Here is a 55,518-nt window from a genome sequence, read left to right on the forward strand (position 1 = left end):
GCCGCCGCCCCAGCCGCCGCCACGACCACCGGAGCCACCGCTTGAATTGGTGTTGATCGTCATGCCCAGCCATTCATAGCGACCGGGGCCGATCTTGCGTCCAAAAATCGGGGCAAGCACGGCGAAGCCGAAACCGCCGAAGAAGATCAGGCACCAGAAGGCGATGAAGATGACGGCGACCCAGTCCACATCGTCTGCGCTGGTTTGCGCATTGCGCTTGGCGCGGGCTTCAAGTTCGGCTGCATCGCCGGAGAGAACGGAGAGAATGCCATCGACGCCCTGCACGATGCCGCCGCTATAATCGCCGGTGCGGAAGGCGGGAATGATGGTGCCATTGATGATAACGCTCGAAAGCGCATCGGTCATCGTGCCTTCAAGCCCGTAGCCGACCTCAATGCGTACCTTGCGGTCGTTCGGCGCGACAACGAGCAGGATGCCGTTGTTCTCCTGCTTCTGGCCAAGAGCCCAGATGCGGAACAGGCGGTTTGAATAGGATTCGATGTCCTCGCCATTGAGGCTCGGCACCGTCACCACCACAACCTGATCGGACGACTTGGCTTCGAAATCTGCCAGTTTCTGGGTCAACTGCTGACGCTCTGCCGGATCGATGATGCCCGCATTGTCGACCACGCGACCGGTGAGCGCGGGTGTTTGCTTTGCGGTATCCTGCGCATAGGCAACCGAGGTCGGTTGCAGCGTCAGGACAGCGGAAAACAGCAAAACGATGCATGCAAACAGGTATCGCGACCAGTGAAGGCCGCGATGATCACGCGAAAATGCTGTGCCCGCCGCCACGGAAGCGACCGTCAGTTAAACTTGACTTGCGGTGCTGCCTGGCTGCCAGCATCAGCGCTGAAGGTCTGCATCGGCTGGGCGTCGCGATACCAGATCCAGGTCCAGATCATGGTAGGCATGGTCCGCAACGTGGTGTTGTAGACGCGGACGGCCTCAATATAGTCGCGGCGTGCCACGGCGATGCGGTTTTCCGTACCTTCGAGCTGCGATTGCAGCGCGAGGAAGTTCTGGTTGGCCTTGAGGTCCGGATAACGCTCGACCACCACCATCAGGCGCGACAGCGCGCTGGTGAGATTGGCCTGATTGTCCTGGAACTGCTTGAAGAGTTCAGGATTGTTGAGGGTTTCCGGCGTGATCTGCACTTGCGTCGCCTTGGCGCGCGCATCGATCACCGCTTGCAGCGTATCCTTTTCATGAGAGGCATAACCCTTCACGGTCTCGACCAGATTGGGCACCAGATCGGCGCGGCGCTGGTACTGGTTCTGCACCTCGCTCCAGGCGGCCTTGGCCTTTTCCTCATTGGTCGGGATCGTGTTGAAACCGCATGCAGAAAGCAGCGGAACAAGAACGGCGAGACCAAGAGCGATGAGAATACGGCGGAAAGAAAAAGAAGAGGCAACCGTCGCAGCCGACATGGGTTTCTCCTGAAAAAGGACGCTTTTCCAAACGCCCGAATAGGGATGTCGTAGCCCGAATATTCGCAATCACGCAAATGCGAGCCGTCAAATCAATAAGATAGCGTAATTTCGCGCCTCGTCCAGTCCGTTTGATGAGGGTGAGCCGTGTGTTTCTACTCTATGTTGACTTAGTCAACAATTTGGATATTGATAGAGTCAACATAGGGGAGGCGCCGCGCCATGGCATATGCAGCAATGACGGAACCGACAAATCAAGCTGACATCGGCGCATTGCGCGCCTTTAATCGCGTCTATACGCGTCGTCTCGGCCTGCTGAACGCACATCTCGACAAAAGCCCGTTCACCTTGACCGAGGCGCGTATTCTTTACGAAATCGCAAACCGCACCGCGCCGACTGCTGCGGACATCATGCGGGCGCTAGGGCTTGATCGCGGCCAGCTGAGCAGGACATTGAAGCGCTTCACCGAGCGCGGACTGATCGAGACGGAGCCGCATCCGGAAGGCGGTCGAAGCCGCCCCATTCTGCTGACTGAGGTGGGACGCAAGACGTTTAGCGCTCTGGAGCGCAATACCTGTGATGCCGTGGGCGAACTTCTCGATGGTTTAGAATCCGACCGCCGCCGCGATCTGCTGACGGCAACCGGCGCGATCATGCGCGTTTTCGACGAAGGTCAAACCGGGCCAGTGCTCTTGCGTGATCTCAAGGCTGGTGATCTCGGCTGGATCATCCATCGCCAGGCCGTTCTCTATACGAGCGAATATGGCTGGAACAACGATTACGAAGCGCTTGTCGCCCGCATTCTTGCCGATTTCAAGCAGGCTTTCGATCCTGCCCATGATGCAGCATGGGTGGCGGAAATCGACGGTCGCATCGTGGGATCGGTCTTTCTGGTCAAGGGCGACCAGCCCAAGCTTGGCAAGCTGCGGCTGCTCTATGTCGAACCGGATGCGCGGGGCGCTGGCGTGGGAGCAAAACTCGTCAACGCCTGCATCGAGCGTGCGCGGGCTGTTGGCGATGAGTGTCTCACGCTCTGGACGAATAGTGTTCTGACGGCTGCGCGGCGTCTTTATGAGCGCGCCGGATTCAAGCTTGTCGATGAAGCACCACATCATTCCTTCGGTGCCGATTTGATCGGTCAGACATGGGAATTGGATCTCACGGCGGCTCTTCCCGGACAAATGAGGGCCAGCGCATAAAAGAAAAGCGGCGGATTGCTCCGCCGCTTTCTCAAAACGCAAATTGCGCGAAAGATTATTCGCTAGCAGCAGCTTCTTCAGCCGGAGCAGCTGCAGCAGCAGCGGCTTCTGCAGCCTTGGCAGCAGCTTCTTCTTCAGCCTGCTTGGCCAGAGCCAGACGCTCCTGAGCCTTCTTGCCTGGCTCACCCTTGGTCGGGTTGCTGCGGGCCGGACGCTTGGCAATACCAGCCTGGTCGAGGAAGCGCAGAACGCGATCGGTCGGCTGTGCGCCCTGAGCGATCCAATGCTGGATGCGGTCGGCGTCGAGCTTTACGCGTTCAGCGTCCTTGGCCAGCATCGGGTTCCATGCGCCAACGGTTTCGATGAAACGGCCGTCACGCGGGCTGCGGACGTCGGCAACGACGACATGGTAATAAGGACGCTTCTTGGAGCCAGCGCGGGCGAGACGAATCTTGAGAGACATTTTTTCTTCCTTTAGACAAATAAGTTCTGCCCATCCGGGCAATGGATCGAGCCGTTACCGGCTATTCATTTTCCGCTGTGGTTGGCAGCGGCATGCTCATGGTGCCGAATGACTTCCTTCACAATGAAGTTCAGGAATTTTTCGGCGAAATCGGGGTCGAGATGGGCATCGACAGCCAGAGCGCGCAAACGCTCGACCTGACGCTTTTCGCGAGCCGGGTCAGCCGGGGCGAGGCCCCGTTCGGCCTTCAGCACACCCACTGCCTTTGTGCAGCGGAAGCGTTCAGCCAGCATATGGATCAATGCCGCATCGATATTGTCGATGGAGGCACGCAGGGACAGAAGTTCGGCGGGTACAGTGTTCTGTTCGTCGCTCATGATGCTCACTTCTTCTTCGGCAGACCTGGAAGGCCGCCACCGAGACCAGGAAGCTTGGGGCCGCCCAAACCAGGGAGACCGCCGCCCGAAAGCCCAGGTAAGCCGCCGCCTTTCGTCAGACCGGCGGCTTCCGCCTGCTTGGCAAGCGCTTCAAGCTGCTTCGGGTCCATCTTCGACAGATCCGGCATGCCGCCGAGGCCGCCCATGCCGCCACCAAGACCGCCAAGGCCCATCTTGCTGGCAAGACCGCCCATCATCTGCTTCATCATTCCGCCCTTGCCCTTGCCCATGACTTTCATCATGTCGGCCATCTGGCGATGCATCTTGAGAAGCTTGTTGATGTCGGCAGCGCTTGTGCCGGAGCCCTTGGCGATGCGCTGCTTGCGGCTGTGCTTCAGGAGGTCCGGATTGGCGCGCTCGGCCTTGGTCATGGAACCGATGATGGCGAGCTGGCGGTCGAACACCTTGTCGTCGAGACCGGCTGCGGCCACCTTGTCCTTCATGCCACCCATGCCGGGCATCATGCCCATGATGCCGCCCATGCCGCCGAGCTTCTTCATCTGGCCCAGCTGGTCGGCAAGATCATTGAGATCGAACTTGCCGGACTGCATCTTCTTGGCCATCGCCGCGGCTTTTTCCGCGTCGATGTTTTCAGCAGCCTTTTCGACGAGCGAAACAATGTCGCCCATGCCGAGAATACGGTCGGCGATACGCTTGGGATAGAATTCCTCAAGCGCATCCATCTTTTCGCCGGTGGCGATCAGCTTGATCGGCTTGCCGGTGATGGCGCGCATCGAAAGGGCTGCGCCGCCGCGACCGTCACCGTCCATCCGGGTCAGAACGATACCGGTAATGCCGACGCGTTCATCAAAATTGCGCGCCAGATTGACAGCGTCCTGACCGGTCAGGCTGTCGGCAACGAGCAGAATTTCATGCGGATTGGCGGCCTTGCGGATATCCGCCATTTCCACCATCAGCGGCTCGTCAATATGCGTGCGACCGGCGGTGTCGAGAATGACGACATCATGCGCGCCAAGCTTGGCGGCCTGCACGGCGCGTCTGGCGATCTCAACCGGCGACTGACCGGCGATGATCGGCAGCGTGTCAACACCGGTCTGGATGCCGAGCTGGCGAAGCTGCTCCTGCGCGGCCGGGCGGCGCGTATCGAGCGACGCCATCAGCACTTTCTTGCGCTGGCGCTCGGTCAGGCGCTTGGCGATCTTGCCGGTGGTGGTCGTCTTACCCGAGCCCTGCAAGCCGACCATCATGATGACGACTGGCGCTGGCGCATTCAGATCGATGGAGACGCCTTCGGTGCCGAGCATTTCGATAAGCTCGTCATGGACGATCTTGACGACCATCTGGCCCGGCTTGATGCTTTTCAGGATTTCGGCGCCGACAGCCTTCTCACGAACGCGGTCGGTAAAGGAGCGAACCACTTCCAGCGAAACGTCGGCTTCGATGAGCGCACGACGCACTTCGCGCAGCGCTGCCGTCACGTCGCTTTCCGAGAGAGCGCCGCGTCCGGTGAGGCCGTTCAGGATGGAGCCAAGACGCTCCTGAAGTGATTCAAACATCGCGTTTCCTTATATCCGGGAGTAGGCGGAAGGCTTATCCGGGATAGATCGTCCCGCGTGTCTGCCAGTTCAAGAAGCCCCAAAGCAATACAGCACCCGAGGGCGCATCGCGCTGTCGGATGTGGACCTCCGGGATCGTTTTATACCATAAAGGGTCCCGGTCGGTGGCTCGCGTTCTGAAGATCGCGGATAGATTGAGGGGTGAATTACGGGCCGAAGCGCGGAATGTCAAGCAAAACTCGGTCGTTTTGCCGTTCTTTCACCCGATTTAGCGCATATCCGCCGATGACATTCCAGTGTGGGAATGGCAAATTCCCGCATAAGGCGAATCAATTTCGCCAAACAGTTCACAGCAGATCACTTCACAAGGAGAAAAGAATGGCGTTGACTGCCAAGGGCCGGATTTGGGCGGCGACAGTTCTTGCAGCAGGCATGTTTGCCGGTGCAGGTGCGGCACAGGCCGCGCAATGCGGCAACAATGCTGCCGGTTACAATGCGTGGCTGCAGCAGACCCTGAAGGAAGCGCCATCGCGCGGCATTGGCAAGGCGGGCATCAGCGCGCTGGCCAACACCAAATATGCGCAGGCCACCATCAATGCCGACCGCAATCAGAAGAGCTTCAAACTCTCCTTCGAAGACTTCATGAAGAAGCGCGGCGCGGATACGATCATCAAGCGCGGCAAGGCCATGAAAGCGCAGAACGCGGCTCTCTTCGCCAATATCGAAAAGCGTTATGGCGTACCTGCCGGTCCGCTGATCGCGATCTGGGGTATGGAAACCGGGTTCGGCAGCTATTTGGGCAAGCAGAACACGATTTCGGCTGTCGCAACGTTGGCCTATGACTGCCGCCGTACGGAATATTTCACCGGTCAGCTTTATGCTGCTCTCAAGCTTGTCGATCAGGGCGATCTCAGCCCGCAGGCCGTTGGCGCGATGCATGGCGAAATCGGTCAGACCCAGTTCATGCCGGCAAACGTCCTGAAATATGGCGTCAGCGGCTCTGGCGGCGCTCATTTCGACCTGAAGAACAAGGCGGACGCTCTTCACTCGACCGCCAATTTCCTGGTCGGTCACGGCTGGAGCCGTGGTGCAGGCTACCAGCCAGGCGAGCCGAATTACGGCGCGATCCAGGGCTGGAATGCAGCGCAGGTTTACCAGCGCGCCATTGCGGTCATGGGCAAAGCTATCGACGGAAACTAAAAGGCATACGGAGCGCAACTGAAACGCTCTGCATGTTCTGGAATCAAAAAAAGCCCCGGTCAAACCGGGGCTTTTTATCGCTGTCTGGCGAGAATTACAAAATAGGCTCGCCAACTTCGGGGCGTTTGAAGTCGCCCGTCTGGTGATCCATCACCCAAAGCTCCCCGGTCGAAATATCGAACCATGCGCCATGCAGGCTGAGCCGGCCCTTCTTCTCCAGAATATCGACGCAGGGGAAGGTGCGCAGATTATTGATGGAGTAGCGGATTGAGATGCGCTCCAGTGCCGTCTGGCGTTCAGTCGGCGTCATCAGGCTGTTGCCGCTGACGGCCTCAGCCGCAGGCGCGATGAGGCTCATCCACTTGCCGATGAAATCGCCGGGCGACAGCGGTGCGCTTTCCGTATCGAGTGCTGCCTTGATGCCGCCACAGCGACCGTGACCCATGACCACGATGTGCTTCACCTTGAGGCTTTGCACCGCAAATTCCAGCGCAGCCGATGCCGCATGGAACTCGCCGTCAGGCTCGTAGGGGGGTATGAGATTGGCAACATTGCGCAGGACGAAGATTTCGCCGGGCGCAGAGTTGAAGATTGTTTCGGGAGCAGCACGGGAATCGCAGCAGGCAATAACCAGAGTTTCCGGTGATTGTCCTTTTTCCGCCAGTTCGCGATAGCGCGCGGTTTCCCGTGCGAAATGCTCCGTCATGAAGGTTTTGTAACCCGATAGGAGTGTGTCCGGAAGATCAGCCATGACGTTCCAATATCCTTATCGAAATCCGAGATCAATCAAAATGATCGTGCCACGGAAGGGCCGTTGACGGGTCAGGCGCGCAATCCCTTGGTTGGGTGCACAAGGCGGCGCGTCTGCACCATGGCCATCGGCGTGGCGAGACTGGAGGCGTCGGCTTCCAGCATCAGTTCGTCGGCACCGCGTTTCGCCGATCGCGCCATGATCTCGAAGACGGCGGCAGTGGTGCTCTGCAGGGTCTTTTCTTCCGACTGTCCGGAAAGGCGGCGTGCGAGAAACACAGCTGAGGTGAGATCGCCAAGACCGTTGGTGGGACCATCCACGCGGCGATGCTCGGCCATCAGCGCCATGGTCGGCGTCAGCAATATATTGCCAATGCTCCCTGCCATCAGGGGAAAGGCGGAGGTGACCAACATGGTGGCCGGGCCGGCGTCCAATGCGGCTTCCATCAGCGATTTGTTGTCTTCAAGCGGCACGCCCGTCAGCCAGGACAGTTCGAACCGGTTGGGTGTGGCGATATCGGCAAGCGGCATCAGCTTGTCGCGAATGCCGAGGGCGGTTGTCTCCGGCACATAGAGGCCTTTTTCGTCACCAATCACCGGATCGCAGAGATAGATGGCGTTCGGGTTGCGCGCCTTGACGCCCTTAACCAGCTCGGCGACGGCTGCCGCCTGTTCCGGGTGGCCGAGATAGCCAGTCAGGATTGCGCCGACTTCACCGAGCCACGGTGCGCGCTGAAGGTCCTGCATCAGACGCAAAAACTCTTCCGGCGGCGGCACGATGCGCCCGGTGGGACCATGGCCGGGGTGCCACGGCAGGACAACCGTCGGCACGGCCCAGACGGGAAATCCCAGTGTTTCCAATGCGAAGACCGCGGCCCGATTGCCAACCGAACCGCGTACGACATGGCTTGAAATGACAATAACGGTTGTCGCGTCCGAAGGCGCAGAAAGCGTCATGGTAGACCTAGCTTTGCATGAGATAAAAGACGAGCCAGACGATGATCGCCAGCGTGATGAGAAGGCCAAGCGTCCGTCCGATGCGGGTGGCCCATAATTCGATACGGTCGTTTTCCGGCCCGTCGACGGCTGCAAGATGTGTGGCGGTGCGGGCAAAACCGCGACGGACGAGACCTTCGGTCCCGGTCTGCTCGCGTTCCAGCCGGTCCAGAATGCGGCGCGCTTCTTCCTGGCGCTCGCGTCCCGGACCGCCGGCGTCCTCGCCTATGCCAGCCTGCTGGCGCTCACCCATGATCTGCCTGCCTCGCCGAATTGACTCACACACGAAACCCGGCATAGCATCATGCTTGCAACGTGGTTCTGCAAGCGGAATAGTTGCATTCTATGAGAGCTTTACGACGAGCTTACCGAAATTGCCGCCATCGAGCATCGAAATGAAGGCCTGCGGCGCGTTTTCGAGCCCTTCCACGATGTCTTCTCGATAGCGGATTTGGCCGTCAGCGATCCATTTCGCCATGTCGTGATAAAATGCCGGGCGCTGATCGGCGAAGTCGCGCTGGATGAAACCGCGAATGGTCAGGCTCTTGGAGAGGATATCGCGCATCGCGAGCGGCAGGCGGTCGGGACCGTCGAATGGGCCGCTCTGGTTATATTGTGCGATGAGCCCGCAAACCGGCACACGCGCAAACTGGTTAAGAAGCGGAAACACAGCCTCGAAGACCTTGCCGCCGACGTTTTCGAAGTAGACGTCGATGCCATCCGGGCAGGCACTTGCCAGTTCCTGGGCGAAGTTCGGGCTGCGATGGTCGACGGCAATGTCGAAACCGAATTCGTCAATCAACGCCTTGCATTTGTCCGCGCCGCCCGCAATACCAACGGCTCGCGCGCCTTTCAGCTTGGCGATCTGTCCAACGGCAGACCCCACGGGGCCAGTGGCTGCGGCGACGACGACGGTTTCGCCTTCCTTGGGCTGACCAATGGTCAAAAGGCCGGAATAGGCGGTGAAGCCCGGCATGCCGAGAACGCCAAGCGCTGTGGTCAGCGGCGCCTGCTTTGGATCAAGCTTGCGCAAGGTAGACGCATCGGCCACCGCATAGCTTTGCCAGCCGGAATGAGACAAGACGAAGTCGCCGGGCACGAAACCCGCACTGCGGCTTTCCACCACTTCGCCCACCGTTCCGCCTTCCATGACGGCACCGATCTCCACCGGCGCGGCATAGGATTTGGCGGCGCTCATGCGACCGCGCATATAGGGGTCGAGCGAAAGATAGCGCAGCTTGAGAAGCACTTCGCCTTCCCCAGCCCTCGGAACTCCCGCTTCTTCCAGCCGGAAGTTTTCCGCCGTGGGGCGACCGTCTGGACGCGATGCAAGCACGATGCGCTGGTTGATCTTTTCGCCCATGGGATGAACTCCGCTCGTGAAAATTGTTCGCAGATAGTAACGGTTTTGGTTCGATCCGGTTCCAAGCCTCAAGCTTGACTGGAACCGATCTAGACGTAGCTTCCCAGCGCCACACGGCTGAATTGCCAGTTAACTTCCGGCAGTTCGGAGGCTGGGAACGACAGCACGATCTGCTTGGATGTGACAGGCCCGCGGAAACCGGCGAAGAAGATCGTGTCTTCGAGCTGAGGCGCGACTTCGAAACAGGAGAAAACCCAGGTGTCGTCCCGGTCAGCAGACAGGACGATCAGGCCATTTTCATCATAGGAAATATCGACCGTGGGGTGCAGGTGGAACCGCACCGAAATATTGTCGCGTCCGTTGGATTTCAGCGGTCGCCCGTCGCCCCGATAGAAGCGGTCGGCCCCTTGAATGACACTGCCATTGTGCGAGAGCACCAGGCGGCGCTCGTGATAAATGCCGAACAGGCGCGCATAGCCGTCATGGCTCGCCACAAAACCCTGTCGGCCCATTTCCTCGATGCGGTCGCGCTGCACACGCGTGGGCCCCGCAATGATCGGCGTGCCGATCATGTTGGAAAGGCCAGCATTGAGGCTGAACCGGCACGACGAGGTGTCGTTGATGGTCGCTGTCGAATGGGCGGCGGTCGAACGTCCCAATGGACGAAATTCCGGTGGGCCGAAACGGTCTATGCCGGAATTGACGATATAACGCTGGCGACCGGAGGACATTTCAAAGGCGAGGCAGCCCGCATGGGCGTCCCGCGAAGCGGTAACAGGCGGGGGCAGGCCCGTATCGGCGATGATGGTCGTCGATCCCATGGAAAGACGTTCATAGCCGGAATAGGGCGCGTGCGTCAGCGGCGAACCGGCGGTTTCGTCATGACGCAGCACCGAGATAATGCGTTCCGGCATGGTCGGGCCGACACCATTGAAGAGCGCGAGGCTGCCATCCTGATGCCGGAAGAAGCGCAATGCAGGCAGCATGCGCTCAACCGCTTCGATGAGGGCTTTCGGCGGCGCTTCCGTGCCATTGGCATAGGTCTGGCGCAGCGGCAGAAGATCGGCCAGCAGTTCCAGTACCGTCACCGGATTGCGCGAAATATGCCCGCCATCGGGCAAAATCTGGCGCTTCAGCTCATATTCGAGATTGCGCCGGGCCGCACGCGCAGTTGGAGGCGAAACTGGCAATGCAAGCGCCGCGAAAGCCAGCGCGATGCGTGCGCGCAGCCGCTCTTCGCCGTCGTCCATCGCACCTGCCACGGTGCGCAGATAGCGGACCTGCATGGCAAGCGAGCGCATGAACTTGCGATAAGCGGGCATTTCTGCGCCGGAGAGGATCAGGTTGGAATGCTGCAACCAGGCGATGATGCGCTGCGCCGTCACTTCCGGCGCCCAGGCGAGACCGCCGATGCGCTTGCCGAACATGCGCATCCAGTCATCGACCAGCGCCCGCGCATTGGCCGTCGCCAGTTCGCTATTTGCGCTTTTCAGATGGCGAAGCCAACCGAAGCTTTGCAGCGCTGCTTCCCATTCGGGGGTCGGCGGCTCGACGGCAAAAGGCGAAAGCCCGCCGGTTTCGACGAGACGGCCTGCAAGTGCAAAGCGCCCGTGATAGAATTCCTGTGCCAGCTGCGGGTCGGCAACGCGCAGATCGGGCGGTGCAATCAGGATACGGTCGGGCGTAAAGCCGGTGAAGCGCCAGCTGTAAAGCGGCCCCATACGCAGGCGGCGGCTAAACTTGCGCCACGCCTGTGCAACGGCCAGTCCCCAAAGGTGAGGGGTTTCGCTCAGCGCGACTGCCACCCGGTCTTTCTCCGTATCGTTTGTCATTGTGTTCACGCATTATCCAACGCAAAACCGCTTCGCACTTTTGCTGGAAATGCTCTAGCCTTTTTAGGTCGGACTTAAATTCCGGCCTTTCTTTACAATTCTATAGAATGATGAATCGAGCGTTAACCATAACGGGTATCGCACCCCGTTATGATATTTTTTACGATTTGGTTTGGCTTATGCGCGCCGCTTGAAGCGTGCTGCGAAAAAACCGTCCATGCCCGCCATATGCGGATCGCCGTCGAAACGCTCCGGCGGCAGGTCAGCTGGCGTGGAGCGCAGATAGCCTTCGCTCGTGATCAGCCCTTCGAGGCCGGGACAATCATCAAGGGTGATCGGGTAGGGCTCAAGCAGCGGATTTTCCGCCGCCTTGCGAGCCATTTCCTCACCTTCAAGTGGATGCAACGAGCAATTGGAAAAGACGATCACGCCGCCCGGCTTTACCAGCGTTGCGGCATGGGCCAGCAGCTTGCCCTGAAGGTCGGCGAGCTTGGTGATATCTTGCGGTGTCTTGGTCCACGGGACGTCGGGATGACGACGCACCGTGCCGGTGGAAGAGCAGGGCGCATCAAGAAGAACAGCGTCGAAACGCTCTTCCGGCGCGAAATCCATCAGATTGGTCGCAACGGTCTTTGCCTCGTAACCAAGGCGTTCCAGATTGCCGCGCAGACGCTTCAGCCGGTTTTCGGACAGATCGAGCGCGGTGACATCCGCGCCCTGCTGAACCAGCTGGGCCGTCTTGCCGCCTGGTGCCGCGCAAAGATCAGCGACGCGTTTGCCTTTGATATCGCCCATCAGGCGCGCAGGCAGGCTTGCTGCCACATCCTGCACCCACCAGTCCCCCTCGGCAAAGCCGGGAAGATCGGTCAGTGCGCCTTCAACGGTCTGCACGCGAACGGAACCGTTCGGCAATGCAATGCCGCCAAGTTTCTCTGCCCAGACCTTCGGATCGCCCTTCACGGTGAAGTCGATCGGCGGCTCATAGGCATGCATGGCGAAGATGGCTGCGCCTTTTTCCGCGCCGTACGCGTCGACAATGCTCTTCGAGAACCATTCAGGCACATTGCCTTCCGGCAGCGACGTGTGTGCGAGCGCGCGCTCCTTGTTGCGCGACAGACGACGCAGTAGCGCATTGACCAGACCGGCATATTTCCGATTGCGCGGATCGGCATTGGCGGCTTCCACCGCCAGATCCACCGCCGAATGATCGGGGAGATTGAGATAGAAAATCTGTGCCACAGCGACGTGCAGCAAATGCTTCAGCGCGACGGCATTTTCCGGCAAGGGGCGATCCAGACGCTTGGAAATGGCCCGCTCGATAGCGCCGCGATTGCGCAGGCTTGCGCCCAGAATGGCGCGCACCAGCGCGCGGTCGCGTGGTTCCAGCGCCAGATATTGCGGGTGGCCATGGCTGTTGTCGGTGAGCCCGTCGAGCGAGGTGTTCTTTTCGATCACAGCGCCGAGCAGGCGCGCCGCACATTGGCGTGCGGCCAAGCCGGGGCGATCCACTGCGTTCTGTATTAACGGCTTGTTGTTTCCGCGCTTTGGCGCGGGTTTCTTATCGTTCACGCTGTTCTGCTTTTATGAGATGATTTTCAGGACCATGGGCCCCGATAGCCGGAACCGCCATTGTTGTTATCGCCTGCATTACCACTTCTTTGGCCCCAAGGACCACTGTTTTGTGAAGTGGCGGCAGCGCGGGGTGCCATTGCGCCTGAGTGGATACCCATTTCTCCGGCCAGCTGTTCAAGCGCTGCGATGCGATTATCGGTGTCTGGATGGGTCGAGAAAAGATTGTCGGCACCGCGTCCGCTCAGTGGATTGATGATGAACATATGGGCGGTTGCCGGGTTGTGTTCGGCCTCCTCGTTCGGGATAACCTTGGCGCTGCGCGCGATCTTGTTGAGCGCCGAAGAGAGCCACAGCGGATTGCCACAGATTTCCGCGCCGCGTTTGTCGGCAGCGTATTCGCGGGTACGGCTGACGGCCATCTGAACGATCATGGCGGCAAAGGGCGCGACGATCATCGCCAGAATGGTTCCAATGACGCCGATGACACCATTGCCGTTTTCACGATTGCCGCCGAGGAAAAAAGCGAAGTTGCCGAGCATCGAAATAGCACCGGCGAGCGTCGCCACGATGGTCATGGTGAGCGTATCGCGGTTTTGCACATGCGCCAGCTCATGCGCCATCACGCCTGCGACTTCTTCCGGCGTCAGGCGCTGGAGAAGACCCGTTGTAGCGGCGACGGCTGCATTTTCGGGGTTGCGGCCGGTGGCAAAAGCATTGGGCTGGTCTTCGTGGATGATGAACACCTTCGGCATGGGCAAACCGGCATTGGCGGCAAGCCCGCTCACCATGCGGTAATAATCCGGGGCTGTGCGCTCATCCACCTGCTGCGCATTGTACATGCGCAGCACCATCTTGTCGGAGTTCCAATAGCCGAACAGGTTCATGCCGACAGCAAACACCAGCGCGATCATCATGCCGCCGCCGCCGCCCAGCAAATAACCAATGCTCATGAACATGACTGTCATGAGAGCAATCAGCATGGCAGTTTTCGTCATATTCATGCGTCGTGGTCTCCAATTCAGCGAGAGTTTATCTCAAACAGGGTTTTGCGTCCCTACTATTCCTGCCTATATGATGGGTATCAAAAGCCTGCGCTTCAATAATAGGACTTCAGCGGATGACCGAAAAACGCAACGAAACCGACATTGACGAGAACGCTGCGCCGCGCAAGTTTGACGATCTGCCTCCAGCTGCCCAGCGGGCGCTTAAGGAAGCGGAAGAACGCCGCGCCGCCGAAAAGGAAGCCAAGGCACCCCGCGAAATCGGTGGGCGCGGCGGCAAAGACCCTGCGCGCTTCGGGGACTGGGAGATCAAGGGTAGAACCATCGATTTCTAAGCGTGGGATATTTCCGCTCCTGCGGCCTGCAAATCGCGTTCTTCTGCGCTTCCGGTGCTCATGTACCCTTAAGTACATTCCGCTCCGGTTCTCGAAGACCACGATTTTCTCCATGCAGGACCGAAAATCTCACCAAGCTTTGGCGGTAGCGTGACAAGCTAACAATCAACGAAAAGGCCGGGAAAATCCCGGCCTTTCTGTTTTACTTCTTGTTCTGGCGATTTTCGATCAGATCGTCCACGACGCCCGGATCGGCCAGCGTCGAGGTGTCGCCCAAGGCGCCGAAATCGTCCTCTGCGATCTTGCGCAGGATACGGCGCATGATCTTGCCCGAACGCGTCTTCGGCAGGCCGGGCGCGAACTGGATCTTGTCCGGCGTCGCGATGGGTCCGATTTCCTTGCGCACATGTTGGGTCAGCTCCTTGCGCAGCTCATCGGCGTCCTGCGTTTCAGCGCCGGTCATCAGGGTGACGTAGCAATAAATGCCCTGTCCCTTAATCGGGTGCGGATAGCCGACAACGGCGGCTTCTGAAACCGAATGATGCGAGACGAGCGCCGATTCGATTTCCGCCGTGCCGAGGCGGTGGCCGGAAATATTCAGCACGTCATCGACGCGGCCGGTGATCCAGTAATAGCCGTCCTCATCGCGGCGGCAGCCGTCACCAGTGAAATACTTGCCCTTATAGGTGGAGAAGTAAGCCTCGATGAAGCGCTTGTGATCGCCGTAAAGCGTGCGCATCTGGCCGGGCCAGCTGTCGGTGATGCAGAGATTGCCGTCGGTCGCGCCGTCGACAACATTGCCCTCATTATCCACGAGCTCAGGCTTGACGCCGAAGAATGGGCGCGTGGCGGAGCCGGGCTTGAGATCGGTCGCGCCGGGCAGTGGCGTGATCAGAATGCCGCCGGTTTCCGTCTGCCACCAGGTATCGACGATGGGCGATTTTTCATCGCCGACCACGTGATAATACCATTCCCAGGCTTCCGGATTGATCGGCTCGCCGACCGAGCCGAGCAGGCGCAGCGATGAGCGCGAAGAACGCGTGACGAATTCGTCGCCAGCACCCATCAGCGCGCGGATCGCCGTTGGTGCGGTATAGAAAATGTTGACATGGTGCTTGTCGATAACTTCCCAGAACCGGCCCTGATCGGGGAAATTCGGCACACCTTCAAACATCAGCGTCGTGGCGCCATTGGCCAGCGGGCCATAGACGATATAGGAATGGCCCGTGACCCAACCCACATCCGCCGTGCACCAATAGGTGTCGCCGTCGTGATAGTCGAAGACATATTGGTGGGTCATCGATGCATAGACGAGATAGCCGCCGGTGGTATGCAGCACGCCCTTCGGCTTGCCGGTGGAGCCGGACGTGTACAGGATGAACAGCGGATCTTCCGCATTCATCGGTTCCGGTTCGCAATGCGGTTCGACGCTGGCGACTTCCTGATGATACCAGAGATCGCGGCCACGGCCCCAACTGACCTTGCCGCCGGTGCGGCGCACGACCAGCACCTTGTTGACCATGACATATTGCTTGGCGGCAATATCGATGGCGGTGTCGGTGTTTTCCTTCAGCGGAACCGGCTTGCCACCACGCACGCCTTCGTCGGCGGTGATGACGAAAGTGGATTCACAATCGACGATACGACCGGCCAGCGCTTCCGGCGAGAAGCCTGCGAAAACCACGGAATGCACCGCGCCGATGCGCGCGCAGGCGAGCATGGCATAGGCGGCTTCCGGGATCATCGGCAGATAGATCGTAACGCGGTCGCCCTTCTTGACGCCGTGCTTCTTGAGCACATTCGCCATGCGGCAAACGTTTTCATAGAGCTCGCGATAGGTGATCTTCTTGTCGATATAGGGGTTGTCGCCTTCCCAGATGATGGCGACCTTGTCGCCACGGCTTTTCAGGTGGCGGTCGATGCAATTGTAGGAGACGTTGGTGACGCCGTCCTCATACCACTTGATGGATACGTCGCCGTTGAAATCGGTGTTCTTGACCTTGGTGAAAGGCTTGAACCAGTCGATGCGGCGACCATGCTTGGCCCAGAAGCCATCCGGATCGCTCACGCTTTCCTTGTACCATTCGAGGTAGGTCTCATTGTCAATGAGCGTGTTCTTCTTTGCCTCCGGCAGTACGGGGTAAAGCTTTTCCGACATCATTTCCTCCAAGTTTCACCAACGTCCTCTCGCCGGTGCGTGGTTTGTAACCACTGTTGGGTCTTATCTAGCTTCCTGAGCTCAGAAGGTAAATTAGACGATTGGCGCGTCTGTCGTCCACAATGACGCAGGCTAAATATTTGAATTGGCAGCACTCGTAGCTATTTGTTGCTAACATATTGTTTTTACACTTTAAAAACCATTTTGCGCGATTATCTCAAATCCAGGAGCCGAAAATTTGGCTCTTCACAAAAAGGGGAAATCGCCATGACGACGTCCGCTTTTCACGCGAAATCGGCCTTCGAACTGCAACTCGCCGGTTATGGTCTGACAACGGCAAAACTATTCTATCACATGCCGGATCACCCGCATCTGCTGCAGCTGTTTGTCTGGCAGGAATATGACGTCGCGCCGGAATTTCCGGTGCTGCATCATTTTATCGAGTTCTGGAAACGGGAGATCGACGGGCCGCTGCATTCGGTGACCTATACGCATTGCCGCCTGCTCGGCCCATCGGACTGGAAAAATGTGCAGGGCGAGATCGTTCTGCACTAGGCTGGAGAGGTATAGGAGCGTCCGCCAAAAATCGCCGAGCCGACACGAACCGAGGTTGCGCCGAAGCCGATGGCGGTTTCATAATCGCCCGACATGCCCATGGAGAGTTTTTCCACGCCAGCTTCGCGGGCAAGCTTTTCCAGCAAGGCGAAATGCGGTCCGGGATTTTCATCGGCAGGCGGGATGCACATCAGCCCTTCGATGTTAAGGCCGTATTCGTTGCGGCAGCGTGCGACAAAGGCGACAGCCTCCTTCGGCGCGATACCAGCCTTCTGCTTTTCCAAACCCGTATTGACCTGCACGTAGAGTCTCGGGCTCATGCCCTGCTTCTTGATTTCGTCGGCAAGGGCGGCTGCGATCTTTTCGCGGTCGACGGTTTCGATGACGTCGAACAGGGCGACGGCATCGGCGGCCTTGTTCGATTGCAGCGGGCCGATCAGATGCAGTTCGATACCGGAATAATCGACGCGCAGTTCAGGCCATTTGGCTTGCGCTTCCTGGACGCGGTTTTCGCCAAAGACGCGCTGTCCGGCATCGAGCGCCGGGCGGATCGCATCCGCGTCGAAGGTTTTCGACACGGCGACGAGCGTGACCGAACCTTTGTTGCGATGCGCTTCCTTTTCGGCATTGGCGATTGCGGCCTTGACCGTGTTCAGGTTCGTGACGATATCTGACATGAAACTCTCGCTTTCAGGCTTTTCATCCGCAAAAGGTTGACGCTTTCGCCAATACGTGGTGAAGGTCGCCATTAAATATCGACTCTCCTTATTGCATCACTTTCGTACGAGTAAATACGGACATGGCAGCCGAACGTTATAATCCGCGCGTGGCGGAAGCTCACTGGCAGAAAGTCTGGGAAGAAAACCGGACTTTCGAAACGGACAACAGCGATCCGCGCGAGAAGTATTATGTGCTTGAGATGTTCCCCTATCCATCGGGGCGCATCCATATGGGCCATGTGCGCAACTATGCGATGGGCGATGTCGTTGCCCGCTACAAGCGCGCCAAGGGGTTCAACGTCCTTCATCCGATGGGCTGGGACGCTTTCGGCATGCCTGCGGAAAATGCGGCGATGCAGAACAAGGTGCATCCGAAGGAATGGACCTACCAGAACATCGACACGATGAAGCGCCAGCTCAAGTCCATGGGCCTGTCGCTCGACTGGTCGCGCGAATTCGCGACCTGCGATGTGGAATATTACCATCGCCAGCAGATGCTGTTCATCGATCTGTTCGAAAAAGGTCTGGTGACGCGCAAGACATCCAAGGTCAACTGGGATCCGGTCGACAATACCGTGCTCGCCAATGAGCAGGTGGTGGACGGTCGCGGCTGGCGCTCGGGCGCGCTGGTCGAACAGCGCGAACTGACGCAGTGGTTCTTCAAGATCACCGATTTCAGCGAGGAATTGCTGGCCGGTCTCGATACGCTCGACCAGTGGCCGGAAAAAGTGCGCCTGATGCAGCGCAACTGGATCGGCAAGTCGGAAGGTTTGCAGGTGCGTTTCGCACTCGACGGCAAGACGGCGCCGGAAGGCTTCTCGGAAGTCGAAGTCTATACGACGCGTCCAGACACGCTGTTCGGTGCCGCTTTTGTCGCGATTTCCGCCGATCATCCGCTGGCCAAGAAGCTTGCAGAAAACAATGCGTCGCTCACCGGCTTTATCGAAGAATGCCACCAGCATGGCACCTCACTTGCAGCGCTTGAAACCGCTGAAAAGAAGGGCTTCGATACTGGCGTCAAGGTCAAGCACCCCTTCGACGAGAACTGGGAGCTGCCGGTCTATGTCGCCAATTTCGTGCTGATGGAATATGGCACGGGCGCTGTGTTCGGCTGTCCCGCGCATGACCAGCGCGATCTGGATTTCGCCAATAAATATGCGCTGAAGGTAACGCCGGTCGTTCTGCCGAAGGGCGAGGACGCTGCGACTTTTGCCATCACCGACACGGCCTATACCGATGACGGCGTGATGATCAATTCGCGTTTCCTTGACGGTCTGACGCCGGAAGCAGCCTTCAACGAGGTTGCAAACCGTCTGGAACAGTTCACGCTCGGCAATCAGCCGCAGGCGGCCCGCAAGGTGCAGTTCCGTCTGCGCGACTGGGGCATTTCGCGCCAGCGCTATTGGGGCTGCCCGATCCCGATGATCCATTGCGAAAGCTGTGGCGTCAATCCGGTGCCGCGCGCTGACTTGCCCGTCAAATTGCCGGATGATGTCGAGTTCGACCGTCCGGGCAATCCGCTGGACCGTCACGCCACATGGCGGCATGTTAAGTGCCCGAAATGCGGCGGCGAAGCCCGTCGCGAAACGGACACGATGGATACGTTCGTCGATTCGTCCTGGTATTATGCGCGCTTCACGGCCCCTTGGGAAAACGAGCCGACGGATCGTGCCATTGCTGATCGCTGGCTGCCGGTCGACCAGTATATCGGCGGTGTCGAACACGCGATCCTGCATCTGCTTTATTCGCGCTTCTTCACTCGCGCCATGAAGGCCACAGGCCATGTCGGTCTGGATGAGCCTTTCAAGGGCCTGTTCACCCAGGGAATGGTCGTGCACGAAACCTACAGGGTCGATGGCCAGTGGGTTGCGCCTGCCGATATCCGCATCGAGGACATTGACGGCAAACGCATAGCGACCATGCTGGATAGCGGCGCGCCGGTCGAAATCGGTTCCATCGAAAAGATGTCGAAATCGAAGAAAAATGTCGTCGATCCCGACGATATCATTTCTTCGTATGGCGCCGATACTGCGCGCTGGTTCATGCTGTCCGATTCGCCGCCCGAGCGTGACGTGATCTGGACGGAAGCGGGTGCCGAAGGCGCGCATCGTTTTGTGCAGCGCGTCTGGCGTCTGGTGTCGGAAGCGGCCGAGCAACTGAAGACTGTAGCGCCCCAGACCGGTTCGCAGGGCGAAGCGCTTGCCGTATCGAAAGCCGCGCATAAGGCGGTTAAGGCGGTTGGCGACGATATTGAAAAGCTCGCTTTCAATCGCGGCGTCGCACGGCTTTACGAGCTGGTGAATACGCTTGCCGGACCCTTGCAGCTTGTCGCTTCGGGCAAGGCCGATGACGAGCTGAAGGGTGCTGTTCGTGACGCCACGGAAAAGCTCATTCAGATGCTCGCGCCGATGATGCCGCATTTGGCCGAACAGTGCCTGACGGAATTGGGCGGCAAGATTGCCGGACAGGAAACGCTGGTCGCCCGCGCGCCATGGCCGGTATTCGATGCTGCATTGGTGGTGGAAAACGAGATCGTCATGCCGGTGCAGATCAACGGCAAGAAGCGCGGGGATTTGACAATCGCCCGCGACGCTGATCAAGCTAGCATCCAGCAGGCGGTGCTCGACCTTGACTTCGTCAAGGCTGCGCTCAACGGGGGCTCGCCGAAGAAAATTATCGTGGTGCCGCAAAGGATCGTCAATGTCGTTGCCTGATCGTTTCCTCTCCGCAATCAAGACTTTCCGCGTCGCTTTTGTGGCTGTGGGAGCTGCGGTTCTTCTGGCTGCTTGCACGGTGCAGCCGCTCTATTCGTCGGGCGGCGGCGCAGGCGGTTCGATCGGCGGCAGTGTGACGCCGGATATGCGCACCAAGCTTGCTTCCGTGTCTGTCGATCCGGCTGGCGATGTCTATGGCCAGCAGGTTCGCAATCGCCTGATCTTCCTGCTCGGTGGCGGTGCCGGCGAGCCAGCCAATCCGATGTATCATTTGAGCCTCGGCCTCAGCACGAGCACGATTTCCGCCGTGAGCGTGGATATCGGCGATCAGACCGACCGCACGGGCCGTCCATCGGCTGGTATCGTCAAGGCAACGTCGAATTTCGTGCTGCGTGACAAGGACGGAAAGCCGCTTGCCACGGGGACGCGCACGACGGGCGCTTCCTTTGATCGTCCGCGTCAGGAATTCGCAAACCTGCGGGCAGAACGCGATGCGCGCAAGCGTGCTGCGGAAGAGCTGGCCGAACAGGTTTTCCTCGCATTGGCGCAGAAGCTGTCGAAGCTCTGATCGTTTCTTTGATCTGAAATCACAACAGCGGTGCTTTCGGGCGCCGCTTTTTTGTTGTGTTTCGAACCGGCAAAGAAAAGGCGGGCCATGAGCCCGCCTTTCATCTGTCCTGCATGGCCGCTGATTAAGCGATCTTCTGACCGGTCTTCGCCCAATCGGCGAGGAAGGTTTCGAGGCCCTTGTCGGTCAGCGGATGTTTGACGAGCGCCTTGAGCGTTGCCGCAGGCGCGGTCACGACATCGGCGCCGATCAGCGCTGCTTCCTTGACGTGATTAACGGTGCGAACCGAAGCGGCAAGAATTTCGGTGCGGAAATCGTAATTGTCATAGATCGTGCGGATTTCAGCAATCAGTTCCATGCCGTTGATGCCCATATCGTCGAGACGACCGATGAACGGCGAAATGAAGGTCGCGCCAGCCTTGGCTGCAAGAAGCGCCTGATTGGCCGAGAAGCAGAGCGTCATGTTGACCTTGTGGCCATCGGAAGACAGAGCCTTACAGGCCTTAAGTCCGTCTAGGGTCACGGGCAGCTTGATGCAGATATTGTCTGCAATCTTGGAGATGACGGCGGCTTCCTTCATCATCTGCTCATATTCGGTCGCGGCGACTTCTGCAGAAACCGGGCCCTTGACGAAGGAGCAGATTTCCTTGGTGACCTCAATGATGTCACGACCCGACTTCAGAATGAGGGATGGGTTGGTGGTCACGCCATCGACCAGTCCAAGGTCGTTCAGTTCGCGGATTTCCTTGACGTCCGCAGTGTCCACGAAAAACTTCATAACAGCGTTCCTCCATAATGAGCGCGGGTGGTTTTTGGGAGCTAAATCCGTTTAAGTCCCGGAAGGTGGCTTTTCTTTAGCGCAAAGCCGCGCCAAGGTCACGCGATCATGTCGAAAGATTCGCACGATATTGCTAACCCCGTTCCAGGCCTCTTTCCGAGCCTCGCGCCGCGCGTGGTTCCGGTGCTGGTGCCTATGCCAGCAGAACGGCCTTATTCTTATATGGTCCCGGAGGGCATGAACGTCCAGCCCGGGTCGATCGTGCGCGTCCCGCTTGGACCGCGCGAAGTTGCGGGTATCGTCTGCGAAGGCGAGACCGATGCGGTCGATGCCAAAAAATTGCGGGCGATTTCTGAAGTTTTCGATTGTCCGCCCGTGGATAGCGAGATGCTCCGCTTCATGCGCTGGGCCGCGGACTACACGCTGTCGCCGCCCGGCATGGTGGCGCGCATGGTCCTGCGCGTGCCCGCAGCTTTTGATCCTGAGCCGTCGGTTCCGGGCTTGCGCTATTGCGGCGGCGAGCCGGAACGCATGACCGACGCCCGCGCCCGGGTGATGGAGCTTGCCCGCGACGGGCTTGCCTGGACGCGATCCGGTCTCGCCCATGCGGCGGGCGTTTCGACAACGGTTGTAGAGGGATTGAAGGCGCAGGGCATCTTCGAGGAAGTGATGCTGCCACCGCCCGCGGTAGTGGCCAAGCCGGATACGGATTATTCCCGCGCGACGCTTTCAGAGGACCAGCAGGCCGCAGCCGAAATGCTTTCTGATTCCGTCGCGGCGGACTGCTTTTCCGTGTCGCTTCTCGATGGCGTCACCGGCTCCGGCAAGACCGAAGTCTATTTCGAAGCCGTCGCCAAAGCGCTCGATCAGGGCAAGCAAGTGCTCATCCTTCTGCCGGAAATCGCCCTGACACAGCAGTTTCTCGACCGGTTCCATGACAGGTTCGGGGCGAAGCCTGCCGAATGGCATTCCGACCTCGCGCCGCGCACGCGAGAGCGCGTCTGGCGTCAGGTTACGGAAGGCACGGTGCGCGTGGTTGCAGGTGCCCGTTCGGCGCTGTTTCTGCCCTTCAAGGAACTGGGCCTGATCGTCGTCGACGAGGAACATGATCCGGCTTACAAACAGGAAGACCGGGTCTTCTACAATGCCCGCGATATGGCTGTCGTGCGCGGCCATATTGGCGGCTTTCCGGTGGTGCTTGCGTCCGCCACGCCATCCATCGAAAGTCAGGTCAATGCGGATCAGGGGCGTTACAAGCGAATCAAGCTTTACGGGCGCTATGCGGAAGCCGCACTTCCCGATCTGAAAACCATCGACATGCGGCGTTCGCCGCCGCCGCCGGGGCGCTTCCTTTCGCCTGCGCTTACCGAAGCCGTTGGCAAAACCGTCGCGCGCGGGGAGCAGGCGCTGCTGTTTCTCAACCGTCGCGGTTACGCGCCGCTGACTTTGTGTCGTGTCTGCGGTCACCGCTTTCAGTGTCCGCAATGTTCAAGCTGGCTGGTGGAGCATCGCTTTCGCGGCCAGTTGATGTGCCATCAATGCGGCTATCACGAGCCGACGCCCGATGCCTGCCCGGAATGCGGCACGCTGGATCATCTGGTCGCCTGTGGTCCCGGCGTGGAACGGATCGCGGAAGAAGTTGCCGCGACCTTCACCGACGCGCGAATCATAGTGCTTTCGTCTGACATGGTGGGGGGCGTGAAGCGGCTGCGTCTGGAACTCGACGCTATCGCGAAGGGTGAGGCGGATATCGTCATCGGCACGCAGCTTGTGGCCAAGGGGCACAATTTCCCCAATATGACGCTGGTGGGGGTGGTGGATGCCGATCTGGGGCTTGCCAATGGCGACCCGCGCGCCGCCGAACGCACCTTCCAGCTTCTCAATCAGGTGACGGGCCGTGCGGGGCGGACAGGCCGCAAGAGCCTCGGCCTGATCCAGACCTATCAGCCGGATCATCCGGTGATGCGCGCCATTGTCAGCGGCGATGCGGAAGCGTTCTATGCCCGCGAAATCGAGGAGCGGGAGCGTAACGCACTGCCGCCATTCGGGCGGCTGGCGGCGCTGATCATCTCTGCGGATAACCGCCCGGATGCGGAAAATCACGCACGCGCGCTTCGCCGTGCAGCTCCGTCTTCCTCGGAGATTTCCGTGCTCGGTCCAGCCGAAGCGCCGCTGGCGCTCGTGCGCGGAAGGCATCGTTTCCGAATCTTGATCCACGGGACAAAACGGGCGGATATTCAATCCTTTATCCGCGCTTTGCTCGCTGCTTCACCCAAGGAGCGAGGATCTATCCGCGTTCAAGTGGACATTGATCCCCAGAGTTTCTTGTGACTGGAACGGACATGGAATCTTGGAGAATTATCCGCTATAGGGCCTAAGAGCCTGTTCCAAAAGTCGTCCTGTGCGGCTGCAAATGGCAATTTCCTGCGTTCCGGTGCTCACGTACCTTTAAGTACGCTGCGCTCCGGTACTCGAAAATCGCCATTTTCGCGCGCACATGCCGCTTTTTGATTCAGACTCTAAAACGAAGAAGGTGATCGCGATGGAATTCTATCTTCCCACCACGACCGGCGAATGGCTCGCCTGGAGCTCGGCAGCCGTGACCGCCTTTGCGGGCCTCGTCATGCTGTTTGCGCCGGGCATCACCATGAAGCTGTTGCGGTTGCAGCCTATCAATGCGCGACCGGAAGCCTTCAGTTCGATCCGCGCGGTGCTGGGAGGTCCCTATCTCGCTTTGGGACTTGGCGCTCTGATCTTTGCACAGCCCTATCTGTGGATCGTGTTGGGTGTGGCATGGGGCTTTGCGCTGTTCGGTCGCTTCATCTCGATGATGTCCGATAGGGGCGGCACCGTCTATAACTGGTTGGCAGGAATTGTAGAATTCCTTCTGGCCGCCGGACCCTTGCTCTACGCTTTTGGCTTCATCGGTTAACCCTGCGACTTTTTTGATCTCAAAACGCGACAAAACTTACACAAAAGTGCGGGATTCGCGTGTTGCGAGTCCTGTTCGTCTATGCTAGACGGCAATCACATTTCGGTGTTGACGTGCTCGCGCGTCAGTGGTTTTCCGGAAACATTCAATAAAATCATCGGCTTGGCGTCCTGAGCAATAGTGGGCCCCAAAAGGATGGTTTCAACGTAGAGAGCAGGTTGTTCGTGGCTGAAACGTCTTCGCTCATTTCAGGTGTGGCACAGCGTTACGCCGGATCGCTTTTCGAGCTGGCGCTCGAGGCCAAGTCCGTTGCTGCTGTGGAGAAAGATCTTGTTCGTTTCGAGGCGCTTCTGAGCGGAAGCGAGGACCTCAAGCGTCTGATCTCCAGTCCGGTATTTTCTTCGGAAGACCAGCTCCATGCAATCGGCGCCATTGCCGACAAGGCGGGCATCAAGGGTCTGGTGGGAAATCTCCTGCGCGTCGTCGCAGCGAACCGCCGTCTTTTCGCCCTGCCGGGCATCATCGCCGCATTCCACAAGATTGCTGCTGAACATCGCGGAGAAGTTTCCGCCGATGTCACTTCCGCGCATGCGCTGACCGCTGCGCAGGAAAACGAATTGAAGGCAACGCTGAAGAGCGTGGCCGGCAAGGACGTGACGATTAACGTCACCGTCGATCCGTCGATCCTCGGCGGTCTTATCGTCAAGATGGGTTCGCGTCAGATCGACACGTCCCTTCGCACCAAACTATCTTCTCTCAAGCTTGCACTGAAAGAGGTCGGCTGATGGACATCCGCGCTGCGGAAATTTCCGCTATCCTGAAAGAGCAAATCAAGAACTTCGGCAAGGAGGCTGAGGTCTCCGAGGTCGGTCAGGTTCTGTCCGTCGGCGACGGTATTGCTCGCGTCTATGGTCTGGACAATGTTCAGGCTGGTGAAATGGTCGAATTCCCCGGCGGCATTCGCGGCATGGCGCTTAACCTTGAAAACGACAATGTTGGTGTCGTTATCTTCGGTGCCGACCGTGACATCAAGGAAGGCGACGTCGTTAAGCGTACCGGCGCCATCGTTGACGTGCCGGTTGGTCCGGGTCTGCTCGGCCGCGTTGTGGATGCTCTCGGCAATCCGATCGACGGCAAGGGCCCGATCGTTGCTACCGAGCGTCGCCGCGTCGACGTCAAGGCCCCGGGCATCATTCCGCGCAAGTCGGTTCATGAGCCAATGTCGACCGGCCTCAAGGCTGTCGACGCTCTGATCCCGGTTGGTCGCGGTCAGCGCGAGCTGGTCATCGGTGACCGTCAGACCGGCAAGACCGCCATCATTCTCGACACCTTCCTGAACCAGAAGCCGATCCACGACAACGGCCCGGACAGCGAAAAGCTTTATTGCGTTTACGTTGCTATCGGCCAGAAGCGTTCGACGGTTGCTCAGTTCGTCAAGGTTCTCGAAGAGCGCGGCGCACTCGAATATTCGATCGTTATTGCTGCTACCGCTTCCGATCCGGCTCCGATGCAGTATCTCGCTCCGTTCGCAGGCTGCGCAATGGGCGAATACTTCCGTGACAACGGTCAGCATGCTCTCATCGGTTACGACGATCTGTCCAAGCAGGCTGTTGCTTACCGTCAGATGTCGCTGCTGCTTCGTCGTCCTCCGGGCCGTGAAGCTTATCCGGGCGACGTTTTCTATCTGCACTCTCGTCTTCTCGAACGCGCTGCAAAGCTCAACGACGAAAACGGCGCTGGCTCGCTGACGGCTCTGCCGGTCATCGAAACGCAGGGCAACGACGTTTCGGCCTTCATTCCGACCAACGTGATCTCGATCACCGACGGCCAGATCTTCCTCGAAACCAACCTGTTCTATCAGGGTATCCGCCCGGCTGTGAACGTCGGTCTGTCGGTTTCGCGCGTTGGTTCTTCGGCTCAGATCAAGGCCATGAAGCAGGTTGCCGGTTCGATCAAGGGCGAGCTTGCCCAGTATCGTGAAATGGCCGCCTTCGCGCAGTTCGGTTCGGATCTTGATGCCTCGACCCAGCGTTTGCTGAACCGCGGCGCGCGTCTGACCGAGCTTCTCAAGCAGCCGCAGTTCTCGCCGCTCAAGACGGAAGAACAGGTTGCCGTGATTTATGCCGGTGTGAACGGTTATCTCGACAAGATCGCCGTCAACCAGGTTGGCAAGTTCGAAGCAGGTCTTCTTTCTTCGCTGCGCACCGAGCACAAGGATGTGCTGGATGCGATCCGCGATCAGAAGGCGCTCACCGACGACATCAAAGCAAAGCTCAAGGCAGCGGTCGACGCGTTCGCCAAGTCTTTCGCTTGAATTTTGTGACGGGATGAACGGATGCCTTCACTAAAGGATCTGAGAAACCGTATCGCCTCGGTCAAGGCGACGCAGAAAATCACCAAGGCGATGCAGATGGTCGCCGCGGCGAAGCTGCGCCGTGCCCAGGAAGCTGCGGAGGCCGCACGGCCTTACTCGCAGCGCATGGGCGCCGTTCTCGCGAATATCGCGCAGAATGTCAGCGGCGAAGATGCACCGGCATTGATGGCCGGTACGGGTAAGGACGACGTGCATCTGCTCGTCGTCTGCACTGCGGAGCGTGGCCTTTGCGGCGGTTTCAATTCGCAGATCGCACGCCTGGCGCGCGATCATACCCGCAAGCTCCTCGCTGAAGGCAAGACGGTCAAGATCATCACGGTCGGCAAGAAGGGCGCAGATATTCTGCGTCGCGAATTTGCCTCTCTGATCATCGACCACGTCAATCTGCGTGAAGTCAAGCAGCTCGCTTTTGTGCATGCCGACCAGATCGGCCACAAGGTGATCGAGCTGTTCGAGCAAGGCGCGTTTGATGTCTGCACCCTGTTCTATTCCGAATTCAAGTCGGTGATTGCACAGATTCCAACTGCACAGCAGATCATTCCGGCTTCGGCTGGCGATGTTGCGCAGGCGGACACTGCAGGCGATGCGATCTATGAGTACGAACCTGATCCTGCGGCGATCCTGAGCACGCTGATCCCGCGCAATATTTCGGTCCAGATTTTCCGCGCTCTGCTGGAAAATGTGGCGGGCGAAATGGGCGCGAAGATGAGCGCGATGGACAATGCGACGCGTAATGCCGGTGACATGATCAACAAACTGTCGATCACGTATAACCGTCAGCGTCAGGCTCAGATCACCAAGGAACTGATCGAAATCATTTCGGGCGCGGAAGCGCTCTAGGGTTTACCGCATGTTCTTCTCCGAGAAGTCTGCAACTTTTCGGGACCATGCTAACGGAAGGTAAGGATCGATGGCAAAAGCAGCGACCCCGAAAACTACCGCCGCGGCCGAAGCAAAGCCGGCAGCGGCCAAGAAGGCTCCAGCCAAGGCTACACCAGCCAAGGCAGCTGCCGCCAAGTCTCCTGCAGCTCCCAAGGCTGCAACGACCGGCGCAGTCGGCAAGATCACTCAGGTCATCGGCGCTGTTGTCGACGTACAGTTCGAAGACGGTCAGCTGCCGCTGATCCTCAACGCTCTGGAAACCGACAATCTGGGCAACCGGCTGGTTCTCGAAGTTGCGCAGCATCTGGGCGAAAACACCGTTCGCACCATCGCCATGGACTCGACCGAAGGTCTGGTTCGCGGTCACGAAGTGCGCGATACCGGCAACCCGATCATGGTTCCGGTCGGTGAAGAAACGCTCGGCCGCATCATGAACGTCATCGGCGAGCCGGTTGACGAAGCTGGTCCGATCAAGACCACGGCCCGTCGCGCGATCCACCAGGAAGCTCCTGAGTATATCGAACAGTCGACCGAAGCTGAAATCCTGGTCACGGGCATCAAGGTCGTGGACCTTCTCGCTCCTTATGCCAAGGGTGGTAAGATTGGTCTGTTCGGCGGCGCTGGCGTCGGCAAGACCGTTCTCATCATGGAACTGATCAACAACGTCGCCAAGGCGCACGGCGGTTACTCGGTATTCGCAGGCGTTGGTGAACGTACCCGTGAAGGTAACGATCTTTACCATGAAATGATCGAATCGGGCGTTAACAAGCTCGGCGGCGGTGAAGGCTCCAAGGCCGCACTCGTCTACGGTCAGATGAACGAGCCTCCGGGTGCGCGCGCTCGCGTTGCTCTGTCGGGTCTGACGGTTGCTGAAAACTTCCGTGACAAGGGCCAGGACGTTCTGTTCTTCGTGGACAACATCTTCCGCTTCACGCAGGCTGGTTCGGAACTTTCGGCTCTTCTCGGCCGTATTCCTTCCGCTGTGGGTTATCAGCCGACGCTGGCAACCGACATGGGCGCGATGCAAGAACGCATCACCACGACGACCAAGGGTTCGATCACCTCGGTTCAGGCAATTTACGTTCCTGCCGACGATTTGACCGACCCTGCACCGGCAACGTCGTTCGCTCACTTGGACGCGACCACCACGCTGAACCGTTCGATTGCTGAAAAGGGTATTTACCCGGCTGTGGATCCGCTGGAATCCACGTCGCGTATGCTTGACCCGATGATCGTTGGTGAAGAACATTACGCCGTCGCCCGTCAGGTGCAGGCGATCCTGCAGCGCTACAAGGCGCTTCAGGACATCATCGCCATCCTCGGCATGGACGAACTGTCAGAAGACGACAAGCTGACCGTTGCGCGCGCTCGTAAGATCGAACGCTTCCTGTCGCAGCCGTTCTTCGTGGCTGAAGTCTTCACCGGTTCGCCGGGCAAGCTCGTTGCGCTCGAAGACACTATCAAGGGCTTCAAGGGTCTTTGCGCCGGTGAATACGATCATCTTCCGGAACCGGCCTTCTACATGGTCGGCTCGATTGAAGAAGCGATCGAAAAAGCGAAGAAGCTGGCTGCCGAAGCAGCTTGATGAATTGAGTTTCCCGGTGGGCTGTGAGGCCCACCGGGAAAGCCAATCATTTTGTTTAAGCATGTTCTGAAAGTTGTTTTCTGGATCGTGCTTTTGAATTCAAGTGAGAACCATGGCTCAAGCTTTCCAATTCGAACTCGTGTCGCCTGAACGCCTCCTGCTTTCTGCGCAGGTGACGGAAGTCGTCATTCCGGGTAGCGAAGGCTATCTGACGGCTCTCGCCGGTCATTCGCCGCTGATGTCGACGATCATGCCGGGCGTCGTTTCGGTGAAGCTTGCCGACGGCAAGTCCGATTCTTACGTGGTGTTCGGCGGTTTTGCCGATATCACCCCGCAGAGCTGCACCGTGCTGGCCGAATCTGCAACGCATGTCGATGACATCGAGCCGTCGGATATTTCGCGCCGTATCGATGAAGCCCGCAAGGCGCTCGATGATGCGAATTCGCCGGAGCATCGCACCAAGGCGGAAATCTTCCTGCACCAGCTGATGACGCTGCAGGGCGCCGTTATACCGGGCTGATACATTAAAAAACACATATAGTTGGGAAAGCGGACTCGGGTCCGCTTTTCTTTTTTACTTTATTATTTGCGTATATTTTTCTTATTTAAAATTTATTCATGTTCTCGGTTATTTCGGCTTTTTAGTTCAGGCCTCGTGAAGTTCTTATTCTCGCACAACCTAACTCTAGAGGGTTTAAGCTTCACGCTTGCGTGAGTTTTGCGTGCGGCCATTGAAAATGAACCGAGGGCCATTTATCCAGAAACACAATCGTTAGTTTACTAATATATAAAGGCATCGGATATGAGCACGACAGATCTCAGAGCAGAAATGATTGATGCCATGGCGAAGGTGAACCGCAGGCTTCGCACCGTATTTGACGCCAGGGTGAAAGAGCGGGGCCTGACATTGGCCCGCGCCCGCACGCTGCTGGCCCTGATTGAACAGGAAGGTCTTTATCAAAAGGAACTGGCTGAAACGCTGGAGATCGAGAATGCGACCATGGTTCGCCTTCTGGATGGTCTGGAGCGCCAGTCCTTCATAGAACGTCAGACAGTGGAGGGTGATCGCCGCGCCAAGCGCGTCGTGATGACCGAAGAGGGCAAGGTGCTGGCGGAGCAGGTGGAGAAACTCGCCGATGCCGTGCGCGAGGACCTGCTGGAAGGTGTCTCAGACGAAGAATTGAGCATTGCTCTGAACGTGCTGCGCAAAATGTCGGAATCGATGAACAAGACGCATTGAGCGCCAATCTCTTCGCACGACAATCAGCCGGGGCCCGCGCTCCGGCTTTTTCCTTTTCTCACGGCTTTGTGAAAACCTGCCCCAAAGCTGGTCGGCTTGCGCCATCTTTCGGTCGCCCGTACACCGTTCACTGCACCCACGATTTTGCGGGGGAGTAAGTATCGCGGAGGGCTATGCCTTCCAGCCACCACGAAGAGCGCTTGACGAGACCCTACGGTCCTGATGTGCTCCAACTGACGGGAGCGTCGGAAATGCGTTATTCGTCTCAGACTCTTCTCGGTCTCATGGCCATTCTTTCCATCGTCTCGGTGCAGGTGGGCGATATGCGCCACGGCACCCGCCATTCCTATGCGCTGGCGCTCAACGATGTGAATACGGATGACGGCATGGTTTTCGACACCAACGCATCCGCTTCGTTCGACGTGGCGACGGAACGTTCGCGGAAAAATATTGTTCTGCGTTGAGCCGTCAGGTCAGGGTGCAAGCGTGCGCAGATATTCCATCAGCTCACTTGCCGTATTGCTGGCGCGTTCCGGTTCTCGGGACACGATGGCTTCGATGAGCGCCGCATGGGCATTGGCGGAACCGGTAATGCTGGCCGATGGCCGCAAGCGGAACCAGAACCGACGGCTATGCGTCTGAAGCGGGGCCGCGAGACGGGTCGCATAAGGATTATTGGCCGCCGAGCCAAGCACGATGTCAAAGGCCTTGTCGGCATCAAGAAATGACTGCACATCCTCGTCCGGGATTGCCTGCCGCATGGCAGCCGCTGCCGCTTCCAGCCGTTGATAATCGCGTGGGCTGCCGAAGCGGGCGGCGTCGCGCGCCAATACACGTTCAACACCTTCGCGGGCGTCCAGCACCTTGGCAAAATCCTTCGGATCAATCGGCGCAATCGCAATGCCGGAGCGGGGGCGCACTTCCATCAACCCTTCCCAGGCAAGGCGCTGAATAGCTTCACGCAGTGGTGTGCGGCCCATGCCGGTCAGCTCGATCAACGTTCGTTCGTTGACCACTACGCCCGGCTCGAGCTCAAGCGTCACAATCATGCGTTCCAGCGTGCGATAGGCCTGTTCGGCAAGACTCTCGCCGCTCAGACTGTCAATAGCTGTTGCCTGTTTGCCGGTGGCGCTTCTGATTGACCGTTCGCGGAGGCTTGTCTGTGTCATGTGGTTCAATGTCTTCTATGATGGCAATTGACAGGAAACAATCTTACAAATATATCTCTGATATATCAATATCGACCAAGGTGATAACCTGCGGCACCCGATCTTGCGTTAACCGGGTTTCGGCATAGTGTTATTCCAAAAATTTGTTAGACGGGCTGGCGCCCCGATTTAAAAGTCGCTCCAAGGCTCCATTGGTGATGAAGCCTTGATCTGAATCGGTGGGGAGCCGCAAAAAGCATGAAATCTGATCCCAAAGAACAACTGAAAATGGGACAGCAGGATATTGTTATCATCGGTGGCGGCATCGTCGGTTCTGTGACGGCTGCACTGCTGGCGGAAGCCGGGCGCGATGTGCTGGTCATTGATCGCACCGGCATCTGCGAGGAAACGAGTTCTGGCAATGCTGCGGCGCTTGCTTTCTCCGAAATTCTGCCGCTGGCTTCCAAGGGTGTCATGCGCAAGGTGCCGGGCTGGCTGATGGACCCGCTGGGGCCTTTCTCCATTCGCCCGTCCTATTTCCCGAAAATGGTGCCGTGGCTCTATCAGTTCTGGCGCGCCAGCAGCGCTCATGCGCTGGAGAAAACCGCTGTCACGCAGGCCAATATCATGCGGCTTGCGGCAAGCGAAATGCTGGCGCTGATCGACCGCGCCGATTTGCGCGACCGTTTGCAGGAAAACGGCAATCTGGAACTTTATGAAAGCGAAGCCGAGCTGAATGCCGCTCTGCCGAGCTGGGATATTCGCGAGAAAGCCGGCATTGCGCATGAGCATGTGCATGGGGCAAGGCTGGCAGAATTGCAGCCGGGCCTCAGCCCGCGTATCGTGGCCGGAACCTTCGTGCCGGGCTGGAAAAATGTCAGTGATCCGAAACTGTTCGGCCAGGCTGTCTGGGCCTATGCGGAACGCCTCGGTGCCCGTTTCCTGAAGGCGAAAGTGACGAGCGCCCGCCCGGCGGATAGCGGCGCGCATGTGCGTCTTGAAGACGGCACGGAAATCAGCGCGAAGAACCTCATCATAATGACAGGTGCCTTCTCGCGCGAATTCGCCAAGGGGTTTGGCGATGCAGTGCCGCTCGATACCGAACGCGGTTACAACACCACTTTGCCGGTGGGCGCTTTCGACGTAAAGCGACAACTCACTTTCCCCAGCCATGGTTTCGTCGTCACGCCCATGGCGACAGGATTGCGCGTTGGCGGCGCGGTTGAATTTGGTGGGCTCGATCTGCCGCCGAATTATGCGCGCTCCAAAGCCATGCTCACCAAGGCGTCCCGCTTCCTTCCCGGGCTCAAGACCGAGGGCGGACGCGAATGGATGGGCTATCGTCCTTCCATTCCGGATTCGGTGCCGGTCATTGGCCGCGCCTCGTCGGGCGGAAATATTTTCTATGGCTTCGGCCATGGCCATCTCGGCCTCACGCAATCCGCAGCGACCGGACGCTTGATCCGCGACCTGATCACCGGGGCGAAGCCTGCAATCGACATCGAACCATTCAAACCTCAACGTTTTCGGAACTGACCATCATGGCAAGACATTCCTTTTTCTGTGTCGACGGACATACCTGCGGCAACCCTGTGCGCCTGGTGGCTGGCGGCGGTCCGAACCTCGAAGGTTCGACCATGATGGAGAAACGGGCGCATTTTCTGCGCGAGTTTGACTGGATCCGTACCGGCTTGATGTTCGAACCGCGCGGCCACGACATGATGTCTGGCTCGATCCTCTATCCGCCGACGCGCCCGGACTGCGATGTTGCGGTGCTGTTCATCGAGACCTCGGGTTGCCTGCCCATGTGCGGTCACGGCACTATAGGTACGGTGACCATGGCGATCGAGCAGGGCCTCGTGACACCGAAGACGCCGGGCAAGCTCAATCTCGACACGCCAGCAGGTCTCGTTGCCATCGAATATGAGCAGAACGGCCAATACGTAGAGCGCGTGCGCCTCACCAATGTTCCGGCTTTCCTTTATGCGGAAGGCTTGGAAGTGGAATGCCCTGATCTCGGCACGCTCAAGGTCGATGTAGCCTATGGCGGCAATTTCTACGCCATCGTCGAACCGCAGGATAATTACACCGATATGGCTGATTACAGCGCCCTGCAGCTGATCGCCTGGAGCCCGGTTTTGCGGCAGCGTCTCAACGAGAAATACAAGTTCCAGCATCCGCTGCTCGCTGATATCAATCGTCTGTCGCATATTCTATGGACCGGCAAACCGACTAAGCCGGAAGCTCATGCCCGCAACGCCGTCTTCTATGGCGACAAGGCTATCGACCGTTCGCCTTGCGGCACCGGCACTTCGGCGCGCATGGCGCAACTGGCCGCCAAGGGCAAGCTGAAGCCCGGCGACGAATTTGTGCATGAATCCATCATTGGTTCGCTGTTCCACGGTCGCGTCGAGCGCGCCGTGGAAGTCACAGGCCCTGCGACGGGACAGGATACGGTCCTGCCGGGGATTATCCCGTCAATTGCGGGCTGGGCACGGATGACCGGTTATAATACCATCTTCATTGATGATCGGGATCCGTTTGCTCACGGCTTCACAGTTGCGTAAAACGGGTACGGTTGGTCAAAAGCGGCCGACCACCCAATTTCTTGCCTTTTGAGGCTTCGGGGAAAACATGGGATAAGGCGTCCGTTTCGGTAGAAAAGGACGCGAAAAGGGCGTTTAGTAGGGGACATAACTGGTTTGCGGAAGGATGAAGCAATTAGTCTTTTGTTTAAGACGAAAGGGGCTTGCATTCCCTGATGCAGCCGTTAGGTGTAATCGACCGGGAAAAAAATGAGGGTGCACGAAATAATGATGCGCCAATAAGATTCCGGCTTGTTAAATGGGTGGCTTTTCGATGGAATATTTCCTCCAGCAGGTGATCAACGGGCTTGCGCTCGGTTCGATCTATGGCCTGATCGCCATCGGCTACACGATGGTCTATGGTATCATCGGCATGATCAACTTTGCTCATGGCGATGTCTTTATGCTCGGTGCCTTTATGGCGCTGATCGTTTTTCTCATCATCACGACTTTCATCGGTGCGCTGCCGATCGCGCTGCTTCTGCTTCTGATGATGGTGGTCGCAATGCTCATGACGGGCTTGTGGAGCTGGACGATCGAGCGCGTGGCTTACCGGCCGCTGCGCGGTTCGTTCCGCCTTGCACCGCTGATTACGGCAATCGGCATGTCGATCGCTTTGTCCAACTTCGTCCAGGTGACGCAGGGTCCGCGCAACAAGCCGGTTCCACAGCTCCTGAATGGTTCGTACAGCCTGTTTGGCACCAATGTCACGATTTCGCTCAAGCAGATCGTCGTCATCGTGGTAACGGCTGTGTTGCTGACGATCTTCTGGTACATCGTCAATCGCACATCGCTCGGTCGAGCACAGCGCGCCTGTGAGCAGGATCGCAAGATGGCCGCACTTCTCGGCATTAATGTCGACCGCGTGATTTCGCTGACCTTCGTGATGGGTGCCATGCTCGCAGCCGTTGCCGGTACGCTTTACCTGTCCTTCTACGGGGTAATCTCCTTCGCCGACGGGTTTATCCCCGGCGTCAAGGCGTTCACTGCCGCGGTTCTGGGCGGTATCGGTTCGCTTCCGGGTGCGGTTGTCGGCGGTCTTTTGATCGGTCTGATTGAGGCGCTCTGGTCGGCTTATTTCTCGATTGACTACAAGGATGTCGCGGCGTTTTCGATCCTGGCCATCGTGCTGATCTTCATGCCGTCGGGTATTCTTGGCCGTCCTGAAGTCGAAAAGGTGTAATCATGGCTGTACAGTCGAGTTCACGCCCGGATTCCCTTTTTGGCCGGGCCATTCGCGAAGGTATCATCGCCGGTCTTCTGGCGCTGGGCCTCTTCGTCCTGATCATCGGTTTCAAAACCGAGCAGAACATCAACAACGAGCTGGTGCTGGTACAGCGCTGGGGCGCTCTGGCGGTCATGGTGGCGCTGGCGGCAGTGGGACGCTTCCTGTTTGTCGCGTTTCTGCAGCCGCAGCTGGAGGCGCGCAAGCTCGCCAAGAGCAAGCGTACGGTGGACGCCTCAGAAGGCCAGTCGTTCTTCCGCACCCATTTCTCCAAGCTTGGCGTCGCCTTTCTCTTTGCCTATCCGATCCTGATCGTTCTGGCACTGGGCTGGCAGGGGTCGCTCAAATGGGTGGATAATTTTGGCGTCCAGATCCTCATCTATGTGATGCTGGCCTGGGGGCTCAACATCGTCGTCGGTCTCGCCGGTCTTCTCGATCTCGGCTATGTGGCCTTCTACGCTGTCGGCGCTTATTCCTACGCGATCCTGTCCAGCTATTTCGGCCTGTCGTTCTGGGTGCTGCTGCCCATTGCAGGCATTCTGGCTGCGACATGGGGCGTTGTTCTGGGTTTCCCGGTCTTACGTCTGCGCGGCGATTATCTCGCTATCGTGACGCTCGCTTTCGGTGAAATCATCCGCCTGGTGCTCATCAACTGGACCGATCTCACCAAGGGCACGTTCGGTATTTCGGGCATTGCCAAGGCAACCTTCTTCGGTCTGCCGTTCAAGGCGGGTCCGGATGGTTTTGCCGCCCATATGGGCCTGACCTTCTCGCCGGCGCATTACAAGTTCTTCCTCTATTACGTCATTTTGCTGCTGGCGCTTCTGACCGCGTGGGTCACGATCCGTCTGCGCCGAATGCCGGTTGGCCGCGCATGGGAAGCGCTGCGTGAGGACGAAATCGCCTGCCGTTCGCTCGGCATCAACACCACGACCACCAAGCTCACGGCTTTTGCCACGGGCGCGATGTTCGGCGGTTTTGCAGGCTCGTTCTTCGCAGCACGCCAGGGCTTTGTGAGCCCGGAATCCTTCGTGTTCCTTGAATCCGCAGTTATCCTCGCCATCGTCGTTCTCGGCGGCATGGGATCGCTCGTCGGTATCGCCATCGCTGCGGTCGTCATGATCGGCGGCACGGAAATCCTGCGTGAAATGGGCTTCCTGAAGGCGATTTTCGGTCCCGACTTCACACCGGAACTCTATCGCATGCTCATCTTCGGCCTCGCTATGGTGGTCGTCATGGTCTGGAAACCGCGTGGCTTTGTCGGAAGCCGGGAACCAAGCGCGTTCCTGCATGCAAAGAAGATGGTGTCGGGTGCCTTTACCAAGGAAGGGCACGGCTGATGGCGGAGACAGCGACAATGTCTGACAATGTTCAAAAGAGCTTGGTTCAGAAAGACACCGTTCTTCAGGTTGAGCATCTGTCGATGCGCTTCGGTGGCCTCGTCGCCATCAACGATCTGAGCTTCGATGTGAAGCGTGGTGATATTACCGCGCTCATCGGCCCGAACGGTGCCGGTAAAACGACGGTCTTCAACTGCATCACGGGCTTCTACAAGCCGACGGGCGGTATGTTGACCATGCATCGGAACACGGGAGACACTTTCCTTCTGGAACGTCTTCCGGATTTCCAGATTACCAAACAGGCCAAGGTGGCGCGTACGTTCCAGAATATTCGCCTGTTTTCAGGTCTGACCGTTTTGGAAAACCTGCTCGTCGCCCAGCACAACACGCTGATGCGCTCGTCGGGTTACACGATCCTCGGGCTCCTGGGTCTTCCGGGCTACAAGAAGGCAGCCAAGGAAGCCATTGAAAAGGCGCGTTACTGGCTGGACAAGATCAACCTCACTGCACGTGCGGATGATCCGGCTGGCGATCTGCCTTATGGCGATCAGCGCCGTCTGGAAATCGCCCGCGCCATGTGCACCGAGCCAGAAATTCTCTGTCTCGACGAACCGGCAGCAGGTCTCAATCCGCGCGAGTCGGCTGAGCTGAACAAGCTTTTGCTGGACATTCGCAAGGAAACGGGAACCTCGCTGCTGTTGATCGAGCACGATATGTCGGTGGTGATGGAAATTTCCGACCACGTGATCGTGCTGGAATATGGCACCAAGATTTCTGACGGTACGCCGGAAGAAGTCCGCAACGATCCGCGCGTCATTGCCGCTTATCTCGGCGTTGACGATGAGGAAATCGCCGAGCTGATCGATGAGGCCGACAAGCCCGGCACGGGCGATCCCGCCAATTTCATCGCGGCGCAGCTTGCTGAAGAGGTGATCCAACAGGAAAAGGCTGCGGAAGTTGCCCGCCTTGCCGGTGGATTGGAAGCGCCGCGCGATGGCAAGGCCGACAATCTGACGCTTGTGAAGGGCATCGGTGCCGTCAACGAAAAGAAGCTGAACGAACACGGCATCTATCATTTCGATCAGATCGCCGCATGGTCCGAAGCCGATATCGCACAGGCCGAAACCTATCTGGAATTTGACGGCCGCATCGCCCGGGAAGATTGGGTGGGGCAGGCAAGGCAACTGGCCGCCGGACAGGTGACCGAATTCTCGAGCCGCGTCGAAGCCGGTGATGTTCCGACGAGCCACAAGACCGCTCCCGCAAAGGCGCCGCGCAGCCGTAAAGCTCCGGCCAAGCCGAAGAAGGGAGGCGAATGATGCAGGCAGAAACCATGCAGAAAAAGCAACCGCTTCTGGCCGTTGAAAAAGTCGAGACCTATTACGGTAACATCTGTGCGCTGAAGGGCATCGACCTGACAGTGGACGAGGGCGAAATCGTCGCCCTGATCGGTGCCAACGGCGCGGGCAAGTCCACGCTGATGATGACGATTTTCGGTTCGCCGAAAGCGCGCACCGGTCGTATTCTCTTCAATGGCAAGGACATTACGTCCATGCCGCCGCACGAGATTGCGAAGCTGCGTATCGCGCAGTCGCCGGAAGGTCGCCGGATTTTCCCGCGCATGACGGTTCTCGAAAATCTCCAGATGGGCGCGAGCCTCGATCATCAGCAGTACTTCGATGAAGACGTGAAGCTGATGTTCGATCTGTTCCCGCGTCTGAAGGAACGCATCAATCAGCGCGGCGGCACGTTGTCGGGCGGCGAGCAGCAGATGCTGGCCATCGCGCGCGCTCTGATGGCGCGTCCGAAGCTTCTGCTTCTTGATGAGCCGTCGCTTGGTCTCGCACCGCTGATCGTCAAGCAGATCTTTGAGGCGATCAAGGAACTGAACCGCACACAGGGCCTCACGGTATTCCTCGTCGAGCAGAACGCATTTGGTGCGCTCAAGCTTGCCGACCGCGGCTATGTCATGGTCAACGGATCGATCACGATGAGCGGCTCGGGCCGCGATCTTCTGGCCGATCCGGAAGTGCGCGCCGCCTATCTCGAAGGCGGAAGGCATTAAGGAGAAAGTCATGCAGGGTATTCTCTACGAAGAACCGTCTTTCTGGCTGTTTTTCCTCATCACATGCGCGCTGGGTGGCTGGGCCGCCTGGATGACGGGCCGCGCCTGCGCGCAGACCTGGCGCAGCCTGCCGCAGCTTCTGGTCTATCTGATCCCGCTGGGCGCGGCTGTGCGTTTCATCCACTTCGCACTGTTTGAGGGAACGTTGCTTTCGTTCCACTATTATCTGGTGGACACGATCGTGCTGATGATCATCGGTTCGATCGGCTTTCAATTTACGCGCACCAAGCAAATGGTGCGGCAATATGGCTGGCTTTATGAAAAAGCTTCGCCGCTGAGCTGGAAAGCAAAATAATTCGAAGCTTCGCCGTCCGCGGCGAAGCTTTTTTTAAAAGATCACGTTGACAGTATCATGATTCAGCGTAGATATTGCTGAGTATTCAGCAAGATAATAAGGCGATGCTGAAACATCGCTTCGGGGTAAATACAAGGATGGGAGTTCCAAAAATGAAGAAGTATCTTTTTTCGGGCGTGGCTCTTGCTGCTGTGATGGCTTTTGGCGGCTCTGCATGGGCTGATGTACTTCTGGGTATCGGTGCGCCGCTGACCGGCCCGAATGCCGTTTATGGTGCGCAGATCCAGAAAGGCGCTGAAGCCGCCGTCAAGGAAATCAACGATGCTGGCGGCATCAATGGCGAGAAGATCGCTATTACGCTTGGTGACGACGTTTCGGATCCGAAGCAGGGCATTTCGGTTGCCAACAAGTTCGCTGCCGATGGCGTGAAGTATGTTGTCGGCCACTTCAACTCGGGCGTTTCGATTCCGGCTTCGGAAGTCTATGCCGAAAACGGCATTCTCGAAATTTCGCCTGCGGCAACCAACCCGGTCTACACCGAGCGTCAGCTGTGGAACACGTTCCGCACCTGCGGTCGTGATGACCAACAAGGGATCGTTGCCGGCCAGTACATCTTCGACAATTTCAAGGATGCGAAGATCGCCGTCATCCACGACAAGACCCCCTATGGTCAGGGCCTTGCCGACGAAACCAAGAAGAAGCTCAACGCGCTTGGCGCCAAGGAAGCCCTTTATGAAGGCGTGAACGTCGGCGAAAAGGATTTCTCGGCCTTGATCGCCAAGCTCAAGCAGGCTGGCGTGACGGTCGTGTACTGGGGAGGTCTCCATCCGGAAGCCGGTCTGATCATCCGTCAGATGGCTGACCAGGGCCTCAAGGCTCAGTTCATTTCGGGCGACGGTATCGTGTCGAACGAACTGGCCTCGATTGCTGGCGATGCTGTTGCCGGTACGCTGAACACCTTCGGCCCGGATCCGCGCAACAACCCGGACAATGCCGACCTCGTGAAGAAGTTCCGCGATGCTGGCTTCGAGCCGGAAGCCTACACGCTCTACTCCTATGCGGCCGTTCAGTCGCTTGCTCAGGCCGCCAAGGCTGCAGCCAGCAACGACCCGCAGGAAGTTGCGAAGGCGCTGAAGGCAAAGGGTCCGTTCAAGACCGTGCTCGGCGATATTTCCTATGATGAAAAGGGCGATCCGAAGCTCCCAGGCTACGTTATGTACAAGTGGGAAAAGGGCGCTGACGGGAAATATACCTACATTCAGCAGAAGTAAAAACGCAGCATTATTGCGTAATCGGAGATGCCCGGCCATTGCGCCGGGCATTTTTGCTTTCTGCTGTCTGATATAGGATTGTAAAAAGTAGGAAGGCCTTACTGAAAGAGGGAGTCGTTATACGCTGATAGGAGCGAGCGTTTAGCTCGAGGGAATAGTCATTTAAAACAATGGCTTATTTCAAGCCTGACGAGCTTGCTTCGCAAGGCGCACCGGTGTCGCATAACCTCATGCGGAAAACGCTGAAAGTAGTCTATTTCTACGCTTTACTTTTTTGGCTCTGCGAATTTACCTATCCAGGTGATTTCGCGTAGTGTGATTCTCTATGCTCAATCTCGCCTTCTGGGGAGAAGGCCGGTCGAATGGGCGGAGGTACTTCATTTTCTCCCAGTCGCATTCGCAGCGGAATGCAAAATGACCGGTTTCTTTCGACATAAAGATACAGGGCAGGGCCCGCGGCTTGGATGTCGCTGGAGCGCTCGAAGTGGGAGTAATCGAAATGAAAAAGTCTTTGTTCTGCGGCGTTTGCCTTTCGGCTCTGGTCGCTTTTGGCGGCGCAGCCTTTGCCGATGTCATGCTCGGTGTTGGCGCGCCTCTGACCGGTAGTCAGGCGGCCTTTGGCGAACAGATCAAGCGCGGCGTCGAAGCCGCTGTCGCGGAAGCCAATGCCAAGGGCGGCATGAATGGCGAAAAGATCAGCATCGTCTATGGCGATGATGCCGCCGACCCGAAGCAGGGCATTTCGGTTGCGAACAAGTTTGTTGGTGATGGCGTGCAGTTTGTCATCGGACACTTCAATTCCGGCGTCAGCATTCCGACCTCGGATATCTATGCCGAAAACGGCGTGCTGATGATCGCACCGGGCACCACCAACCCGACCTTTACCGAGCGTGAACTGTGGAACACCTTCCGCACCTGCCGTCGTGACGACCAGCAGGGTATCGTCGCCGGAAAATACATGGCCGACCATTACAAGGACGGCAAGGTCGCGATCCTGCACGACAAGACGCCTTATGGTCAGGGCCTCGCCGATGAGACCAAGAAGTCGCTCAACGAGAGCGGCATGAAGGAAACGCTTTATGAAGGCGTGAACCAGGGCGACAAGGATTTTTCGGCGCTGATTTCCAAGATGAAGGCTGCGGGCATTACCGCTGTCTATTGGGGCGGCATGCATCCGGAAGCTGGTCTTCTGATCCGTCAGATGGCCGATCAGGGCCTCAAGGCGCAGTTCATCTCGGGTGACGGCATCGTCTCCAACGAGCTGGCTTCGATTGCCGGTGATGCAGTGGCCGGTGTCATGAACACCTTCGGCCCGGACCCGCGCGACGACAAGGCGAACGCAGACCTCATCAAGGCATTCCGCGACAAGGGCTTTGAGCCGGAAGCCTATACTTTCTACGCTTATGCCGGTGTGCAGTCGCTGGTGAGCGCCGCCAATGCAGCAGGCAGCAACGATCCGCAGGAAGTTGCGACGGCGATGAAGGATAAGGGTCCGTTCAAGACCGTGCTGGGTGAAATCTCCTTCGACAAGAAGGGCGATCCGAGCCTGTCGCCTTACGTCATGTTCGAATGGCGCAAGGGTCAAGATGGTAAGTACAATTACTTCCAGAAGTGATCTTGCCTGATATATTGGCAAAAATTGCTGTAATTTTAATCAGAATGCCCGGCTTTTAGTCGGGCATTTTGTTTTTAATTGGTGGTTGCACAGTTTGTTTGCGCTTGTTCATATTGCAAGGTAAGCAATGGCGCCTTCGTCTTTGCAGTAAGGGAGATCTGCCTTGCCTATCAGGAAAATTCTGGTCGCCAATCGATCCGAAATCGCAATTCGCGTATTCCGCGCCGCCAATGAGCTGGGGCTCAAAACGGTGGCCATCTGGGCCGAGGAGGACAAACTTTCCCTGCATCGTTTTAAAGCGGACGAGAGCTATCAGGTCGGGCGCGGGCCGCATCTGACACGCGATCTGGGGCCGATCGAAAGCTATCTGTCGATCGACGAGATCATCCGCGTCGCCAAGCTTTCCGGCGCCGACGCTATTCATCCGGGCTACGGCCTTTTGTCGGAAAGCCCGGAATTCGCCGAAGCCTGTGCCGAAAACGGCATCATCTTCATCGGGCCGAAGCCGGAAACCATGCGTCGTCTCGGCAACAAGGTTGCTGCGCGCAATCTGGCCATCGAAATTGGCGTGCCGGTGGTGCCAGCCACCGATCCGTTGCCGGATGATATGGAAGAGGTGAAGAAGCTTGCGGCACAGGTCGGTTACCCGGTCATGCTCAAGGCAAGCTGGGGCGGCGGCGGTCGCGGTATGCGCGCCATCCGCTCGGAAGCTGATCTTGCCCGTGAGGTCACGGAAGCCAAGCGCGAAGCCAAGGCGGCTTTCGGCAAGGACGAGGTCTATCTCGAAAAGCTCATTGAACGCGCCCGCCATGTCGAAGTGCAGATACTGGGCGATACGCATGGCAATGCCGTGCATCTGTTCGAGCGCGACTGCTCGATCCAGCGGCGCAACCAGAAGGTCGTGGAACGCGCGCCAGCGCCTTATCTCAACGACGCACAGCGTCAGGAACTTGCGAATTACGGCCTGAAGATCGCGCATGCGACCGATTATATCGGTGCGGGCACGGTGGAATTCCTGATGGATGCCGATAGCGGCAAGTTCTATTTCATCGAGGTCAATCCGCGCATTCAGGTCGAGCATACCGTCACCGAACAGGTGACGGGTATCGATATCGTCAAGGCGCAGATCCATATTCTGGAAGGCTTTGCCATCGGCACGCCGGAATCGGGCGTGCCGCGTCAGGAAGATATTCGCCTCAATGGCCATGCTCTCCAGTGCCGCATCACGACGGAAGATCCGGAGCACAATTTCATCCCGGATTACGGGCGCATTCAGGCTTACCGTTCGGCATCGGGTTTCGGCATCCGTCTGGACGGTGGCACGGCCTATTCGGGCGCATTCATCACGCGCTATTACGACCCGCTGCTGGTGAAGGTCACGGCTTCCGGAGCGACACCACTGGAAGCCATTCGCCGCATGGATCGCGCACTGCGCGAGTTCCGTATTCGCGGCGTGGCGACGAACCTCACCTTCCTTGAAGCGATCATCAATCATCCGAAATTCCTGTCGAATGACTATACGACCCGCTTCATCGACACGACGCCGGAACTCTTCGAGCAGGTGAAGCGGCAGGACCGCGCCACCAAGCTTCTGACCTATATTGCCGATGTGACCGTCAATGGCCATCCGGAAACCAAAGGTCGTGCTAAGCCGGCTAAGGACGCTGCAAAACCACGCGTGCCATGGTTCGGCGACACGCCGGTTGCCGATGGTACGAAGCAGCTCCTGGACAGTCTCGGACCGAAGAAGTTTGCCGAATGGGTCCGCAATGAAAAGCGCGTTCTCGTGACTGATACGACGATGCGCGACGGCCATCAGTCGCTGCTTGCCACCCGCGTGCGCACCTATGATATTGCGCGCATCGCCAATACCTATGCGCAGGCGCTGCCGAACCTGTTCTCGCTGGAGTGCTGGGGCGGGGCGACCTTCGATGTTTCGATGCGCTTCCTGACGGAAGACCCGTGGGAGCGTCTGGCGCAGGTGCGTGAAGGCGCGCCGAACCTGCTGCTGCAAATGCTGCTACGCGGCGCCAATGGCGTCGGCTACAAGTCCTATCCGGACAATGTGGTGAAGTATTTCGTGCGGGAAGCCGCGCGTGGCGGCATCGATCTGTTCCGCGTCTTCGACAGCCTCAACTGGGTTGAGAACATGCGCGTTTCGATGGATGCGGTGCTGGAGGAAAACAAGCTCTGCGAAGCGGCCATCTGCTATACCGGCGATATTCTGAACCCGGAACGCGCGAAGTATGACCTCAAATATTACGTCAATCTGGCGAAAGAGGTCGAAAAGGCGGGCGCGCATATCATCGCCGTCAAGGATATGGCGGGCCTTTTGAAGCCAGCTGCGGCGCGGGTGCTGTTCAAGGCGCTGCGCGAGGAAACCGATCTGCCGATCCATTTCCACACCCATGACACATCGGGCATTTCGGCTGCAACGGTGCTGGCGGCGGTGGATGCGGGCGTCGATGTGGTCGATGCGGCGATGGATGCCTTGTCGGGCAATACATCGCAGCCCTGCCTCGGTTCCATCGTCGAGGCGCTGCACGGCGCCGAGCGTGATCCGGGTCTCGATCCAGAATCGATCCGCCGCATTTCCTTCTATTGGGAAGCCGTGCGCAATCAATATGCGGGCTTTGAAAGCGACCTCAAGGGGCCGGCTTCGGAAGTCTATCTGCATGAAATGCCGGGCGGCCAGTTTACCAATCTGAAAGAACAGGCGCGCTCGCTCGGACTTGAAACCCGCTGGCATGAAGTGGCGCAAGCCTATGCCGATGTGAACCGCATGTTTGGCGATATCGTCAAGGTCACGCCGTCCTCCAAGGTGGTGGGTGATATGGCGCTGATGATGGTCAGCCAGGATCTGGATGTTAGCGACGTCGAGAACCCGGACAAGGATATCGCCTTCCCGGATTCGGTCGTGTCGATGATGCGCGGCGATCTCGGACAGCCGCCTTCGGGCTGGCCGGCAGCACTTCAGAAAAAGGTACTGAAGGGCGAAAAGCCATTCACCGTTCGTCCCGGTTCGCTGTTGCCTGCCGCTGATCTCGATGCGGAGCGCAAGGGTTTTGAAGAAACCGTGGGCCGCAAGATCGACGATCAGGAGTTCGCCTCGGCGCTGATGTATCCGAAAGTGTTCACGGATTTCGCCGCCGCACAGGAAACCTATGGTCCGACAAGTGTTCTGCCGACGCCGGTTTATTTCTACGGCCTCAAGCCGGAGGAAGAAGTCTTCGTCGATCTGGAACGCGGCAAGACGCTGGTGATCGTCAATCAGGCGATGAGCGAGACCGATGAAAAGGGCATGGTCACCGTGTTCTTCGAATTGAACGGCCAGCCACGCCGCATCAAGGTGCCGAACCGCGCCAAGGGCGCCTCGGGCGGTGTTCGCCGCAAGGTGGAAACCGGCAATGACAATCAGGTCGGCGCGCCAATGCCCGGTGTCATCTCGACGGTTGCCGTCGCCAGTGGCCAAAAGGTTTCGCAGGGCGACGTGCTGCTCTCCATCGAAGCGATGAAGATGGAAACGGCCATCCATGCCGAGCGCGACGGCACCATTGCCGAAGTGCTCGTGCGCCCTGGCGAACAGATCGACGCGAAGGATTTGTTGATTGTATATGGAGAGTAATACTCTTCGATAACGGTTTATTTGATCGAGCTTGCAATGCCGCGTCCGTGAAAAGGCGCGGCATTTTGTTTGCGCTTGCAGTGTGTGCAAATTCTGATATGCACGTTTGTGCCGATTTATGCATGTTTATGCCTGTTAGGGGAAACAAGTGACGACGGAGCTTTTGCTTCACGAAAGGCAGGCGCGCATTCAGGACCTGCTGCAACAGTCGGGCCGCGTGCTGGCGACCGAACTAGCCGAAAGCTTCGGCGTGTCGGAAGATACAATCCGGCGCGACTTGCGCGAAATGGCAGCTGCGGGTCTATGCAAACGTGTTTATGGCGGCGCTCTGAAAGCTGCACCGTCATCGCTGTCGCTGGCCGAGCGGGACGTGGAGCGCACGGCGGCGAAGACGGCGCTGGCTCATGTTCTGCTCGGTTTGATCGAGCCGGGTATGACGGTGTTTCTGGATGCGTCCTCGGTCAACACGGCTTTGGCGCGGCTTCTGGTGGAACGCGGCGAGGCGCTCACAGTTGTTACCAATACGCCGTCGATTGCCGCCATTCTGCTTGCTGCGCCCGACATTGACCTCATCATGATCGGCGGGCCGATTGATCGCCGCGTCAGTGCTGCGGTCGGGGCGCGCGCCTTGCGTGATGCGGAGTTGCTGCGTCCTGACCTGTGTGTGCTCGGTGCCTGCGGTGTTGCGGCGGAAATCGGCGTTACGGCGCTTTTTCTGGACGATGCCGAATTCAAGCGCACCATTGCCAGCCGCAGCCGGTCTGTCGTACTGGCAATCACCAATGACAAGCTTGGCACTGTCGCAGCGCATGATGTCGTCTCGCTGGACGATATCGGTGTGATGGCTTTCGAACAGGATGCTGATGAAAAACTGCTCGCGCCTTTTACGGCGGCGGGCGTAAATATACTACGCGCGGCAACAGGCCGTGGCTGAGGAAAATATGGAACAGGTTTCCGGACGGGAAGATACCGCGCCGTCACGCGCGCCGATGATCACCAAAGAGCGCATCGCTGTCGCGCTGCTCTTTATGGCAAACGGCTATATTTTCGGTGGCTGGGCTCCGAAAATTCCAGAATTTGCCGCGCGCCTTGGGCTGGATAGCGCAGGCATGGGACTGATGATCCTCGTCTTCGGTCTCGGCTCGTTGGCCATGATGCCGGTGGCGGGCGCTTTGTCGGCGCAGCGCGGTTCAGGCGCGGTGGTGCGTATTTTTGCACTGGCCTTCATCCCGGCGCTGCTGATCATCGCTCTGGTGCCAAATGTGGTTACAGCGGTCATCGTGATGTTCTATTTCGGCGGCACCATGGCTGCGATGGATGTGTCGATGAATGCCAATGCCGTCGCCGTGGAGAAATCCATGCGCCGTGCCATCATGTCGTCCTGCCATGCCTTCTGGAGCCTCGGCGGGCTGATCGGCGCAGCAAGCGGCGGCTTTCTCATCGCGCAATTCGGCTCGACCGTTCATGCGCTGGTAACGACCGTTGTTGCAGCGGTGCTGATCGCTGTCGCGTGGCCATCGATCATTGCCGACAAGTTCCACCATCCGAGCGGCGAAAAGCAGAAGCTGACTCTGCCGCGCAATCCACTGCCCTGGCTAGTGGGTGTGATGGCGTTGTTTTCGATGGTGCCGGAAGGGGCAATCATCGACTGGAGCGCCTATCACATGCGTCAGGATCTGGGCGCGTCGGTGACGCTGGCGGGTTTCGGCTTTGCGGCTTTCTCCTTTTCAATGGCGGTGATGCGCTTTGCGGGCGATCTGGTGCGCGACCGTTTCGGCGCGGTGCGGACGCTGCGTGCCTGCACGGTGATCGCCATTATCGGCATGTTGATCGTCGGCTTTTCCACCGATCCCTATGTGTCGGTGGTCGGTTTTGCCATTTGTGGCATCGGCATTTCCAACATGGTGCCGATTGCCTTTTCGATGGCTGGAAACATGCCGGGCGTGAACCCAAGCGTCGGCCTGTCGATTGCGACCACACTTGGCTATTCCGGCATGCTGGTGGCCCCGTCGCTGATCGGCTTTGTTGCCAAACATAGCGGTTTCGGCGTGGTGTTCATTGCGCTGCCGGTTCTGCTTTTGGTGGTGCTCGCCTTTTCCAGCCTCGCCCGCTACGCCGACCAGAAGCACTAAAATTGTTTACTCAGCCGTCCAGCCGCCTTCGACCGGCAGGGCTGCGCCATTGATCTGCGCGGCCGCATCCGTGGCGAGAAAGGCTGCAAGCGCCCCGATCTGCGCGGTGGTCACGAATTCCTTCGTCGGCTGTTTATCGAGCATCACCTCGCGGATCACCGTTTCGCGGTCCATGTTGTGGGCCTTCATCTGATCGGGAATCTGTGCCTCCACAAGCGGTGTCAGCACATAGCCGGGACAGATGGAATTGGCGGTGATCTTCGCGGTCGCCAGTTCCAGCGCCAGCGTCTTGGTAAAGCCGACAATGCCGTGCTTGGCCGCAACATAGGCCGACTTGAACGGCGAGGCGACCAACCCATGGGCGGATGCAATATTGATGATGCGCCCCCAGCCAGCCGCGCGCATATGCGGGATGGCGGCGGCGGACGTATGGAAGGCCGAGGTCAGATTAATAGCGATGATGCGGTCCCATTGCTCTGTCGGAAATTCTTCAACCGGCGCGACATGCTGGATGCCTGCGTTGTTGACCAGAATATCGGCGCTGCCGAACGCCTTGACACTGTCGGCGATAAGTCTGCGGCAGTCGTCGCCCTTCGACATATCGGCTGCGATATAGATCACGCTCGCGCCATGTTCTTCGCCCAGCATGCGGGCAAGCGCATGATCCTCGTCACGGTCGGTGAAGGAATTGATCACAACGTTGTGTCCCGCGGCCGCCAATGCATGGGCGATGCCAAGGCCGATCCCGGAATTGGAGCCGGTGACAATAGCGGTTTTGCGGGCAGTTGCGTCGGTCATGGGCGGGCGTCCTCGTTTATGATGACGCGCATAATGAGAGGGCGACAATGCGTCGGCAAGTGATTATATAGATCGAAATCCTTATAAGTGCAGACCCAGTTAAGAACAGAGCAAAATGTCTTCCGAGACCGTCAGCTATTTCTCGCATCCTTTCCCTCGCCGCCAATCGGTTGGTGTTAGTGTCGGTGGCGTCATCGTCGGCGGCAGTGCGCCAGTCGTCGTGCAGTCGATGACCAATACGGATACAGCGGATGTGGATGCCACCGTCGCGCAGGTCGCAGCCTTGCATCGCGCAGGCTCCGAGATCGTGCGCATCACGGTGGATCGCGATGAATCTGCTGCCGCCGTGCCGAAAATTCGCGAAAGGCTGGAACGTCTGGGACATGACGTGCCGCTGGTCGGCGATTTCCATTATATCGGCCACAAGCTGCTTGCCGATCATCCGGCCTGCGCGGAAGCGCTTGCGAAATATCGCATCAATCCGGGCAATGTCGGTTTCAAGGACAAGAAGGACAAGCAGTTCGCCGATATCGTCGAAATGGCGATCCGCTACGACAAGCCGGTGCGTATTGGCGTCAATTGGGGTTCGCTTGATCAGGAATTGCTGACCACGTTGATGGATCGCAATCAGGATGCGGGCGCACCCTTGAGCGCACAGGAAGTCATGCGTGAGGCCATCGTGCAGTCCGCCCTGATTTCCGCCAATCTGGCGGAAGAAATCGGCCTTCCTCGCGATAAGATCATTCTATCGGCAAAGGTTAGCCAGGTACAGGATCTGATCGCCGTCTATACGATGCTGGCGCAGCGTTCCAATCATGCCCTGCATCTGGGCCTCACCGAAGCTGGCATGGGCACCAAGGGCATCGTCGCCTCGTCGGCTGCCATGGGCATTTTGCTACAGCAGGGTATTGGCGACACGATCCGTATTTCGCTGACCCCGGAACCGGGCGGCGACCGCACCCGCGAAGTGCAGGTGTCGCAGGAGCTTCTGCAGACCATGGGCTTCCGCCAGTTCATCCCGATTGTTGCGGCATGTCCCGGTTGCGGACGCACGACCTCGACGGTATTTCAGGAACTGGCGCAGACCATTCAGGATGACATTCGCCGCAACATGCCGGTCTGGCGCGAGAAATATCCCGGCGTGGAAGCGCTTTCCGTCGCAGTCATGGGCTGCATTGTCAACGGTCCGGGCGAATCGAAGCATGCCGATATCGGTATTTCGCTTCCCGGCACGGGCGAAACGCCGTCCGCACCAGTCTTTGTCGACGGCAAGAAGGTCACGACGCTGCGCGGTCCAGCCATTGCCGAGGATTTCCAGAAGATGGTTGCCGATTATATCGAGAACCGCTTCGGGCTTGGCCAGAAGATCGCTGCCGGACAGAATTAAGCGGTACAGCTTACCGCGCGCGTTGCAGCTTCCGGTGTTGTTTTCAGTGTCGCTGCCCAGAAGACGAGCGTGACGAGGCTGATGCCTGCGCCAAGCAGGCACACACCGTTCCAGCCCGCATGGGCATAGACCCAGGTTGAAATCGCTGAACCGCTCGCGCTGCCGATGGAATAGAAAACCATATAGGCGGCGGTGAGCCGGTTCTGGGCGTCCGGGCGCACACGATAGATCATCGCCTGATTGGTCACATGGACCGCCTGAAGCCCGAAATCAATAATCAGCACGCCGACGATCAGCCAGAGCAGGGATTGCCCGAGCAGGGCAATGGGCACCCATGCCACCAGCATAAATGTGAGTGCTATGCCGGTCATGCGCTGGGCGTGGCCGCGATCCGCAGCGCTCCCGGCCCGTGAGGCGGCCAGCGCTCCGGCTGCGCCCGCAAGGCCAAACAGACCGATCTCCGCATGGCTCAATTCAAAGGGGGGCGCACTCAGCGGCATCACCAACGGTGCGAGCAGGGTGGTGATATCGGCAAAGATCAGCATGGCGATGATGGCGCGAATGCGCAGCACGGGTTCCTCTTTGAACAGGGTTGCGAGCGACAGGATCAGCGCCGGGTAGGACACGCTTGCCGCTTGTCGGGTCTGGCGCGGCAGGCTGCGCCAGAGCATGAGGCTGATCAGCAAGGTAATCACCGCTGAACTCAGATAGACGCTGCGCCAGCCGCCAATGTCGGTCAGCGCGCCTGCGATCGCGCGAGCGAGCAGGATACCAAGCACGATACCGCTGGTCACAATCCCTACGACATGGCCGCGCCGTGTGGGTTCCGCGAGGCTGGCCGCATAAGCCACGAGCGCTTGTGTAACCACGGCAAGAAGGCCGGTTGCTGCCATGGCGAGAAAGAGCAAGGACGGTTGTTTGGCAATGCCTATGGCGGCCAGTGTCAGCGAGGACAGGAGAAAATGCGCGACGATCAGTTTGCGCCGGTCGAAGAGATCGCCCAGCGGCACGAGAAAGATCAGGCCAAGGCCATAGCCGATCTGGCTCGCACCGACGATCAGTCCCGCAGTGGAGCGGTTGAGACCTATTTCGTCGGCCATCACATCCAGAAGCGGATGCGCAAAATAGACATTTGCAACGGCAAGACCGCTCGCAATGGCAAACAGAAGAAGCGTTGGAGTGGAGAGCGACGGACGCGCATCACTGTTCGCGGCAGTTTGCGCTGCCGCGTCGGGAGAGATCTGCATGATGAACTCCAGCAAATTTGGTTTTATTATGAAACCATTTTGCTTGTAGCGAAATAAGTTTTATATTGCAACCAAATTGAATGGATGGAGTGAGATGGTTCGCAAGAAAAGCCTTAAAGGCGACTATTGCCCCAGTGCGCGGGCGCTGGATGTGATCGGCGACTGGTGGTCGCTGCTGATCGTGCGCGAGGCCTTTGACGATGTGAAGCGCTTCAGCGCCTTTCAGAAGAATCTGGGCATTGCGCGCAATATTCTGGCCGAGCGTCTGCGCAAACTGACGGGCGAGGGCATTTTGGAAAGCGTGCCCGATCCCAATGGCGGTGCGCATCAGGAATATCGGCTGACCGCCAAAGGGCGCGATCTTCTGCCGGTGGTCGTCGCGTTACGGCAATGGGGCGAGAAGCATCTGTTCGCGCCCGAAGAGCCACATTCACGGCTGGTGGACAATGTGTCGGGTCAGAACATCGCCAAGCTCGACGTGCGCGCGCAGGATGGGCGCGTACTTTCCGTCGATGATGTCGTTCTGATCAAGGTCCGAGAAGACGATCTTTGATTATCAGTTCTGGCGTTCGGCGATGAAGCGCGCAGCCTGCTTGAGAATATCCGCGTCCTTGCCGAAGGGTGCGAGCAGGCTTTCCGCCTGAGCCACGAGGCCGGACAATTGCTTGCGCGTCCAGTCGATGCCATGCAGCGCCACAAGGGTTGCCTTGCCGGCGGCGGCATCCTTGCCTGTCGCCTTGCCCATGGCGGCTGCGTCTGCGGTGACGTCCAGAAGGTCGTCGGCAAGCTGGAAAGCAAGACCGATGGCTGAACCGAACTCTGCCATGCGTTCGCGATCTTCACGGGAGGCATCGGCGATGATCGCCCCTGCCTCGCAGGCAAAGCGGATCAGCGCGCCGGTCTTCATCGCCTGAAGCGTGATGATACCGGCTTCGTCCGGCTTCTTCGTCTCGGCCATCAGATCGAGGGCCTGTCCGCCCGCCATGCCGCCAAGGCCGGACGCGCGGGCAAGGGCGGATACCAGCTTTACGCGCACGGACGGATCGAGATCTGTCTCGTCAGAGGAAACAATGTCGAAAGCGTAGGTGAGGAGGCTGTCGCCCGCGAGAATCGCAGCCGCTTCGTCAAAGGCTTTGTGTACCGTTGGCTGGCCACGGCGCAGATCGTCGTCGTCCATGGCGGGAAGATCGTCGTGGACGAGCGAATAGCAATGGATGCATTCCAGCGCTGCCGCGACCCGTAGCACGGCGTCGCCGCTTTTGCCGAATAATGCAGCACTTTCGACCACCAGGAACGGACGCAGCCGTTTGCCGCCATTCAGCACGCCGTGGCGCATCGCGGCGATCAGCCGTTCCGGTCGGGCGATCTCGCCGGTGCGCAGGCGCTCATCAAGAAGCCCGATCAGCGTCGCTTCCACCTGGTGGGCGCGACGGTTGAGGGCATCGGTGAATTCGACAGTCACATGTTCCATGATGATCGGCATGGACGAAAGCGCTAATTTGGTCAACTGGACATATCGATCAGCACAGGCTTTTTCATCAGACGGTCATCAAACGACGTGTTTCCAGCTTGTTTCCAACGCAGGATTATGGAATCGGGTTCTATATTATTAAAGAATGGTTTATGTCGCTGGGGAGTACATCAGGCGGTGGACGTGGCCAAAATCATCATCAAGAGCAAAGACGGGCGCAATTATCTGGCCGATCCCGTTTGGGGGCGCAGAATTGTGCTGGCGTTTCGCCTTTTTCTGGTGCTGGCAGTGCTGCCGCTCTTTCTCCTCCTCGTCTATTCGATCCCCTTCGTGCGCCCGGTCTCGATGCTGATGGTGAAGGACTATGTTCTGTTGCAGGATGTGGACCGGCGCTGGGTGAGCATCGATGATATTTCGCCGAATGTGGTCAATGCGGTCATGATGGCGGAGGATGGTCAGTTTTGCAGCCATGGTGGCGTGGATTGGCATCAGCTGAGCATCGTGCTGGATGATGCGGGTGACGGCGGTCCAAGCCGGGGCGCTTCCACCATCACGATGCAGACGGTGAAAAATCTCTTCCTGTGGAATGGGCGCTCCTTCATCCGCAAAGGGCTCGAATTTCCGCTGGCGCTAGCCGCCGATGCGATCCTGTCGAAGCGCCGCATCATGGAGATCTATCTGAACATTGCCGAGTGGGGTCCGGGCATTTACGGCATTGAAGCCGCCGCACAGCATTACTTCAAGCGCCCGGCGGCAAAGCTCAATGCTCAGCAGGCGGCACTTCTGGCCGTGACCTTGCCCAATCCGGCACTGCGCAATCCGGCGAAGCCGACGCGCAACATGCAGCGCATCGCGCGGATCGTTGCCGGTCGCGCGATACGCTCCGGTCCCTATGTGACCTGCGTACAATAAATGCGAGTCATGAAAAAAAGATCAGACTCCGACTGGTCAAAGCCCGCAAGAGCGTGTATAGGCACCTGACTTTCCGGAATTTTGTCCGCTGTGACAGGCTCCACCGGGGCCGTGCCGGACGTTTATTGACCGATCAGTGGAGCTGGATCCATGGCAGTACCTAAAAGAAAAACGTCTCCGTCGAAGCGCGGCATGCGCCGTTCGGCTGACGCTCTGAAGGCCCCGACCTATGTCGAGGACAAGAACTCGGGCGAACTTCGTCGTCCGCATCATATCGATCTGAAGAGCGGTATGTATCGCGGCCGTCAGGTCCTCGAAGCTAAGGAATAGGTCTGACGCTGTGGTTACCGCAGCCAAGCAGACAGGTTTCAAAAAAACGCCGTTTCCGGGAAACCGGAAGCGGCGTTTTCTTTTATTATCTTTCGGAATTTTAGAGAAACAAAGAATAAATCGTCATAAGCAAGTCGATCTAACCTGACCGGACATTTTTTTGCCTTAATGCAGCCTTTGAAGAGTATTGTTCATTATAAATTTATTTAATGGTGGCTATCAATGAATGATATCATCAAGGCTCTTATATTAAATTCAGGAATTTCTTTTAAATCTGCTGTATCATTGTTCGATGTTATAGATAAAGCGGATTATAATGATTCCTTTTCAAAACATATGTCTGATACGCCTACTTTGGATGGGCGTCTGGACGAAAATAGTGCAAGAGCTATAGTACATTTTGCCAAAAAGAACTTGCGATGAAAAATGAAGGATGAAGGCCGCGATTATTTCGCGGCCTTCTGCTTTTCCAAGTCAGCCGGCGTCTGCGCTGAAGCCAGCCTTTTCTATTCCAGCAATGGCGACAGCTTCATCATTGTCGGACGTATCACCCGATATGCCGACCGCGCCCACAATTTCTCCTTCGCTATTCTTGATGATGACGCCGCCGGGCACCGGAACGATTCTGCCGCCGGAAACGCCCGAGAGCCCTTCCAGAAAATGCGGGCGATCCTTTGCCTGATTGTGCAGCCAGCGCGAGCCGGTGCCGACAGCGAGAGCGCCGAAAGCCTTACCGGATGCGATCTCGAAGCGTAGGATCGACGTGCCGTCCTGGCGCTGGAACGCCTTGAGATTGCCACCAGCATCGAAAACCGAGACGGCAATCGGCTTGAGTTTAAGATCGGCGGCCTTGGCAAAGGCTGTCGCGATGATGGCATTGGCCTGATCGAGCGTGAGTTGGACCATGGGAACCTCCTGTTTCAATGCAGCCAGTTTAGCGCCTGCCGGATGATCCGCATCCGCTAAAGTACCTCGTTTTCGGAGAAACAGCTTTTCGGTTTGTCGAAGGTTTATGATGTAATCCTTGCAAAGGCGCGCTTTTTGGTTTTTCTCTGTCGCAGCAATTTGTCTGGGAGGAAAAACATGACTGCCGCATCCGATCCGAAAGCTATCGTTATCGCCAGCGCCGCTCGCACGGCGGTGGGGTCCTTCAACGGTGCTTTCGCCACTGTGCCTGCCCATGAACTGGGCGCCACGGTTATCAAGGCGGCTCTGGAACGGGCGGGTGTTGCAGCTGACGATGTCGATGAGGTCATTCTCGGGCAGGTGCTGACGGCAGGTGAGGGGCAGAACCCCGCGCGTCAGGCCGCAATGGCGGCGGGTTGCCCGAAAGAAGCAACGGGTTTTGCGATCAACCAGCTTTGCGGCTCGGGCTTGCGCGCCGTAGCCCTTGGCATGCAGCAGATCCAGT

Annotated in this window: 52 protein-coding genes and 1 pseudogene; 33 read left to right on the forward strand and 20 right to left on the reverse strand. The window is 58.2% G+C overall.

Annotation, left to right across the window (positions count from 1 at the left end; genetic code table 11):
* On the reverse strand, positions 1–738 hold a 738-nt coding region (locus JAU75_RS21940), incomplete at its 3' end, for a YgcG family protein (RefSeq protein WP_247880586.1).
* Positions 739–806: 68 nt separating this feature from the next.
* Positions 807–1,430, reverse strand: coding sequence for a LemA family protein (locus JAU75_RS21945; protein ID WP_199058620.1), 624 nt, complete (start codon positions 1,428–1,430; stop codon positions 807–809).
* Between the two features lie 222 nt (positions 1,431–1,652).
* On the opposite strand from JAU75_RS21945, the gene JAU75_RS21950 reads away from it, so the two are divergent.
* Positions 1,653–2,630 carry a GNAT family N-acetyltransferase gene (locus JAU75_RS21950; RefSeq protein ID WP_371836230.1) on the forward strand — a complete coding sequence of 326 codons (978 nt, stop codon included), beginning with the start codon at positions 1,653–1,655 and terminating at the stop codon, positions 2,628–2,630.
* Between the two features lie 55 nt (positions 2,631–2,685).
* On the opposite strand, the gene rpsP is transcribed toward JAU75_RS21950, so the two are convergent.
* The 3 genes from rpsP to ffh form a co-directional block, all read right to left on the reverse strand.
* Positions 2,686–3,093: a 30S ribosomal protein S16 gene (gene rpsP, locus JAU75_RS21955; RefSeq protein WP_151590216.1), complete on the reverse strand. Its 408-nt coding sequence runs from the start codon at positions 3,091–3,093 to the stop codon at positions 2,686–2,688.
* A gap of 65 nt (positions 3,094–3,158) precedes the next feature.
* On the reverse strand, positions 3,159–3,470 hold the full coding sequence (locus JAU75_RS21960; RefSeq protein WP_199058621.1) for a chorismate mutase: 312 nt from the start codon (positions 3,468–3,470) through the stop codon (positions 3,159–3,161).
* A gap of 5 nt (positions 3,471–3,475) precedes the next feature.
* Positions 3,476–5,047, reverse strand: coding sequence for a signal recognition particle protein (gene ffh, locus JAU75_RS21965; protein WP_199058622.1), 1,572 nt, complete (start codon positions 5,045–5,047; stop codon positions 3,476–3,478).
* A 378-nt stretch (positions 5,048–5,425) separates the two neighbouring features.
* Between ffh and JAU75_RS21970 the strand changes: the two genes are divergently transcribed.
* Positions 5,426–6,247, forward strand: coding sequence for a lytic murein transglycosylase (locus JAU75_RS21970; RefSeq protein WP_199058623.1), 822 nt, complete (start codon positions 5,426–5,428; stop codon positions 6,245–6,247).
* 94 nt (positions 6,248–6,341) lie between these two features.
* On the opposite strand, the gene JAU75_RS21975 is transcribed toward JAU75_RS21970, so the two are convergent.
* From JAU75_RS21975 to htpX, 7 genes are all read right to left on the reverse strand, one after another.
* Entirely contained in the window at positions 6,342–6,998 is a 657-nt protein-coding gene (locus tag JAU75_RS21975) for a carbonic anhydrase (protein ID WP_199058624.1), read from the reverse strand.
* A gap of 71 nt (positions 6,999–7,069) precedes the next feature.
* Positions 7,070–7,954: a pyridoxal kinase PdxY gene (gene pdxY, locus JAU75_RS21980; RefSeq protein ID WP_199058625.1), complete on the reverse strand. Its 885-nt coding sequence runs from the start codon at positions 7,952–7,954 to the stop codon at positions 7,070–7,072.
* Positions 7,955–7,961: 7 nt separating this feature from the next.
* On the reverse strand, positions 7,962–8,246 hold the full coding sequence (locus tag JAU75_RS21985) for a hypothetical protein (protein ID WP_199058626.1): 285 nt from the start codon (positions 8,244–8,246) through the stop codon (positions 7,962–7,964).
* Between the two features lie 90 nt (positions 8,247–8,336).
* Positions 8,337–9,356 carry an NADP-dependent oxidoreductase gene (locus JAU75_RS21990; protein WP_199058627.1) on the reverse strand — a complete coding sequence of 340 codons (1,020 nt, stop codon included), beginning with the start codon at positions 9,354–9,356 and terminating at the stop codon, positions 8,337–8,339.
* Positions 9,357–9,445: 89 nt separating this feature from the next.
* On the reverse strand, positions 9,446–11,188 hold the full coding sequence (locus JAU75_RS21995; protein WP_199058663.1) for a heparinase II/III family protein: 1,743 nt from the start codon (positions 11,186–11,188) through the stop codon (positions 9,446–9,448).
* A gap of 177 nt (positions 11,189–11,365) precedes the next feature.
* On the reverse strand, positions 11,366–12,757 hold the full coding sequence (locus JAU75_RS22000; RefSeq protein ID WP_199058628.1) for an RsmB/NOP family class I SAM-dependent RNA methyltransferase: 1,392 nt from the start codon (positions 12,755–12,757) through the stop codon (positions 11,366–11,368).
* A 26-nt stretch (positions 12,758–12,783) separates the two neighbouring features.
* Positions 12,784–13,761: a zinc metalloprotease HtpX gene (htpX, locus tag JAU75_RS22005; protein WP_199058629.1), complete on the reverse strand. Its 978-nt coding sequence runs from the start codon at positions 13,759–13,761 to the stop codon at positions 12,784–12,786.
* Between the two features lie 116 nt (positions 13,762–13,877).
* On the opposite strand from htpX, the gene JAU75_RS22010 reads away from it, so the two are divergent.
* Complete coding sequence (locus JAU75_RS22010; protein WP_199058630.1) at positions 13,878–14,096, forward strand: DUF1674 domain-containing protein; 219 nt, start codon at positions 13,878–13,880, stop codon at positions 14,094–14,096.
* Positions 14,097–14,298: 202 nt separating this feature from the next.
* Here JAU75_RS22010 and acs read toward each other — a convergent pair whose 3' ends face one another.
* Positions 14,299–16,254: an acetate--CoA ligase gene (gene acs / locus JAU75_RS22015; protein ID WP_199058631.1), complete on the reverse strand. Its 1,956-nt coding sequence runs from the start codon at positions 16,252–16,254 to the stop codon at positions 14,299–14,301.
* Positions 16,255–16,521: 267 nt separating this feature from the next.
* Here acs and JAU75_RS22020 point away from each other — a divergent pair, with 267 nt between their 5' ends.
* Complete coding sequence (locus JAU75_RS22020; RefSeq protein WP_121538641.1) at positions 16,522–16,809, forward strand: usg protein; 288 nt, start codon at positions 16,522–16,524, stop codon at positions 16,807–16,809.
* On the opposite strand, the gene JAU75_RS22025 is transcribed toward JAU75_RS22020, so the two are convergent.
* A complete protein-coding gene (locus JAU75_RS22025; RefSeq protein ID WP_199058632.1) occupies positions 16,806–17,486 on the reverse strand; it encodes a YggS family pyridoxal phosphate-dependent enzyme in 681 nt (226 codons plus the stop codon). The genes JAU75_RS22020 and JAU75_RS22025 overlap by 4 nt on opposite strands.
* Before the next feature lie 122 nt (positions 17,487–17,608).
* Here JAU75_RS22025 and leuS point away from each other — a divergent pair, with 122 nt between their 5' ends.
* Together leuS and lptE are read left to right on the forward strand one after the other, a co-directional pair.
* Positions 17,609–20,242: a leucine--tRNA ligase gene (leuS, locus tag JAU75_RS22030; protein WP_199058633.1), complete on the forward strand. Its 2,634-nt coding sequence runs from the start codon at positions 17,609–17,611 to the stop codon at positions 20,240–20,242.
* Positions 20,229–20,810 (forward strand): LPS assembly lipoprotein LptE, encoded by a 582-nt coding sequence (lptE, locus tag JAU75_RS22035; protein ID WP_199058634.1) that lies wholly within the window; start codon positions 20,229–20,231, stop codon positions 20,808–20,810. Before leuS ends, lptE begins: the two co-directional genes overlap by 14 nt.
* Positions 20,811–20,934: 124 nt before the next feature.
* Here the strand turns inward: lptE and fsa are convergent, their stop codons facing one another.
* Positions 20,935–21,588 carry a fructose-6-phosphate aldolase gene (gene fsa, locus JAU75_RS22040; RefSeq protein ID WP_199058635.1) on the reverse strand — a complete coding sequence of 218 codons (654 nt, stop codon included), beginning with the start codon at positions 21,586–21,588 and terminating at the stop codon, positions 20,935–20,937.
* 108 nt (positions 21,589–21,696) lie between these two features.
* On the opposite strand from fsa, the gene JAU75_RS22045 reads away from it, so the two are divergent.
* The 9 genes from JAU75_RS22045 to JAU75_RS22085 all read left to right on the forward strand — a co-directional run bounded on the left by JAU75_RS22045 (position 21,697) and on the right by JAU75_RS22085 (position 31,065).
* Positions 21,697–23,919 (forward strand): primosomal protein N', encoded by a 2,223-nt coding sequence (locus JAU75_RS22045; RefSeq protein ID WP_199058636.1) that lies wholly within the window; start codon positions 21,697–21,699, stop codon positions 23,917–23,919.
* Between the two features lie 211 nt (positions 23,920–24,130).
* On the forward strand, positions 24,131–24,520 hold the full coding sequence (locus JAU75_RS22050) for a DUF4345 domain-containing protein (protein ID WP_199058637.1): 390 nt from the start codon (positions 24,131–24,133) through the stop codon (positions 24,518–24,520).
* Between the two features lie 224 nt (positions 24,521–24,744).
* The gene (locus tag JAU75_RS22055) at positions 24,745–25,305 is read left to right on the forward strand and encodes a F0F1 ATP synthase subunit delta (protein WP_109370319.1); all 561 of its coding nucleotides are present in this window, start codon (positions 24,745–24,747) and stop codon (positions 25,303–25,305) included.
* Positions 25,305–26,834, forward strand: coding sequence for a F0F1 ATP synthase subunit alpha (gene atpA / locus JAU75_RS22060; RefSeq protein ID WP_199058638.1), 1,530 nt, complete (start codon positions 25,305–25,307; stop codon positions 26,832–26,834). Before JAU75_RS22055 ends, atpA begins: the two co-directional genes overlap by 1 nt.
* A gap of 21 nt (positions 26,835–26,855) precedes the next feature.
* A complete protein-coding gene (locus JAU75_RS22065; RefSeq protein ID WP_078339549.1) occupies positions 26,856–27,734 on the forward strand; it encodes a F0F1 ATP synthase subunit gamma in 879 nt (292 codons plus the stop codon).
* 70 nt (positions 27,735–27,804) lie between these two features.
* Entirely contained in the window at positions 27,805–29,361 is a 1,557-nt protein-coding gene (gene atpD / locus JAU75_RS22070) for a F0F1 ATP synthase subunit beta (protein WP_199058639.1), read from the forward strand.
* Positions 29,362–29,473: 112 nt separating this feature from the next.
* Entirely contained in the window at positions 29,474–29,881 is a 408-nt protein-coding gene (locus JAU75_RS22075) for a F0F1 ATP synthase subunit epsilon (protein ID WP_199058640.1), read from the forward strand.
* A 282-nt stretch (positions 29,882–30,163) separates the two neighbouring features.
* Positions 30,164–30,601 (forward strand): MarR family transcriptional regulator, encoded by a 438-nt coding sequence (locus JAU75_RS22080; protein WP_199058641.1) that lies wholly within the window; start codon positions 30,164–30,166, stop codon positions 30,599–30,601.
* A gap of 251 nt (positions 30,602–30,852) precedes the next feature.
* On the forward strand, positions 30,853–31,065 hold the full coding sequence (locus JAU75_RS22085) for a hypothetical protein (RefSeq protein ID WP_199058642.1): 213 nt from the start codon (positions 30,853–30,855) through the stop codon (positions 31,063–31,065).
* A 9-nt stretch (positions 31,066–31,074) separates the two neighbouring features.
* Here the strand turns inward: JAU75_RS22085 and JAU75_RS22090 are convergent, their stop codons facing one another.
* Positions 31,075–31,770 (reverse strand): GntR family transcriptional regulator, encoded by a 696-nt coding sequence (locus JAU75_RS22090; RefSeq protein ID WP_199058643.1) that lies wholly within the window; start codon positions 31,768–31,770, stop codon positions 31,075–31,077.
* 237 nt (positions 31,771–32,007) lie between these two features.
* Here JAU75_RS22090 and JAU75_RS22095 point away from each other — a divergent pair, with 237 nt between their 5' ends.
* From JAU75_RS22095 to JAU75_RS22150, 12 genes are all read left to right on the forward strand, one after another.
* Positions 32,008–33,285: an FAD-binding oxidoreductase gene (locus tag JAU75_RS22095; protein ID WP_199058644.1), complete on the forward strand. Its 1,278-nt coding sequence runs from the start codon at positions 32,008–32,010 to the stop codon at positions 33,283–33,285.
* A 5-nt stretch (positions 33,286–33,290) separates the two neighbouring features.
* On the forward strand, positions 33,291–34,316 hold the full coding sequence (locus JAU75_RS22100) for a 4-hydroxyproline epimerase (protein WP_199058645.1): 1,026 nt from the start codon (positions 33,291–33,293) through the stop codon (positions 34,314–34,316).
* Between the two features lie 292 nt (positions 34,317–34,608).
* Positions 34,609–35,517, forward strand: a complete 909-nt coding sequence (locus tag JAU75_RS22105; RefSeq protein ID WP_199058664.1) for a branched-chain amino acid ABC transporter permease LivH — start codon at positions 34,609–34,611, stop codon at positions 35,515–35,517.
* 2 nt (positions 35,518–35,519) lie between these two features.
* Positions 35,520–36,899: a high-affinity branched-chain amino acid ABC transporter permease LivM gene (gene livM / locus JAU75_RS22110; protein WP_199058646.1), complete on the forward strand. Its 1,380-nt coding sequence runs from the start codon at positions 35,520–35,522 to the stop codon at positions 36,897–36,899.
* A complete protein-coding gene (locus JAU75_RS22115) occupies positions 36,899–38,218 on the forward strand; it encodes an ATP-binding cassette domain-containing protein (RefSeq protein WP_199058647.1) in 1,320 nt (439 codons plus the stop codon). The genes livM and JAU75_RS22115 overlap by 1 nt, the downstream gene beginning before the upstream one ends.
* Positions 38,218–38,964, forward strand: a complete 747-nt coding sequence (locus JAU75_RS22120) for an ABC transporter ATP-binding protein (RefSeq protein ID WP_199058648.1) — start codon at positions 38,218–38,220, stop codon at positions 38,962–38,964. Before JAU75_RS22115 ends, JAU75_RS22120 begins: the two co-directional genes overlap by 1 nt.
* Before the next feature lie 10 nt (positions 38,965–38,974).
* Positions 38,975–39,319 (forward strand): DUF6867 family protein, encoded by a 345-nt coding sequence (locus JAU75_RS22125; protein ID WP_199058649.1) that lies wholly within the window; start codon positions 38,975–38,977, stop codon positions 39,317–39,319.
* Between the two features lie 152 nt (positions 39,320–39,471).
* A complete protein-coding gene (locus tag JAU75_RS22130; protein WP_199058650.1) occupies positions 39,472–40,590 on the forward strand; it encodes a branched-chain amino acid ABC transporter substrate-binding protein in 1,119 nt (372 codons plus the stop codon).
* Positions 40,591–41,089: 499 nt separating this feature from the next.
* Positions 41,090–42,205, forward strand: a complete 1,116-nt coding sequence (locus JAU75_RS22135) for a branched-chain amino acid ABC transporter substrate-binding protein (protein ID WP_199058651.1) — start codon at positions 41,090–41,092, stop codon at positions 42,203–42,205.
* Positions 42,206–42,368: 163 nt separating this feature from the next.
* On the forward strand, positions 42,369–45,830 hold the full coding sequence (gene pyc / locus JAU75_RS22140; RefSeq protein ID WP_199058652.1) for a pyruvate carboxylase: 3,462 nt from the start codon (positions 42,369–42,371) through the stop codon (positions 45,828–45,830).
* Between the two features lie 148 nt (positions 45,831–45,978).
* Positions 45,979–46,764, forward strand: coding sequence for a DeoR/GlpR family DNA-binding transcription regulator (locus JAU75_RS22145; RefSeq protein ID WP_199058653.1), 786 nt, complete (start codon positions 45,979–45,981; stop codon positions 46,762–46,764).
* 7 nt (positions 46,765–46,771) lie between these two features.
* A complete protein-coding gene (locus JAU75_RS22150) occupies positions 46,772–47,962 on the forward strand; it encodes an MFS transporter (RefSeq protein WP_199058665.1) in 1,191 nt (396 codons plus the stop codon).
* Positions 47,963–47,968: 6 nt separating this feature from the next.
* Here the strand turns inward: JAU75_RS22150 and JAU75_RS22155 are convergent, their stop codons facing one another.
* Positions 47,969–48,760, reverse strand: coding sequence for a 3-hydroxybutyrate dehydrogenase (locus tag JAU75_RS22155; protein WP_199058654.1), 792 nt, complete (start codon positions 48,758–48,760; stop codon positions 47,969–47,971).
* Positions 48,761–48,875: 115 nt separating this feature from the next.
* Here JAU75_RS22155 and ispG point away from each other — a divergent pair, with 115 nt between their 5' ends.
* Positions 48,876–50,147: a flavodoxin-dependent (E)-4-hydroxy-3-methylbut-2-enyl-diphosphate synthase gene (gene ispG / locus JAU75_RS22160; protein WP_199058655.1), complete on the forward strand. Its 1,272-nt coding sequence runs from the start codon at positions 48,876–48,878 to the stop codon at positions 50,145–50,147.
* Here ispG and JAU75_RS22165 read toward each other — a convergent pair.
* Positions 50,144–51,394, reverse strand: a complete 1,251-nt coding sequence (locus tag JAU75_RS22165; protein WP_199058656.1) for an MFS transporter — start codon at positions 51,392–51,394, stop codon at positions 50,144–50,146. The genes ispG and JAU75_RS22165 overlap by 4 nt on opposite strands.
* A 94-nt stretch (positions 51,395–51,488) precedes the next feature.
* Between JAU75_RS22165 and JAU75_RS22170 the strand changes: the two genes are divergently transcribed.
* Positions 51,489–51,947, forward strand: a complete 459-nt coding sequence (locus JAU75_RS22170; RefSeq protein WP_199058657.1) for a helix-turn-helix domain-containing protein — start codon at positions 51,489–51,491, stop codon at positions 51,945–51,947.
* 3 nt (positions 51,948–51,950) lie between these two features.
* On the opposite strand, the gene JAU75_RS22175 is transcribed toward JAU75_RS22170, so the two are convergent.
* Complete coding sequence (locus JAU75_RS22175; RefSeq protein ID WP_199058666.1) at positions 51,951–52,865, reverse strand: polyprenyl synthetase family protein; 915 nt, start codon at positions 52,863–52,865, stop codon at positions 51,951–51,953.
* A 183-nt stretch (positions 52,866–53,048) separates the two neighbouring features.
* Here JAU75_RS22175 and mtgA point away from each other — a divergent pair, with 183 nt between their 5' ends.
* The 3 genes from mtgA to JAU75_RS22190 all read left to right on the forward strand — a co-directional run bounded on the left by mtgA (position 53,049) and on the right by JAU75_RS22190 (position 54,530).
* Positions 53,049–53,777, forward strand: a complete 729-nt coding sequence (gene mtgA, locus JAU75_RS22180; RefSeq protein ID WP_371836231.1) for a monofunctional biosynthetic peptidoglycan transglycosylase — start codon at positions 53,049–53,051, stop codon at positions 53,775–53,777.
* Between the two features lie 150 nt (positions 53,778–53,927).
* The gene (rpmF, locus tag JAU75_RS22185; RefSeq protein WP_006467787.1) at positions 53,928–54,107 is read left to right on the forward strand and encodes a 50S ribosomal protein L32; all 180 of its coding nucleotides are present in this window, start codon (positions 53,928–53,930) and stop codon (positions 54,105–54,107) included.
* Between the two features lie 222 nt (positions 54,108–54,329).
* On the forward strand, positions 54,330–54,530 hold the full coding sequence (locus tag JAU75_RS22190; RefSeq protein ID WP_199058659.1) for a hypothetical protein: 201 nt from the start codon (positions 54,330–54,332) through the stop codon (positions 54,528–54,530).
* A 51-nt stretch (positions 54,531–54,581) separates the two neighbouring features.
* Here JAU75_RS22190 and JAU75_RS22195 read toward each other — a convergent pair whose 3' ends face one another.
* A complete protein-coding gene (locus JAU75_RS22195; RefSeq protein ID WP_199058660.1) occupies positions 54,582–55,013 on the reverse strand; it encodes a heme-binding protein in 432 nt (143 codons plus the stop codon).
* 177 nt (positions 55,014–55,190) lie between these two features.
* On the opposite strand from JAU75_RS22195, the pseudogene JAU75_RS22200 reads away from it, so the two are divergent.
* A pseudogene (locus JAU75_RS22200) lies at positions 55,191–55,518 on the forward strand (acetyl-CoA C-acetyltransferase); the annotation flags it as partial.

Origin of the sequence: Ochrobactrum sp. Q0168 (assembly GCF_016427605.1) — a bacterium.
Lineage (GTDB): Bacteria > Pseudomonadota > Alphaproteobacteria > Rhizobiales > Rhizobiaceae > Brucella.

Bases quoted from the DNA above. Each gene is read 5' to 3' on its own strand.
- JAU75_RS21945 (WP_199058620.1), bottom strand. From the start codon at position 1,430: ATGTCGGCTGCGACGGTTGCCTCTTCTTTTTCTTTCCGCCGTATTCTC.
- JAU75_RS21950 (WP_371836230.1), top strand. From the start codon at position 1,653: ATGGCATATGCAGCAATGACGGAACCGACAAATCAAGCTGACATCGGC.
- rpsP (WP_151590216.1), bottom strand. From the start codon at position 3,093: ATGTCTCTCAAGATTCGTCTCGCCCGCGCTGGCTCCAAGAAGCGTCCT.
- JAU75_RS21960 (WP_199058621.1), bottom strand. From the start codon at position 3,470: ATGAGCGACGAACAGAACACTGTACCCGCCGAACTTCTGTCCCTGCGT.
- ffh (WP_199058622.1), bottom strand. From the start codon at position 5,047: ATGTTTGAATCACTTCAGGAGCGTCTTGGCTCCATCCTGAACGGCCTC.
- JAU75_RS21970 (WP_199058623.1), top strand. From the start codon at position 5,426: ATGGCGTTGACTGCCAAGGGCCGGATTTGGGCGGCGACAGTTCTTGCA.
- JAU75_RS21975 (WP_199058624.1), bottom strand. From the start codon at position 6,998: ATGGCTGATCTTCCGGACACACTCCTATCGGGTTACAAAACCTTCATG.
- pdxY (WP_199058625.1), bottom strand. From the start codon at position 7,954: ATGACGCTTTCTGCGCCTTCGGACGCGACAACCGTTATTGTCATTTCA.
- JAU75_RS21985 (WP_199058626.1), bottom strand. From the start codon at position 8,246: ATGGGTGAGCGCCAGCAGGCTGGCATAGGCGAGGACGCCGGCGGTCCG.
- JAU75_RS21990 (WP_199058627.1), bottom strand. From the start codon at position 9,356: ATGGGCGAAAAGATCAACCAGCGCATCGTGCTTGCATCGCGTCCAGAC.
- JAU75_RS21995 (WP_199058663.1), bottom strand. From the start codon at position 11,188: ATGACAAACGATACGGAGAAAGACCGGGTGGCAGTCGCGCTGAGCGAA.
- htpX (WP_199058629.1), bottom strand. From the start codon at position 13,761: ATGAATATGACGAAAACTGCCATGCTGATTGCTCTCATGACAGTCATG.
- JAU75_RS22010 (WP_199058630.1), top strand. From the start codon at position 13,878: ATGACCGAAAAACGCAACGAAACCGACATTGACGAGAACGCTGCGCCG.
- acs (WP_199058631.1), bottom strand. From the start codon at position 16,254: ATGTCGGAAAAGCTTTACCCCGTACTGCCGGAGGCAAAGAAGAACACG.
- JAU75_RS22020 (WP_121538641.1), top strand. From the start codon at position 16,522: ATGACGACGTCCGCTTTTCACGCGAAATCGGCCTTCGAACTGCAACTC.
- JAU75_RS22025 (WP_199058632.1), bottom strand. From the start codon at position 17,486: ATGTCAGATATCGTCACGAACCTGAACACGGTCAAGGCCGCAATCGCC.
- leuS (WP_199058633.1), top strand. From the start codon at position 17,609: ATGGCAGCCGAACGTTATAATCCGCGCGTGGCGGAAGCTCACTGGCAG.
- lptE (WP_199058634.1), top strand. From the start codon at position 20,229: ATGTCGTTGCCTGATCGTTTCCTCTCCGCAATCAAGACTTTCCGCGTC.
- fsa (WP_199058635.1), bottom strand. From the start codon at position 21,588: ATGAAGTTTTTCGTGGACACTGCGGACGTCAAGGAAATCCGCGAACTG.
- JAU75_RS22045 (WP_199058636.1), top strand. From the start codon at position 21,697: ATGTCGAAAGATTCGCACGATATTGCTAACCCCGTTCCAGGCCTCTTT.
- JAU75_RS22050 (WP_199058637.1), top strand. From the start codon at position 24,131: ATGGAATTCTATCTTCCCACCACGACCGGCGAATGGCTCGCCTGGAGC.
- atpA (WP_199058638.1), top strand. From the start codon at position 25,305: ATGGACATCCGCGCTGCGGAAATTTCCGCTATCCTGAAAGAGCAAATC.
- JAU75_RS22065 (WP_078339549.1), top strand. From the start codon at position 26,856: ATGCCTTCACTAAAGGATCTGAGAAACCGTATCGCCTCGGTCAAGGCG.
- atpD (WP_199058639.1), top strand. From the start codon at position 27,805: ATGGCAAAAGCAGCGACCCCGAAAACTACCGCCGCGGCCGAAGCAAAG.
- JAU75_RS22075 (WP_199058640.1), top strand. From the start codon at position 29,474: ATGGCTCAAGCTTTCCAATTCGAACTCGTGTCGCCTGAACGCCTCCTG.
- JAU75_RS22080 (WP_199058641.1), top strand. From the start codon at position 30,164: ATGAGCACGACAGATCTCAGAGCAGAAATGATTGATGCCATGGCGAAG.
- JAU75_RS22085 (WP_199058642.1), top strand. From the start codon at position 30,853: ATGCGTTATTCGTCTCAGACTCTTCTCGGTCTCATGGCCATTCTTTCC.
- JAU75_RS22090 (WP_199058643.1), bottom strand. From the start codon at position 31,770: ATGACACAGACAAGCCTCCGCGAACGGTCAATCAGAAGCGCCACCGGC.
- JAU75_RS22095 (WP_199058644.1), top strand. From the start codon at position 32,008: ATGAAATCTGATCCCAAAGAACAACTGAAAATGGGACAGCAGGATATT.
- JAU75_RS22100 (WP_199058645.1), top strand. From the start codon at position 33,291: ATGGCAAGACATTCCTTTTTCTGTGTCGACGGACATACCTGCGGCAAC.
- JAU75_RS22105 (WP_199058664.1), top strand. From the start codon at position 34,609: ATGGAATATTTCCTCCAGCAGGTGATCAACGGGCTTGCGCTCGGTTCG.
- livM (WP_199058646.1), top strand. From the start codon at position 35,520: ATGGCTGTACAGTCGAGTTCACGCCCGGATTCCCTTTTTGGCCGGGCC.
- JAU75_RS22115 (WP_199058647.1), top strand. From the start codon at position 36,899: ATGGCGGAGACAGCGACAATGTCTGACAATGTTCAAAAGAGCTTGGTT.
- JAU75_RS22120 (WP_199058648.1), top strand. From the start codon at position 38,218: ATGCAGGCAGAAACCATGCAGAAAAAGCAACCGCTTCTGGCCGTTGAA.
- JAU75_RS22125 (WP_199058649.1), top strand. From the start codon at position 38,975: ATGCAGGGTATTCTCTACGAAGAACCGTCTTTCTGGCTGTTTTTCCTC.
- JAU75_RS22130 (WP_199058650.1), top strand. From the start codon at position 39,472: ATGAAGAAGTATCTTTTTTCGGGCGTGGCTCTTGCTGCTGTGATGGCT.
- JAU75_RS22135 (WP_199058651.1), top strand. From the start codon at position 41,090: ATGAAAAAGTCTTTGTTCTGCGGCGTTTGCCTTTCGGCTCTGGTCGCT.
- JAU75_RS22150 (WP_199058665.1), top strand. From the start codon at position 46,772: ATGGAACAGGTTTCCGGACGGGAAGATACCGCGCCGTCACGCGCGCCG.
- JAU75_RS22155 (WP_199058654.1), bottom strand. From the start codon at position 48,760: ATGACCGACGCAACTGCCCGCAAAACCGCTATTGTCACCGGCTCCAAT.
- ispG (WP_199058655.1), top strand. From the start codon at position 48,876: ATGTCTTCCGAGACCGTCAGCTATTTCTCGCATCCTTTCCCTCGCCGC.
- JAU75_RS22165 (WP_199058656.1), bottom strand. From the start codon at position 51,394: ATGCAGATCTCTCCCGACGCGGCAGCGCAAACTGCCGCGAACAGTGAT.
- JAU75_RS22170 (WP_199058657.1), top strand. From the start codon at position 51,489: ATGGTTCGCAAGAAAAGCCTTAAAGGCGACTATTGCCCCAGTGCGCGG.
- JAU75_RS22175 (WP_199058666.1), bottom strand. From the start codon at position 52,865: ATGGAACATGTGACTGTCGAATTCACCGATGCCCTCAACCGTCGCGCC.
- rpmF (WP_006467787.1), top strand. From the start codon at position 53,928: ATGGCAGTACCTAAAAGAAAAACGTCTCCGTCGAAGCGCGGCATGCGC.
- JAU75_RS22190 (WP_199058659.1), top strand. From the start codon at position 54,330: ATGAATGATATCATCAAGGCTCTTATATTAAATTCAGGAATTTCTTTT.
- JAU75_RS22195 (WP_199058660.1), bottom strand. From the start codon at position 55,013: ATGGTCCAACTCACGCTCGATCAGGCCAATGCCATCATCGCGACAGCC.